Annotated in this window: 43 protein-coding genes and 1 pseudogene; 14 read left to right on the forward strand and 30 right to left on the reverse strand. The window is 43.1% G+C overall.

All coding sequences use genetic code 11. The features are described 5' to 3' along the window. Nucleotides 1–597 precede the first annotated feature (597 nt). A complete protein-coding gene (locus RH96_RS00045; protein WP_010195736.1) occupies nucleotides 598–2,289 on the forward strand; it encodes an NAD+ synthase in 1,692 nt (563 codons plus the stop codon). Between the two features lie 215 nt (nucleotides 2,290–2,504). Further along, nucleotides 2,505–3,779 carry a hemolysin family protein gene (locus tag RH96_RS00050; protein ID WP_010195738.1) on the forward strand — a complete coding sequence of 425 codons (1,275 nt, stop codon included), beginning with the start codon at nucleotides 2,505–2,507 and terminating at the stop codon, nucleotides 3,777–3,779. Nucleotides 3,780–3,794: 15 nt separating this feature from the next. On the opposite strand, the gene RH96_RS00055 is transcribed toward RH96_RS00050, so the two are convergent. Then, nucleotides 3,795–4,514, reverse strand: coding sequence for a YggS family pyridoxal phosphate-dependent enzyme (locus RH96_RS00055; RefSeq protein ID WP_010195740.1), 720 nt, complete (start codon nucleotides 4,512–4,514; stop codon nucleotides 3,795–3,797). Between the two features lie 350 nt (nucleotides 4,515–4,864). Between RH96_RS00055 and RH96_RS00060 the strand changes: the two genes are divergently transcribed. Together RH96_RS00060 and RH96_RS00065 are read left to right on the forward strand one after the other, a co-directional pair. Further along, complete coding sequence (locus RH96_RS00060; RefSeq protein WP_010195743.1) at nucleotides 4,865–5,920, forward strand: type IV pilus twitching motility protein PilT; 1,056 nt, start codon at nucleotides 4,865–4,867, stop codon at nucleotides 5,918–5,920. A gap of 143 nt (nucleotides 5,921–6,063) precedes the next feature. Next, nucleotides 6,064–7,185: a PilT/PilU family type 4a pilus ATPase gene (locus tag RH96_RS00065; RefSeq protein ID WP_010195745.1), complete on the forward strand. Its 1,122-nt coding sequence runs from the start codon at nucleotides 6,064–6,066 to the stop codon at nucleotides 7,183–7,185. 106 nt (nucleotides 7,186–7,291) lie between these two features. On the opposite strand, the gene fur is transcribed toward RH96_RS00065, so the two are convergent. Next, a complete protein-coding gene (gene fur, locus RH96_RS00070) occupies nucleotides 7,292–7,726 on the reverse strand; it encodes a ferric iron uptake transcriptional regulator (RefSeq protein WP_010195747.1) in 435 nt (144 codons plus the stop codon). A gap of 325 nt (nucleotides 7,727–8,051) precedes the next feature. Between fur and RH96_RS00075 the strand changes: the two genes are divergently transcribed. Then, the gene (locus RH96_RS00075) at nucleotides 8,052–8,471 is read left to right on the forward strand and encodes an outer membrane protein assembly factor BamE (protein ID WP_051000695.1); all 420 of its coding nucleotides are present in this window, start codon (nucleotides 8,052–8,054) and stop codon (nucleotides 8,469–8,471) included. 101 nt (nucleotides 8,472–8,572) lie between these two features. On the opposite strand, the gene RH96_RS00080 is transcribed toward RH96_RS00075, so the two are convergent. The 4 genes from RH96_RS00080 to RH96_RS00095 form a co-directional block, all read right to left on the reverse strand. After that, entirely contained in the window at nucleotides 8,573–8,881 is a 309-nt protein-coding gene (locus RH96_RS00080) for an RnfH family protein (protein ID WP_010195753.1), read from the reverse strand. After that, the gene (locus RH96_RS00085) at nucleotides 8,881–10,023 is read right to left on the reverse strand and encodes a hypothetical protein (protein WP_010195755.1); all 1,143 of its coding nucleotides are present in this window, start codon (nucleotides 10,021–10,023) and stop codon (nucleotides 8,881–8,883) included. The genes RH96_RS00080 and RH96_RS00085 overlap by 1 nt, the downstream gene beginning before the upstream one ends. Before the next feature lie 235 nt (nucleotides 10,024–10,258). Further along, a complete protein-coding gene (locus tag RH96_RS00090; RefSeq protein ID WP_010195758.1) occupies nucleotides 10,259–10,927 on the reverse strand; it encodes a c-type cytochrome in 669 nt (222 codons plus the stop codon). A 323-nt stretch (nucleotides 10,928–11,250) separates the two neighbouring features. Next, nucleotides 11,251–11,586 (reverse strand): c-type cytochrome, encoded by a 336-nt coding sequence (locus RH96_RS00095; protein WP_010195760.1) that lies wholly within the window; start codon nucleotides 11,584–11,586, stop codon nucleotides 11,251–11,253. Between the two features lie 388 nt (nucleotides 11,587–11,974). On the opposite strand from RH96_RS00095, the gene yihA reads away from it, so the two are divergent. Continuing rightward, nucleotides 11,975–12,775, forward strand: a complete 801-nt coding sequence (yihA, locus tag RH96_RS00100; protein WP_037032861.1) for a ribosome biogenesis GTP-binding protein YihA/YsxC — start codon at nucleotides 11,975–11,977, stop codon at nucleotides 12,773–12,775. A gap of 280 nt (nucleotides 12,776–13,055) precedes the next feature. On the opposite strand, the gene RH96_RS00105 is transcribed toward yihA, so the two are convergent. Then, a complete protein-coding gene (locus RH96_RS00105; RefSeq protein ID WP_010195767.1) occupies nucleotides 13,056–13,724 on the reverse strand; it encodes an HAD-IA family hydrolase in 669 nt (222 codons plus the stop codon). Between the two features lie 162 nt (nucleotides 13,725–13,886). Beyond that, complete coding sequence (locus tag RH96_RS00110; RefSeq protein ID WP_010195770.1) at nucleotides 13,887–14,897, reverse strand: RluA family pseudouridine synthase; 1,011 nt, start codon at nucleotides 14,895–14,897, stop codon at nucleotides 13,887–13,889. A 1,258-nt stretch (nucleotides 14,898–16,155) separates the two neighbouring features. Here RH96_RS00110 and RH96_RS00115 point away from each other — a divergent pair. Continuing rightward, a complete protein-coding gene (locus RH96_RS00115) occupies nucleotides 16,156–20,472 on the forward strand; it encodes an Rne/Rng family ribonuclease (protein ID WP_010195773.1) in 4,317 nt (1,438 codons plus the stop codon). A 171-nt stretch (nucleotides 20,473–20,643) separates the two neighbouring features. On the opposite strand, the gene RH96_RS00120 is transcribed toward RH96_RS00115, so the two are convergent. Beyond that, nucleotides 20,644–21,573 (reverse strand): DUF808 domain-containing protein, encoded by a 930-nt coding sequence (locus RH96_RS00120; protein ID WP_010195774.1) that lies wholly within the window; start codon nucleotides 21,571–21,573, stop codon nucleotides 20,644–20,646. Between the two features lie 385 nt (nucleotides 21,574–21,958). Between RH96_RS00120 and RH96_RS00125 the strand changes: the two genes are divergently transcribed. The 5 genes from RH96_RS00125 to RH96_RS00145 all read left to right on the forward strand — a co-directional run bounded on the left by RH96_RS00125 (nucleotide 21,959) and on the right by RH96_RS00145 (nucleotide 28,008). Then, nucleotides 21,959–22,756, forward strand: coding sequence for a DsbC family protein (locus RH96_RS00125; RefSeq protein ID WP_010195775.1), 798 nt, complete (start codon nucleotides 21,959–21,961; stop codon nucleotides 22,754–22,756). Between the two features lie 269 nt (nucleotides 22,757–23,025). Then, nucleotides 23,026–24,384 carry a homoserine dehydrogenase gene (locus tag RH96_RS00130; protein ID WP_010195777.1) on the forward strand — a complete coding sequence of 453 codons (1,359 nt, stop codon included), beginning with the start codon at nucleotides 23,026–23,028 and terminating at the stop codon, nucleotides 24,382–24,384. A 113-nt stretch (nucleotides 24,385–24,497) separates the two neighbouring features. Continuing rightward, a complete protein-coding gene (locus RH96_RS00135) occupies nucleotides 24,498–25,679 on the forward strand; it encodes a thiolase family protein (protein ID WP_010195778.1) in 1,182 nt (393 codons plus the stop codon). A gap of 433 nt (nucleotides 25,680–26,112) precedes the next feature. Further along, the gene (locus RH96_RS00140; protein ID WP_010195780.1) at nucleotides 26,113–26,961 is read left to right on the forward strand and encodes a DUF2382 domain-containing protein; all 849 of its coding nucleotides are present in this window, start codon (nucleotides 26,113–26,115) and stop codon (nucleotides 26,959–26,961) included. A 417-nt stretch (nucleotides 26,962–27,378) separates the two neighbouring features. After that, entirely contained in the window at nucleotides 27,379–28,008 is a 630-nt protein-coding gene (locus RH96_RS00145; protein ID WP_010195787.1) for a YsnF/AvaK domain-containing protein, read from the forward strand. Between the two features lie 302 nt (nucleotides 28,009–28,310). Here RH96_RS00145 and RH96_RS00150 read toward each other — a convergent pair whose 3' ends face one another. Both RH96_RS00150 and secA read right to left on the reverse strand, forming a co-directional pair. Continuing rightward, a complete protein-coding gene (locus RH96_RS00150; protein WP_010195788.1) occupies nucleotides 28,311–28,844 on the reverse strand; it encodes a hypothetical protein in 534 nt (177 codons plus the stop codon). Nucleotides 28,845–29,087: 243 nt separating this feature from the next. Beyond that, nucleotides 29,088–31,889 carry a preprotein translocase subunit SecA gene (gene secA, locus RH96_RS00155; RefSeq protein WP_010195789.1) on the reverse strand — a complete coding sequence of 934 codons (2,802 nt, stop codon included), beginning with the start codon at nucleotides 31,887–31,889 and terminating at the stop codon, nucleotides 29,088–29,090. A gap of 406 nt (nucleotides 31,890–32,295) precedes the next feature. Between secA and mutS the strand changes: the two genes are divergently transcribed. Beyond that, entirely contained in the window at nucleotides 32,296–35,409 is a 3,114-nt protein-coding gene (mutS, locus tag RH96_RS00160; RefSeq protein ID WP_010195790.1) for a DNA mismatch repair protein MutS, read from the forward strand. Nucleotides 35,410–35,511: 102 nt separating this feature from the next. Next, nucleotides 35,512–35,835 (forward strand): ferredoxin FdxA, encoded by a 324-nt coding sequence (gene fdxA, locus RH96_RS00165; RefSeq protein ID WP_010195798.1) that lies wholly within the window; start codon nucleotides 35,512–35,514, stop codon nucleotides 35,833–35,835. A 129-nt stretch (nucleotides 35,836–35,964) separates the two neighbouring features. Here fdxA and RH96_RS00170 read toward each other — a convergent pair whose 3' ends face one another. The 19 genes and pseudogenes from RH96_RS00170 to gspG all read right to left on the reverse strand — a co-directional run bounded on the left by RH96_RS00170 (nucleotide 35,965) and on the right by gspG (nucleotide 57,479). Further along, a complete protein-coding gene (locus tag RH96_RS00170; protein WP_010195799.1) occupies nucleotides 35,965–37,458 on the reverse strand; it encodes a fused MFS/spermidine synthase in 1,494 nt (497 codons plus the stop codon). Nucleotides 37,459–37,714: 256 nt separating this feature from the next. Then, nucleotides 37,715–38,077 carry a pilin gene (locus RH96_RS14680; protein WP_202801445.1) on the reverse strand — a complete coding sequence of 121 codons (363 nt, stop codon included), beginning with the start codon at nucleotides 38,075–38,077 and terminating at the stop codon, nucleotides 37,715–37,717. Nucleotides 38,078–38,122: 45 nt separating this feature from the next. Continuing rightward, nucleotides 38,123–38,203, reverse strand: a pseudogene (locus RH96_RS15345) (prepilin-type N-terminal cleavage/methylation domain-containing protein); the annotation flags it as partial. A gap of 64 nt (nucleotides 38,204–38,267) precedes the next feature. Continuing rightward, nucleotides 38,268–39,467 (reverse strand): serine hydrolase domain-containing protein, encoded by a 1,200-nt coding sequence (locus RH96_RS00180; protein WP_010195801.1) that lies wholly within the window; start codon nucleotides 39,465–39,467, stop codon nucleotides 38,268–38,270. Further along, the gene (locus RH96_RS00185) at nucleotides 39,460–40,614 is read right to left on the reverse strand and encodes a serine hydrolase domain-containing protein (RefSeq protein WP_010195802.1); all 1,155 of its coding nucleotides are present in this window, start codon (nucleotides 40,612–40,614) and stop codon (nucleotides 39,460–39,462) included. Before RH96_RS00185 ends, RH96_RS00180 begins: the two co-directional genes overlap by 8 nt. Further along, a complete protein-coding gene (locus tag RH96_RS00190; protein WP_010195803.1) occupies nucleotides 40,584–41,792 on the reverse strand; it encodes a methyltransferase family protein in 1,209 nt (402 codons plus the stop codon). Before RH96_RS00190 ends, RH96_RS00185 begins: the two co-directional genes overlap by 31 nt. Before the next feature lie 99 nt (nucleotides 41,793–41,891). Next, nucleotides 41,892–42,428, reverse strand: coding sequence for a pilin (locus RH96_RS00195; RefSeq protein WP_010195806.1), 537 nt, complete (start codon nucleotides 42,426–42,428; stop codon nucleotides 41,892–41,894). 314 nt (nucleotides 42,429–42,742) lie between these two features. Then, entirely contained in the window at nucleotides 42,743–43,192 is a 450-nt protein-coding gene (locus tag RH96_RS00200; protein ID WP_010195809.1) for a type IV pilin protein, read from the reverse strand. Beyond that, nucleotides 43,192–43,740, reverse strand: a complete 549-nt coding sequence (locus tag RH96_RS00205) for a type IV pilin protein (RefSeq protein WP_010195811.1) — start codon at nucleotides 43,738–43,740, stop codon at nucleotides 43,192–43,194. Before RH96_RS00205 ends, RH96_RS00200 begins: the two co-directional genes overlap by 1 nt. A gap of 12 nt (nucleotides 43,741–43,752) precedes the next feature. Then, a complete protein-coding gene (locus RH96_RS00210; protein WP_010195812.1) occupies nucleotides 43,753–47,733 on the reverse strand; it encodes a pilus assembly protein PilY in 3,981 nt (1,326 codons plus the stop codon). Between the two features lie 42 nt (nucleotides 47,734–47,775). Then, nucleotides 47,776–48,630, reverse strand: coding sequence for a PilX N-terminal domain-containing pilus assembly protein (locus tag RH96_RS00215; protein ID WP_010195814.1), 855 nt, complete (start codon nucleotides 48,628–48,630; stop codon nucleotides 47,776–47,778). A gap of 22 nt (nucleotides 48,631–48,652) precedes the next feature. Beyond that, on the reverse strand, nucleotides 48,653–49,648 hold the full coding sequence (locus tag RH96_RS00220) for a PilW family protein (protein ID WP_010195816.1): 996 nt from the start codon (nucleotides 49,646–49,648) through the stop codon (nucleotides 48,653–48,655). Further along, nucleotides 49,648–50,214, reverse strand: a complete 567-nt coding sequence (pilV, locus tag RH96_RS00225; RefSeq protein WP_010195818.1) for a type IV pilus modification protein PilV — start codon at nucleotides 50,212–50,214, stop codon at nucleotides 49,648–49,650. The genes RH96_RS00220 and pilV overlap by 1 nt, the downstream gene beginning before the upstream one ends. Further along, a complete protein-coding gene (locus RH96_RS00230; RefSeq protein ID WP_010195819.1) occupies nucleotides 50,214–50,720 on the reverse strand; it encodes a Tfp pilus assembly protein FimT/FimU in 507 nt (168 codons plus the stop codon). The genes pilV and RH96_RS00230 overlap by 1 nt, the downstream gene beginning before the upstream one ends. A 283-nt stretch (nucleotides 50,721–51,003) precedes the next feature. Then, entirely contained in the window at nucleotides 51,004–51,873 is an 870-nt protein-coding gene (locus RH96_RS14885) for a ComF family protein (RefSeq protein ID WP_026037031.1), read from the reverse strand. A 27-nt stretch (nucleotides 51,874–51,900) separates the two neighbouring features. After that, nucleotides 51,901–53,337 carry a phospholipase A gene (locus tag RH96_RS00240; protein ID WP_010195826.1) on the reverse strand — a complete coding sequence of 479 codons (1,437 nt, stop codon included), beginning with the start codon at nucleotides 53,335–53,337 and terminating at the stop codon, nucleotides 51,901–51,903. Between the two features lie 450 nt (nucleotides 53,338–53,787). Further along, entirely contained in the window at nucleotides 53,788–55,968 is a 2,181-nt protein-coding gene (locus RH96_RS00245) for a protein-disulfide reductase DsbD domain-containing protein (RefSeq protein WP_010195828.1), read from the reverse strand. A 58-nt stretch (nucleotides 55,969–56,026) separates the two neighbouring features. Continuing rightward, entirely contained in the window at nucleotides 56,027–56,626 is a 600-nt protein-coding gene (locus RH96_RS00250; RefSeq protein ID WP_010195830.1) for a protein-disulfide reductase DsbD N-terminal domain-containing protein, read from the reverse strand. A 391-nt stretch (nucleotides 56,627–57,017) separates the two neighbouring features. Next, the gene (gene gspG, locus RH96_RS00255; RefSeq protein WP_141629669.1) at nucleotides 57,018–57,479 is read right to left on the reverse strand and encodes a type II secretion system major pseudopilin GspG; all 462 of its coding nucleotides are present in this window, start codon (nucleotides 57,477–57,479) and stop codon (nucleotides 57,018–57,020) included. Nucleotides 57,480–57,671: the final 192 nt, after the last annotated feature.

Here is a 57,671-nt window from a genome sequence, read left to right on the forward strand (position 1 = left end):
CCTATCCCCTGTGTGCCTTGGCAGTCTCAGATTTCATGGTTAAAAGTAGACGCTTAGAATGACTAAACTTACTGTTTTTAACGTCGAACTGTCTAAAAAATAGTCTCTGTCAGTGCCATGGTCGAATGTTCAACACGCCCTAACCATTGAGTACTATTTGCTGTCACTTTATGAGTCACTATCTAGCAAGGTAAATCACTGGCGCGTTCTATTAGTATCAACAATTAATGTTATACTAGAATAATTGTTTTGAAATTTTAAGTGCCGCTACTTTAATTTGACCTTATTTATTTTCGTCATTATTAGAGCGCATCCTTTATCATAACCCTTCTTTATGCTTCCTCTCTAAACGCTGTTAATGTCTAGTTTTTTAGAGTAGTGCAGCATAATTTGGGTCTGCTATATAAGCATTACATTGATGCTTATACAAGCGTTGTACGCATCATGCGAGTTCGATATACGAACTCACGGTTAAAAACAATGTAAAAAAAACCATGACTGACGCGCAATGCTTTGATGTAATTTCGGATTAATTTTTATTTTAAACCAACACTGATCCACCAAATTTTAAATACTATATTCATAGGAACAATAACAATGTCAAAAGACAATGATAACCCTAACCTTACTGCCTCAAATGAGGCGAGTAAGACCACTAAAACCCAAGACAGCGTTACTTTTGCTTTAGCCCAGTCACACTTTTTGGTCGGTGATATTACCGCCAATGCAGCAAAAATGCGCACGCTGGCACTAGAAGCTCGCGAGCAAGGTGCTGATGTGATTGTCTTTCCAGAGCTCGCACTATTGGGCTATCCACCCCAAGACTTACTGCTGCGTCCAAGCTTGTCAGGTCGCATCAAAAGCGCTTTATCTAGCTTAAGTGATATCGATGACATCGTCATGATCGTTGGCTATCCGCACGTCGATCACCATGGCACGTTCAACTCAGCAGCCATCCTGCATAATGGGCATCAAAAAGGCTTTTATCATAAGCAAATATTGCCAAACTATGGCGTGTTTGATGAGCGCCGTTACTTTGACAAAGGTCGCAATCAAGTCCTATTTGATTATAAAGGCATCACTATTGGTCTGCTCATCTGTGAAGACTTATGGGAGAAAGGCCCTATTTCTGACCTCAAAAAGCAAGGCGCGGATCTGGTCATCAGCTTAAATGCCTCACCTTTCGAAATTGAAAAGCAAGACAATCGTAAAACCATGCTGACCAAACGCAGCCGTGAGAATGGCCTCCCCATCATCTATGTCAATGCTGTTGGCGGTCAAGACGACTTGGTCTTTGACGGTGGCTCTATGGCAGTGCAAGCTGATGGTAGCGTTGCCCACGAAGCGCCACGCTTTATGAACCAATTGCTACTCGCCACCTTAGATGTCAAAACTGCCAAATTCAATGCGCAGTCTAAAGCACCTTTGACCCTCAGCCGCGAATCAGAGATGTATCAAGCGCTGGTAGTTGGCTTGCGTGATTATGTCAACCTTTCAGGATTCTCTGGCATTATCGTCGGTTTATCAGGTGGCATTGATTCGGCATTAACGCTGTGTATCGCAGTCGATGCCTTGGGTGCGGATAAAGTTTATGCGGTCATGATGCCCTATGAATATACGTCACCAATCAGCCTAGAAGACGCACAAGCACAAGCCCGTCGTCTAAATGTTTCTTATACGGTTTGTCCAATTTTTGATGCGGTCGAAGGTATTCGTCATACACTTGCCCCGCTATTTAATAAATCACCTGCGGACACCACTGAAGAAAATATCCAAGCACGTGCGCGCGGTGTTGTATTGATGGCACTATCCAATAAATTTGGTCATTTGGTCATCACGACTGGCAACAAATCAGAGCTGGCGGTTGGTTATTCAACCTTATATGGTGATATGGCAGGTGGCTTCGATGTGCTAAAAGATGTTTATAAATCACAGGTTTATAAACTGGCCAGCTATCGCAACCGTTTAGAAGACACGCCTGTGATTCCTGAGCGTGTGATTACCCGCCCCCCATCAGCCGAGCTACGCCCTGACCAAAAAGATCAGGACAGCTTACCTGACTATGACATCTTAGACGGCATCTTGATGTCTTATATCGATGAAGACATGGGCTATCAAGATATCGTAGATAAAGGGTTCGATGCTGACTTGGTCGCCAAGGTTATCCAAATGGTCGACAATAACGAATTTAAACGCTGTCAGGCACCAATTGGCACGAAGATCAGCCATAAAGCCTTTGGTCGTGAGCGTCGTTATCCATTGGTGAATAAATGGTCGATAAAAGGCTAGGTTGCAACCATTGTCTGACTACTACCGTAAAGAAGTCAGACAATGACAACCTCCTTGTTCAAAAATCAATCTGTAATTATTAGCTGGGTGCTTGCCCAGCTTTTTTAGTTTCTGACTAGAACGTGTTGAACATTCACAAATAATCTTTTCGCGTCCACAAATTGAACCCTTTATTTTTAACCTAACTACCCTACCTATTTCTATCCGAGTATCTCATGAGCTTGCTAACTGCTGGTGTGTTTATCTTTTTATTAATTGCGCTCAGTGCCCTTGTCTCCAGCTCCGAGCTAGCACTAGCCTCCGCCCGAAAAATCAAACTACAAGTGATGGCCAAAGAAGGCGAAGTGCGCGCGCTTGATGTTCTCAATATGCAAGAGCATCCTGGCAGTTTTATTACTGTGGTACAGATCGCGCTCAATGCGGTGGCCATTTTGGCAGGTGTTATCGGCGAATCAGCCATCAGTCCTTATTTAGAGCGTCTATTCGGTCATGAAGCGCTCGCCTCTGTTGTGTCATTTATCATAATCACCAGTGTTTTTGTGCTGTTTGCCGACCTGATGCCCAAACGTCTTGCCATGTCCAACTCTGAACCGATTGCTATCAAAGTTGTGCGGCCAATGATTTTTTTAATTTTCATATTAAAACCGATTATTTGGGTCTTTGATGGTGCAGCGAACCTGATTTTTAACTTATTGGGTATATCGACTGTCCGTCAAGATGAGATGACGTCAGAGGATATCTACGCAGTGATGGATGCTGGTGCAGAAGCTGGGGTGATTAAACATCAAGAGCATCATTTGATCGAAAATATCTTTGAGATGCAAGAGCGCACGGTGACCTCAGTGATGAATCCACGCGAACACATCGTTTACTTCGATACCAAGGTCAGTACGGAACAAGTGGTTGAGGTCATGATCAAACAGCCACATAATAAATTTTTGGTCTGCCATGACGATGATCTAGAGCATATCATTGGCTATGTGGAGTCACGCAGTTTTTTAGCCTTGGTGCTTAACCAACAAGAGGTCAGCTTAACAAATAAGGCCTTGTTAAAACCGGCGCTGTTTGTGCCTGATACTTTATCTTTGTTTGAAGTGTTAGAGATGTTTAAATCAACCGGCGCTGACTTTGCCGTTATCATTAACGAGTATGCGCTGGTCGTTGGAGTGATTACCTTAAAAGACGTCATGAGTATTGTCATGGGCGAGCTGGTCACCCTAGAAGATCAGCCCATTGTTCAGCGTACTGATAACTCTTGGCTCATTGACGGCATGACCCCAATCGAAGATGTGATTCGTTCACTTGGCATTGTCAATCTACCGCACAGCCAGAACTACGAAACGATTAGCGGCTTTATGGTGTATATGCTACGCAAAATCCCGAAGAAAACTGACAGCATCGAATATGCCAATTATCGCTTTGAAATTCTTGCGACTAATAACCTCAAAATTAACCAGCTACTCGTGACTAAGCTCGAAGAAGTGGCTTAATCAGCTCAACATGCACTAACCTCTACTACCAAATATGGCGGTGCCGACTCGCACCATGGTCGAGCCATTGGCAATCGCCTCTGCCATATCATCACTCATGCCCATACTAAGCGTATCCCAGCCAGTTAATTCTGGATAGTCACGCTTGATGGCTTCAAATAATTGCTTGGTGCGGCTAAAAGCATCAGTGTTGGTTTTAGCAGGGATAATCATCAGTCCACGCAATTGCAGACGCTCATAACCTTTCATTGTGGTTATCAATTCCGGTAACTGCGCTGGCAAACACCCTGACTTGCTGTCTTCATTATCAATATTGAGTTGAATCAGAACGTTCAATGGCGGCAACTCGCTTGGACGTTGCTCATTCAAACGCTTCGCAATGATGTCGCGCTCAACCGTTTGTACCCAATCGAAATGCTCGGCAATATCACGCGTCTTATTACGTTGGATACTACCAATATAATGCCAAATAATAGACTCGCCTATTGCTTGAGATTTTAGGGTACTGATTTTTTCGATGGCTTCTTGCAGATAATTTTCCCCAAAGTGGCGTTGTCCTTGCTCAGCTAAAGTAGCAATCATCTCGGCAGGCTTGGTCTTAGAAACCGCAAGTAAAATGACCTCGTCTGATGCGGTATCTTTGGCTTGTTCACCTGCCTGCGTCACTTGTCGTGTGACCTGTTGCCAGTTATCAATAAGGCTTAATTTATCAAAATTATTTTCAGTATCTTTCATATACAGCTCACAAGGATAAATGGTTCGATTGTTTGTTTTGATTTTTATTGATCGCACTATTTAAAGATTTCATAAAAATTTTGCCATGAGCAAAATTTACACAATAAATAAATGACTGTCTAATTTTACATTTTCTTAGCCTAGTAGATGGTTAAATGCCAAGAGTCTTGTTATGATATTGTTACATGGTTTAACATACACTACTAAAGATAATAGTAATAGTAACAACCATAGCCTAGCTCATCGCTAAATAACTGATCTAGCAGAGGATGATTGATAAGGTTATCGTTTACAGCCTGCTGCTATGCTCTTTTTGTCTTACCCTTATTCATTGATAGGAATGCCTGATTATGGCTGAAAAAAACAATCTAAGCATCGAAGATCTGCTGCGCTTTACGGTCAAACATAAGGCATCAGATCTACATATTTCAGCCGGTATGCCAGCGATGATTCGGGTCGACGGTGAGATGACACGCATCAATATGCCAACGATGACGCATCAAGTCGTGCATCAGCTGATTTATGACATCATGAATGATAAGCAGCGTGCTGACTTTGAAGAGTTTTATGAGACGGATTTTTCTTTCGAGATTCCCAACTTAGCGCGTTTTCGGGTCAACGCTTTCAACCAAAATCGCGGTGCAGGCGCTGTCTTTCGTACCATTCCTTCCAAAGTACTGACTATGGAAGACTTGGGTATGGGTGAGGTGTTCAAGCGTGTGTCAGATCTCAAACGTGGCGTCGTCCTAGTAACAGGTCCGACAGGCTCAGGTAAATCAACCACGCTCGCTGCTATGATTGATTATATCAATGAAACCCGTAAAGAGCATATTTTAACCATCGAAGACCCGATTGAATTTGTCCACGAATCTAAAAAAAGTCTGGTTAACCAACGTGAAGTACACCGTGATACCTTAGGTTTCGAGCCAGCGCTACGTTCAGCATTGCGTGAAGATCCTGATATTATCCTTGTTGGTGAGCTACGTGACCTTGAGACCATTCGTCTGGCCTTGACTGCTGCTGAGACCGGTCACTTAGTTTTTGGCACCCTACACACCAGCTCAGCGGCTAAGACCATTGACCGCGTGATCGATGTATTCCCTGCAGCAGAAAAAGACATGATTCGTGCCATGCTGTCGGAGTCGCTACAAGCGGTAATCTCACAGACTCTGTTGCGTCGTCAAACTGGCGGACGAATTGCCGCGCATGAGATTATGCTGGGTACGCCTGCTATTCGTAACCTAATTCGTGAGAATAAAATTGCCCAGATGTATTCGGCTATCCAGACAGGGGCCGGCGATGGCATGATTACTCTAGATCAAACGCTTAAAAATCTTGTGACAAAAGGCACGATCAGCAAAGACGTTGCTCGTCCTTATGCGAAGCAGCCCGATGCATTTTTATAGTAGCGCTGATTTGATCAGAGCTACTAACTGATAGCCAGCGACCTTTTTATGCACCTTATTTATTTTTAATGGTCATGATTACTGATCTTTAAAAATGGACTTTAGACAATTTTTAATCGATTTACATCGAATGCAGGTACGATATGGATATTGATAAATTATTACAGTTAATGATCAATAAAAATGGCTCCGACCTTTTTATTACCGCTGATGTAGCGCCTTCCATGAAGATAAACGGGAAAATTCTGCCCGTTGGTAAGACGCCTCTAAGCGCCGAACAAACCATGCTATTGGTCAAAGGGGTAATGACGCCAAGCCAACAAAAAGAGTTTAAAGAGACAAATGAATGTCAATTTGCCATTACTGATGAAGCACAGCAAGCGCGCTTTCGAGTCAGTGCCTTTATACAACGCGATATGGCGGGCATGATTTTACGGAAAATTGAGAATAAAATTCCAACCGTTGAAGAACTACGCTTGCCGCCAGCATTGAAGGAGCTGGCCATGAAAAAACGCGGTATTATTTTATTGGTTGGTGCAACCGGCACCGGTAAATCAACCACTCTGGCTTCCATGATCGGTCACCGTAATCAAAATTCTCACGGTCATATTATTACCATCGAAGACCCGATTGAATTTGTTCATAAACATCGTGGTTGTATTATTACTCAGCGTGAAGTCGGTATCGATACCCACTCTTTTGAGGCCGGTCTAAAAAACACATTGCGCCAAGCACCAGATGTTATTTTGATTGGTGAAATTCGTAACCGCGAGGTCATGAGTTATGCAATCCAATATGCAGAGACTGGTCATTTGGTATTCGCCACCTTGCACGCCAACAATGCCAACCAAGCAATTGACCGTATCATTCATTTTTTTGAAACCAGTCGCCACAATCAGTTATTTATGGATTTGTCGCTTAACTTACAGGCCATCATCGCGCAGCAATTGATTCCAACCCCAGACGGTAAAGGTCGGCGGGCAGCCATTGAGATTTTGTTAAACTCACAGCTGATCAGTGACTATATCCGTAAAGGAGAAGTGCACGAGATCAAAGATGTCATGACTCGCTCCCGTGATAGCGGTATGCAAACCTTTGACCAAGCGCTCTTTGATCTATACGAACAAGGCGAAATCACTTATAAAGAAGCCATTCTCCACGCTGACTCTCCTAATGACTTACGTCTCAAAATTAAACTTAGCAGTAAAAATGGTACGGCTAATTTAGACGAAGGTGCTGATAGCTTATCGTTGGATGTCAGCTAATCTGTAGCAAGTAAGCAAATCACACAATAAAAACAGCCCTCATGATTGAGGGCTGTTTTTATTGTGATACCGCAGCTGTCTGCAAAAATAACTGCTCTTAAGGCTATTATTTTGCGCTGTCGCGACATTCTTGATTGTTACAAATGCCGTATAACACCAGAGAATGACCCGATAGCTTAAAGCCATGATCGGCGGCTACCTTGAGTTGTTGTTCTTCGATAAGCTCGTTATGGAACTCGATAATCTTGCCGCAAACATCACAAACCAGATGATCATGATGCTCTGCCTGAGTGATCTCAAACACGGATAGATTATTTTCAAAGTTATGGCGCTCAACAATACCTGCTTGTTCAAACTGCGTCAGTACTCGGTAGACGGTCGCTAGTCCCACATCTTCACCTTGCTCAATCAGTGCTTTGTACACCTCTTCTGCACTCATATGATGAAGCTCTGCGCACTCAAGCAACTCTAAAATTTTGATACGCGGTAACGTTACCTTTAATCCTGCTTTACGTAAATCTTGATTGGTAAAAGAAGCCATAATATCCCTTCTGACTGTTAAGTCTTAGCAAATAAAAACTAAAAAATATGAGGTAAATAATCGCCAGTGATTATTATTAATTAAATACTAAAGATCCAAATCTCAGTAGCCCAGCTTGTCTTGCATAAATTTTTAGCGTGGTTAAGGCATATAGATGTCACCGCAAGTCTATGAATTTAAAATATAAAACATCCAATGCCTTAGGTAGTGTTTGGTAAATAATGTCGTAAGTGGTAGGCAATTGCAAGTAAATGACGTATCATTTGTCCAAGATTGTCGGCAAGACCAGCACCAACACCCCTTGACCGTACCTAATCCATTTTTTATGAGTCATCTTACCATGATAAAGACATTAAATTTTCGTCCGTTAAGCCGTGCAAGTACATTACGCAAGATTGTCATGACCGGTATGCTTAGTGCCTCGGTTGTGATGTCTGGCTGCTCATTACTGAGTGTTTATAAAATTGATTTACCTCAAGGGACAGCCATTACCCAAGTGCAAGCTCAAAAATTGCAAGTGGGCATGAATCAAAACCAAGTCCTCTATATTTTGGGTAGCCCAGCGATTAAAGACACGCTGGAGCCTAAACGTTGGGACTATATTTATGATTACAAAGCAGGCACAGAAGGCAGCCGCAAAGGCATCGCTGATGTCAAAAATGCCAGCCAGCATTTGGTCATTTATTTTGATGACAACGGCTTAGTCAGTCGCATCGAAGGCATTGAAACCCTTCCTGCTCAATAAATCAGATTATAAATTTATGCTTAATGATTGTTAGGGCGTGTCTTTATTTCAAAATAGCAGACTTAATAATGCTTAAGCTAAATAATAGTCCGGCTAAACCATTAACCTCGAGACTTACTTTTGCGCTGAGACATAGGATCAGCGCTTAAGCTGCGATAGACTTCTATTCGGTCGAACGGCTGCAATGGATAGCTGAGCGGCTGCTTTTGGGCATATATCCCTACATGCCAACGCTTAGCTGCTGGCGTTGGCACTTGTTCCACTTCTTCACACCACCTTGCCAATGCTGGAAATTGCATCAACCAGCCTGCTTGCGCGAGTGCCTCGTACAAAGTAGTCCCTTCAGCGACTGATAACGTCAGATAATGCTGACGCTTTGCCTCTTCAGCATACGCCAGATAAACCGTCATTAGCTTATCCACTGTATCACCCAACCTATCAACGCCAACAGTAGCGCCACTGGTACAACCAGACGTATCGCTATCCGCCATAGATTATAGAACGCTTCATTGCCAAAGTTTAGAGACTTGCGCAAATGACTGATCTTCATCTGCCAACCGGCGAAGATGGACAACAGCAACACCGCGATACTACTGATAATAACCAGTATACCTACCAGCCATATAGTGGGTATGGCGATGACTAGTACCAGTGCTACCACAAAAGTGATCACCAAGCTGGCCAACAGCCCAAACTTATGCGCTAACTGCTGTACGCTATAATGTAGCAAATAGCTGGCCACAAACAACACCCCTAGCCAATATACCAGCTGTCCAATCGGTGGTAATGCCATACCACTGATAAATAGTGCCACAATCCCAACCAACAATTGCACTATCCAGATGGGCAATACCAATTTGCTCGCACGATATTCTTGATTGGCACGAGTGCGTGCTGGTTTTTGTGCATTGATATTATTCACATCTACCGCTGTGACGACTTGCTTGGTTGATAAGTGTTGACCGAACCAATATAGCCCTGTACCTGCCCCCACACTGACCAACGCTAAAGCAACCGCGCGCGCCCATTCACCTAAGCTGATACCAGTCATCGCAAAATTAATATTTGGCAAACCATTTGCAACGCCTAGCACCAAACCTACTAGCATTAAACCTAAACCAATCGGTAAAGGCGTAACACCGAGTAAGCTTAATAAGATAGCAATGACCATCAATCCCGCAGCGATCGCAAAGCTGGGGACGTCAGGTGCACTATTAAGGTCAGTAAGTGCCGATACAATACCAGTGCTAGCACCTGATATAACTAGCGCAGCAATAACAATCGAAACCAGCGCTGCCAACCAACCAAAGCTGCGCCATAATGGACTGGCATCAGCCTCACGAGTGAGTTTCTGCATACCTGCGAACGGTGCATCGACACTACGATAGGCGAGCGCAATCTCGGCATATACTACGGGCAGTGAGACCAAGAACATTGCCAAGAGCCAAAGCAACCAAAAGTCAATTTCACCAATGGCTGCAGGTGCAAACCAGCGAAACAACAATAGTGGCAACAGCGCTGCGATAAAATAAGAAGCATAGCGGGTCATCATAATCTAAATCCAAACGATCTAAAGTGAATAACGATAATTAATAATTATACAGACCAAGCAAAAGCATCTGTAGGTAGGCTTATAATCGTCTATATAATATAAAGGTATGTACAATATAAGGGACTGGCAGTTATAAAAAAACCCCGAAATCGGGGTTTAATAACTAAATAATGACTGACACGTAATCAGCGGCTTAATGGCAGTATGCTATGAAGCAAACGCTGAATGCTTGCACTTAGTGAACAGCACTCACATAATCTGCCAAAATACGGATATCGCGATCTGATAGCTTAGAGGCTACCGTCTGCATCATACCTTTTTCGCCTTCTTTTGCCGCATCATTGGCACGTTTTTGATCATCGCTATCGATGTCATCTTCACGTCCAGCTGCACGGAACAGTTTTAGCTGAGTGGCGATATATTGAGAGTGTTGTCCACCTAAACGTGGAAACGCTGCCCATGTGTTACCAGCCGCATCTGGACCATGACAACCTGCACAGCCAATAATGCCACGAGATTTGTCACCACCTAAAAACAGCTTGGTCGCTTCTTGGTTGGTTGCCGGATTACCGAAGCCAACTCCCCAAGGCGCTTGGCTAGCATAATAGCCTGCCACATTGGCCAAATCTTGCTGTGATAAGTTCGCCACTTGCGACTGCATAATACCGTTCTTACGGTAACCGGCTTTAAAGTTGACCAACTGTTTATAGAGATACTTAACATTTTGGCCGCCCAAATTAGGCTGAGCAGGAACCACACTGACACCGTCAACACCATGACAAGCAGCACAGACTGTTTCTGCAATTTGCTTGCCAGCGTTAACGTCATATTCGGGAACAACAATAGCAGCTTGTACGCTGAAACTTGCAACGCATAAGCTGGCAGCAGCGATTAACTTTTTCATTGATACAAATCCTACTAACTCGGCGTAAGTATTATTTAGAGTGATTGCATCGACAAGCACATTGATATACGTCGCGCTACTATATAGCGAAGTCAGCATATATTTTATGGGTTGGTCACAAACAGTCTGAAAGTACTTACTAACATCAGGGTTTATTTTGGATTATTATAGCAAGACTTTATAGTATTTGCCTACTTAATCGTAGTAACCACTGGTTTTTCTATTAGCGCTACTATAGGATGCTGCTTGAAAAACAAAAAGCGCATGAAGTGAGTGCTTCAAGCGCTTTATTTCTTTTATCTAAAATTTTGATCCAGCAGCTGTTATTTACTCATGTAGTCAATCAGTTTACGGTAATCATCATTGCTACAGTTATCACAAAGTCCGCCAGCTGGCATCTGTGTCATACCACTTTTGACTGAGTTAATTAGAGCTGGCATGCCTTTTTGTTGTATTAGCTGCTGCCACTTAGCACTGTCGCCTTTTTTGATAGCATTCAACGCGCCACTATCGTGACAAGCTGCACATGAATTGTCGTAGGTTGTGGCAATATCAGCAGCACTGGCGCTGGTTGTCATGGCTGTCGTTAGGACAAGCGCTGCACCACTGCCAATTAGTAGACGGCAAGTTTTGGTAAAAAGTGTGGTGATTGCAGACATAGGGCACCTCCTTAATTTTTTCGTACGCTTAATTAAATACCAACTTAATTAAATACTATAATAAACGTTTTTCATTAAACATTGTAACAATATATGTCAATTTAGTATACATGAATCGAGTTTGACTTTAGTAACGCTTTTTTATGCGAGGAAAACTTTCGCTAAGCGCTACTACACTTTAATGGTATGCTGTCATTTATATAAGACTAATCACCGTAATTTCAATAAGTAAGACGGTTAATAGTATAGAATAGTCACTGGTTTAAAACAGCGATTGTTGTCAGCAAGAGCCACTCGTATTCTATCTATTTAATGCGTCGCTTTGATGATTAGCCAACCACCAATTCTCACTACCGTATCCAATTTTTTGCAGATTAATGAGCCATTTATGAGTACCCCGTTCACAGATGTCGCCGCCGAACATGCGGTGTTTAATACCAAATCGCGCCAACGAATTCAGCAAACTGAGTTTATGACGTCAGCGCCTACTTTTCGCCTTTGTCCGCCTGATGTCGGGTTAGAGGTTGCTTTTGCAGGACGCTCAAACGCGGGTAAGTCCTCGGCCATTAATGCATTGACCAATCAGCGGCAGTTGGCGCGCTCGTCCAAGACCCCTGGTCGTACGCAGATGATTAACTTTTTTAGTATTGGCGATAAGCACAGACGTCTGGTTGATTTACCAGGCTATGGTTATGCTGCCGTGCCGCTGGAAATGAAAAAAGAATGGCAGGTCGAATTGGAAGAATATTTGGTATCACGCTCAAGCCTAGCAGGCTTAGTGCTGATGACAGATATTCGTCATCCGCTCAAATTCTTTGATGAGCAAATGCTATTTTGGGCCAAAGAGGGTGAGCTACCCGTCCATATTTTGCTGACTAAAGCAGATAAATTGAAGTATGGTGCTTCTAAAAATGCCTTACTCAATACCCGTAAAAGACTGAAAGAGTTAGGTCTTAAATGTACCATTCAGTTATTTTCAGCCTTGAGAAAAGAAGGCCTCGATGAATTGGCTGGTGTGATGGGCAATTGGTACGATTACCAGCTTAATGATAACAAAATCATTGAATCCTCTTTTAATCTGCTCGATGATGACCCGCTCGAAGAAGAATTGCTCGAAGATAACGAACAGTCTGATAGTGATCAGCCTGCTAATAAACAATCTAATAATGAGCTGCCAACTGATAAATAAATAGCAGACCATTAGTTAGGGCGTGTCATCAATTAGCACATTGATACATTTAGTGGTCTTAAAATGGTTAAATTTTGCCAAACATCGTCAGAAATCTTGTCAATATGTTCATATTTACGGTAATTTCTTTCTTGTTTGGTTGCAATTTTCCTCATTTTAAGCCTCACAATCTAAATGAAGACACGCCCTAGTACCATTTTATAAAAATTGATAAAAAAAAGGGTTTATCGCTAATAGTGATAAACCCTTTTTTATTGTCATTTATCTGTCTGCTTTGAGTCTATCCACACAACAGCTCAGCTAACGCTTGCGGTGTGTCAACTTGATAAGTAGGTAACTGGGCAGCCAACTCAGCGCTGGATGCTGTCCCGTAGTTAACAGCAATACTAGTCATGCCAAGTTTATTTGCCATTTGAATATCATAAATACTATCACCGATAAATACGGCGTCAAATACTGGCTGCTGCGTATGATTCAAGATATCCGTCAGCATCTGCGGATCAGGCTTTGAACCTGACTCATCGGCACAGCGGGTAATATCAAAATAATCATGACTTGCCGAAGCATCCAGTACGCGATCCAGTCCACGCCGCTTTTTGCCGGTTGCAACAGCAAGCTTACGACCCTGCTGTTGCAAAGTCTTTAGCATGGTTTCTGTAGGGGCAAAGAACGGTGTGCGATGGCTGTTTGGAATATAATAGTCAGCGTAGCTTTGTTGAATGGCAAGCTTTTGCGCGTCACTGGCCTGCGGATACAAAATCTCAATACCATTCATCAGGCTAAGACCAATGATGCCTTTGACGGCTTGATCGGTGGTTTGAAAGCCATGTGCCTCTCCTGCCACATGCATGGACTCAACAATCAGACCGATTGAATCCATCAACGTACCATCCCAATCAAAAATAACTAGCGTCTTGTCGGCTAAGCGATGATCAGACTGTTTATTCATGAGTTTGCCTTAGTAAATGGTGCGCATTTATTACAGATACTAACATTTCAGATGCTAAAACGTCACGCCGACTTATTGGTAGAAATAAATAAGTGAGCATGACGTTTAGGATCAATACTTAATACCAGCTAAAATGTAACCTGAAACACGAGAGATTCAAGCTTATTCAGGCAATTTGGTTTGCTCTGGCAGCCAGTCAACCATCTCATCGGGCAATGGTGCCGTGATAGTTTTATAACCAGGAATGTCTAAGCGCCATGCATGCAAGCACAGACGATGCACGCCAGATTTGTCATGGACGTTATACTTACTGTCCCCTAGGATAGCATGACCAATATGAGCCAAATGCACACGAATTTGATGGGTACGACCCGTCAGTGGCTTAGCTTCTATCAAGCTGACTGGTTGACCGGCAATCATAAAACGTTCATGGACAATAATATCTGTCTGGCTTTCTTTGGATTGTGCATCCTGAGCCTCTACTTTAACGCGGCGCTCACCGCTATCAAGTGTGTAGCGTAGCAATGGCGCATCGATACGTTGCTCATTCAGGGCGGGTTGTCCTTTGGCAATACACAGATAATGTTTTTGAATAGTCTTATCGACCAAATACTGCTGCAGTGTCTTTAGCGCTGAGCGTTTCTTAGAAATCATCAGCAGACCTGAGGTATCTTTGTCGATACGATGGATCAACTCTAGATATTTTTTACCAGTCACTTCACGCATGGCTTCGATGACGCCAAAATCAAGACCACTGCCACCATGTACTGCAATGCCAGAAGGCTTATTAAGCACCAGCAGGCCATCATCTTCGTAGACCACACGTGCTAATAAGCTTTTGGCAAACTCGGTGCTGATGATGGGTTTTTCACGGGTAGCGAGTACCACCGGTGCGATACGTACCACGTCTTCACGCTGTACTCTATCATGGGCTTTACAGCGTTTATTATTGACTCGAATCTCATCTGAGCGAATCATTTTATAGATATGCGGTTTTGGCAAACCTTTTAGGCGGTTCAGCAAAAAGTTATCCAAGCGCTGGTCGTGCTGATGGCGAGTAACTTCAAGGTAATTAACCTTTCCAAAGTTACTAATCTCATCGTCGGCGCTTTGCGGACGGGTTTTGCTATTAAAAATAGCAGGAGCTTCATGGGTAGTTGCGTCGTCAGTCATTTTGGAGTTTGTCATTTTTAGTTAGGTATTTACACAAAGATTTGTTATAGTTTAACATGTTGAGCGCCAATTAAGCAGAGGTTGCGGCAATAATCGTTATTGTCTCAAACAACTTATTGCCATCTTTACTACTTGCTAGTAACGAGGCATGCCTTGTTCCTCAAGCTAATTTTGCACGCATCATCTAATTTTTAGGACTAAATGCCAAGTAATACACGGCGTAGCGTCCAATAAGCGGTATTTATACCAAACATAATTGCTTCGATAATAGTGACAAACAAGTCCGTTTATCGAGCGATAGCAGTACACAACTACTCATTTAACGCACGACCACGACTTGATTTTTAATCATATTAGGCAAGCGCAGTTGAGCAAGTGACGGTAGTCCGATATTAAGAGTTTAGAGCTGCCTGAATATTGGCGGTCAAACAGATAAAATAGATGCATTATAAAAGAGATATACCCAACCGAGCTAATGAGCCGGTTACCTATTCTGTTTGCCAAGTACGCCCCGCTGAGCAACAGCGCAGTGGCACTCTTAAAATCAGATACCAAAATATATAGATGTTATAAGTTAAAATAATAGATAAAACAATTGAATTGATTTGAGCTAATATTGAGAGGTTCGCTGAATTTAACGGTTTGAAGTATAAACAGTACAGCGAATAAATTGTAACCATGTGGCAAGCGCTTCGATAGACTCTTACAAAGTATATTAAACGCCCTTCACCACTTTACATGTTAATCATCTTGGTAAAATTTATGGTGGCAAGGATGTTAATAGCCAAGCCTCTAAATCGATACAAAACGATTAGCATTCGGTGTTAATATTTTAGCGGCAATCATTGCGAGCCACTAAAATATTAACAGTAGATAACCTTACAGCCTTACACTCTGTATTAGTAGCTACTTAGAACCATCTGTCTGGTACGCTCAAACGTAGTCAATTCATTGTGAGTTAACAGGTAAGCTTTTTATGAGCGCCTCTTAATGCTCCATTTTATTTATCCAACTTTATCTGAGCACGACGCTCCTCTCACATCTGGTATTTTTAGCTGATATCAATATTAGCGTCACTTGATACTACTACCTTCTTGCTTTGGTTGTTTTTATATTGATCGCTGTCCAATTGACAGTCTGAATACATCGTGAATGTGGCTTGCTATATAAAGTCATTTAACGTAAAAGTTTATCATTCAGAGTTTTCCAATATAATAGCCCTTCTTGTCGTTGTCCTGTGTACTCATAGGATAATAGTATGAAACGTATTCTGATCAACGCCACTCAAAACGAAGAAATTCGTGTCGCCTTATGTAAAGGCAATCATCTTTACGATTTCGATTTAGAAAACCGTACCCGCGAACAAAAAAAATCTAACATTTATAAAGGCCACGTCACTCGTGTCGAGCCATCGCTTGAAGCCGTGTTTGTCGAATATGGCTCACAGCGCCAAGGGTTTTTGCCGATTCGTGAGATTTCTGCTGAATATCTAAGCGGCAATCCTCGTGACGAAAACATCAAAAAATTGATCAAAGAAGGCGATGAGCTGATCGTCCAAGTCGAGAAAGAGGAACGCGGCAATAAAGGCGCTGCCCTATCGACTTACGTATCATTGGCTGGACGCTATCTAGTATTGATGCCCAACAACCCTCGTGGTGGCGGTATCTCTCGTCAAATCTCTGGTAAATTACGCGAAGATATGAAGCGTATGCTGGGCAGTTTGGATTTGCCAAAAGGCATGAGCGTCATCATTCGTACTGCTGGTATCGGCAAAACCCAAGAAGACTTACAACATGATTTGAACCATCTGCTCAATATCTGGCAAGCCATCCAAGAACAAAACCAAAAATATCCATCACCGCGCTTAGTCCATCAAGAAGCAGGCGTCGTTACACGCGCCGTGCGTGATTATCTGCGTGATGATATTGCTGAGATTTGGATCGATAACGAAAATGCTTATATCGAAGCGGCAGGTTTTATCGATGCGGTCATGCCAAAACAAGCGGAAAAACTGCGCAAATACACCGATTACGAGCCGATGTTTTCGCGCTTTAATATCGAAAAACAAATCGAAACCGCTTATCAGCGCGAAGTTCGTCTGCCATCAGGTGGTTCGATCGTTATTGACCAAACTGAAGCATTGGTCTCTATCGATATCAACTCAGCTAAGTCAACCAAAGGCTCAGATGTCGCCGAGACCGCTTATCATACCAATTTAGAAGCAGCAGACGAGATTGCCCGTCAACTGCGCTTGCGTGATATGGGCGGCTTGATCGTCATTGACTTCATCGACATGAACGACAATAAGCACCAAAAAGAGGTTGAAAAACGTCTGGTTGATGCTACTAAATATGACCGTGCCCGCGTTCAATTTGGCGATATTTCTAAATTTGGTTTGATGGAAATGAGCCGTCAGCGTCTGCGTCCGTCATTAGAAGAGTCGACCGGTTATATCTGCCCACGCTGTCATGGCAATGGCATGATTCGTGACTTGCGCTCGTTGTCGCTATCCATCATGCGTCAGATCGAACAAATTGCGCTAAAAGAGCGTCAAGGTGAAGTGCAAGCAGAAGTACCGACAGATATCGCAGCATTTTTATTGAATGAAAAACGTGATGCCTTAGTATATCTTGAGCAAGACAGTGGTACGCGTATCACCATCTTGCCACACGCACATTTAGAATCGCCAAACTTTAAACTGCACTTCAACCGTGACGGTTTTGCCCCTTCAAGCTACGAGCGTATCACTGATACTGCCCAAGAACACAGTGATCTTGGCTATAATGTTGATTGGCAAACGGCTGAAAAGGAACGTCCCGAACAGCAGCCTACCCGCCAGCCTCGTCAAACAAGAGATAGCAGCGCTACGAACCAAGCAACTAGCCCTGCAACTACTGCACCACAGAATACTGCTGAGCAGCAGAGCAGCACTGTCAATCATAGCAATGACCGCCGTAATAATACGAGCACTAATAACGCTTCATCGACGCACGCGCCACAAGATAATAAAGCGGCGAACGTCGCTGTTGCAGCACCTGCCGCTGCCATAACGACTCCGTCTCCTAGTGTCGCAACGACTGCCCAACCACAAGCTGTTGCTTGGTTGTCCAATCTATTTGCGCAAGCCCCGCAGGCACAAACAACCAATAGCATCAGTAGTCGTGATGCGGCTGAAGCCATCGAAGCCCTGGTGAATAATGGTGCGCAAAGCTTAGGCTCTTTTGGACAAGTGGATAGCAGTGCGCTGACTGGCAATGCTCAGAATCCATCGCAAACGACTCAACAAGACAATAGTCAAAAAAGTGACAACCAAGCGCCGAATAATAATGCTAACCGTCAACAAGCACGTCGCAACACGGACGGTGATACTGACGACAACAGTGCTGAGGATAGAAGAAGACGTAAGCCACGCAAATCGAGATCTTCTAAGCCGCATCAAAGAAAAGAGCCGCGTGACGACACAAGCAGTGATAACGTAGCCAACAGTAGTGCCGATAGCAGCGCCGCCAATAGCACTGATGACAAATCAGCTGACACCCAAGACAAACGTCAGCAGGATAATAGACGCACAAGTGATCGCAACCGTAATAATCGTCAAGACAACAGCCGTAATAGTAATAACAACGGACATAACGATAGCAACCGCGACGATGCTGAGCAAAAAGACAGCAACACGGCAGATGAGCAAACCCGCACTAAGCGTAAGTCAAACACTCAGCGTAGTTCACGCGGCAAGCTTGAGCGCGGCGAGACATTAACAGCTGATAATGCTAAACAAAATACTCAGAAAACGACTACCAGTGCTAACAAAAACCAAGCGAGCACACGCCGTAATCAAGATCCTAACGAAGTGGTGCTACAGGTCAATGAAGCAACCAATGAGCTTAAGAAACCAGAAGTGGTTCACTTATCTCTGGATGATAGTAAGCCTACACAGGTCACTCATCAATCTGCTGAAAAACCAAGCTCGGCGCGTGACACTACGAAAGATGAAGCTACAAAAGAACGTAGAGAAGACAGTGCAACTCAGCAGAACGATACTAAAGAGAGTACTAACCAGCAAAACAGTGCTGTGGAAAGTACTGACAAGCATGGCACTAATGAGCACGGTACGAATCAGCACGGTACTAGTCAGAAAAGTACTCAGGTAAAAATCACTGCAGAAAAAAGTACTGATATAAAAGATAACACTCAACAGGACAATGAGCCTGTTAGTGATACGCAAAAAAGCAGTACACAAGCAAATACTGCCGAAAGCACTGATGCAGAAGTGAGCACTACGGCAGATCCGGCGCAACAGGCTGCACCTACAGACGACCGTAAAGCCGATGACAAAACAGCGTCTAAAAGCAATAGTGACAGTCAAGCTGATAGTCAGAAGCCAGTAACTACTGAGGCAGCTAACGTAGCAACCGCACCAAGCGCGCAAAAAACTGACGATGACAACGCGACTACGGCCGCGACGGATACTAGCAGCCCTAGTAACTCAGCACTTGAGCTGACACATGACGCATTGTTTGCCAAACGCTACGTGACAGCTAAGAAGTTCGGGCAAGCGAGCAATGACCCGCGTGTCGTTCGTAGTCAGCAAGCGCAATCTGCTGAGCAGCCTCAAGCAACTGAGCAAGCAGTAGCAAGCGCACCAACCATTCGTGGTTCAGTTGGTGATTTTGTTCGTAAGGCATTAACGGATGCAGAAAGTCGTTTAAAAAGTGATGGCGTCATTAGCTGCTTTATTGCTGCTATTGAAGCACATACGCAGAAAGCTCAAACGGCTAGCAATGACACTAACGTTGAAGGCGATTCAAGCGAAAACAAAGGCGACGACAATGACTTTGCCACTCGTCGCTTTGACTTTAGCAACTACGGCTATCAGCCTTTAGCAGCGGATTACCTTGCTCGCTTTGAAGCAATGACGCAAGCGGTCAGTCAGTTTGCAGCGGCACAAGGCAAAACAGCCGTTGAGCCACGCGCTATTGGCAAACGTGCCAGCAACGATCCACGCGGTCAACATCCTGATTATCAGGAACCAGCTGTACTCACTATCCCTGATGAGCAAGCAGCGGAACCAACCGTTTCTGCTAGCGAGCCAGTCACTGAGTCTGAGCAAATCAGTAATGACGTTGATGCGCACAAAGTAGAAGCGACAGCCTTAGCCAATCAAACGCAAGCAGATGATGTTAGCGCTGATAGCGAGCAACTGCTAGAGGCAGAACAAGCGTTAAAGGAAACAAGCGTTGAAAGTCCTGACACCAAGAGCAATGATGTTGAAGAGGTTGAGGTGAAAGGTACTGAGGTGAAAGGTAGTGCTGAGGCTGAACTTGAGCAAACTGAGCAGCCTATAGTAGAGCAATCAACGAAAGAAGAAATTCAGGCGGCCAAGTCAAAAACGACGATAGCCAGTTATAAAAACATGATTGAGAATGTAGCAGAGCAACTACTGCCACAAACTGGCATGTTTAATTTAACCACGCCCAAAGTACCAAAAGCACGCAGTCGTAAGCCAAAGACTGACCATAAAAAGCCGACGCAAGCTGAAAAGCTAGAGTCTGATGAGTCAGACAGCGAAAGCTAATCGTAGAGCTTCAACGTAAAAGCCCCAAAGTTGTCAGCAACATTGGGGCTTTTTTATGTTAGATACTGCTTGGAGCAAGCTATACATTAGTATGATCAGCGAGGTTGACGCTGTAGTGATTTTATAGTGGGCAATCTATACCATATTCCAATCATATTCAGTTCAACACCTTTAATGCGCAGAAGATGCGTCTTTATCCTTACCGCGTATTTTGCCAATGATCGTAATAATCGCGACCATGACCACCCCTACTACTAAGCCAACTAGACCATTTAATAGCGTCGTTGTCACACTTTCGAACATTCCAGTCAAATGCGCCAAGTTTTCGACGCCATGATGTAAAAAGTCGATACCGTGTACCAAGATACCGCCACCTACTAAGAACATCGCCAGCGTCCCAGCGATAGATAAAAATTTCATCAGCTTAGGTGCCGCCGATACTAAAAATGTGCCCACCTTCTGCTTAATATTGCCCGATTGCTTCATCAGATGTAGACCAACATCATCCATTCTGACAATCCCAGCCACCAAGCCATAAACCCCAACGGTAATCGCTATCGCAAGAATGGAGAGTACCAAGCTTTTTTCTAGCAAGCTCGCCCCTGCGGCTGAGCCTAAGGCAATGACAATAATCTCAGCAGACAGAATAAAATCCGTCCGAATAGCACCTTTGATTTTTTCTTTTTCAAAAGCGACTAGGTCGACGGTTTCATCTGCATTGGCTTGCCTACGAGCATTTTGTTCCTCGTCATGTGGTAAGACATGCGGCCAAAACTTATGGATGACTTTTTCAGCACCTTCATAAGCCAAAAATAGACCACCACACATCAGTAAAAACGTGACCAAAGGCGGATAAATAGTACTGATTAATAACGCTGCGGGTACTAAAATGAGCTTATTGATGAATGAGCCTTTGGCGACCGCCCAAACCACAGGTAACTCACGACTGGCTTTGACACCTGTTACCTGCTCAGCATTAAGGGCTAAGTCATCACCTAGCACACCAGCGGTTTTTTTTGCGGCCACTTTGGTCATGACCGAAACGTCATCGAGTATTACACTGATATCATCAAGTAGGGTTAATAAACTTGCACCTGCCATACGCGTTCCTTAGCGTGAATTCGCTTAAATTAGTAAATGTTGCAAAATGACGTTAATGTCGTCATAAAAGTGATTATAAGCAATAGATTACCTAGACATAAGGCGATATTAAATAGTAAAAATGTATTTTATTTTGCAAGGTTTAGCCGCTATCGATGCATTGTATTTACGAGTGGCATAAAAAACAGCCTTTAGAGATTATTAAAAAAAATATGTTAATATAACCTATATTATTACTTATCCTTTATGAACAATACATGCTATAAAACCAGTCAACGTTGCCCTTCTTATCATGCGACTTACTCGTCATGATGGGTCAGAGAATACAAAAAATCCTTTTATTATGAACCCTTGATTAGGCGTGACTGCCTAAAGGAAATACCCTATGTCCTTCTCTCCTTTTTCTAAAGCCATACCAACTGCCGATAAATTTTCACGTAACCCTTTGTCTCGGGTCATTATGGGTGCCTTATTAGTCATCGTCGCGGCTGGCTGCTCAAACAATAGTGCGGATGCCACCAATAGCAATGCCAGTGTGGTCACAGCGCTCCAAGCCAACTTAAACGCTTCTGGCATTGAAGAAAAAATCGTCTCAGCTGTGCCGACAGATATGGATGGTATTTATTGGGTGACTGCTGAAGGACTGCCTGCTTTCTTTACTGATAAATCTGGTAAACACATTATTCAAGGGCAGATTATCGCTGTGGGTGACGCGGCTCCAGTTGATATCAGTGCGGCACTAGTCGCTAGTACCGCGCAAGAAGCGCTAAAAGCCGTCGATAAAAAAGAGATGGTGATTTATCCAGCAAAAGGCACGACCAAAGCCGTTGTCTATGCCTTTACCGATGCAGACTGTGGCTACTGTCGCAAATTACACTCAGAGATGGATGACATCAATGCGCGCGGTATCGAAGTGCGTTATCTAGCATGGCCACGCGGTCAAGAGTCAGTGCCAAAAATGGAAGCTATTTGGTGTAGTCAAGATCGCAAAGCTGCCATGAATCAGGCAAAAATGGGCACCAATGTACAAGCGCCTAGCTGTGCCAATCCTGTACAAGCGCATATGGCTTTAGGGTCAAGGCTTGGGGTACGTGGTACACCTGCTATCTTTACTGAAGCAGGAGAGCAAGTGGGTGGCTATCTACCAGCCGCAGAATTGGCTCAAGCAGTCGGTGCTATTTAATCGATCGCCATATTATATTTTTGATATTGTTGACCCCAGCGACATTGAGTAGACGTCACAAGCGCTTGTCGGTATGATACGATAAAGCGCGATGCAAAATTAGTATCACCCTTTTATCTAAGCATTTTTTATTCAACTATAATGAAGTATGTAGACGAAACAGCGATAAAAAAATGCGCACAACAGCCTTTAGGTTTAGTACTGTAAGCTCATTTGTCACTGTTATCGCGTTATACTCGCTTCATTATATTTAACCTCTTGAGGATACTGTGAGTAATTCCATCAAACTAGCGATACTTGGTCTGGGCACCGTCGGAACGGGCGTGATCAATCTAATCCATGACAATTTAGAAGAGCTAAAACGCCGTAGCGGACGCGATATTATTATTACCGAAGTTGGTACGCGTCGTCAGCGTGATGATATTGATTCAAATATCACGCAAAACAGTGACTTGATGGCAATTGCGGCAAGCGACAATGTCGATATCGTTATCGAAGTGATTGGTGGTACTACCCTAGCCAAAGACGTTATCATGCATGCTATCAAAAATGGCAAACATGTGGTCACGGCAAACAAGGCTCTACTCGCTGAACACGGTAATGAGATCTTTGCATTCGCTGAAAAAAACAACGTCCATGTCGCTTATGAAGCGGCGGTGGCAGGCGGTATTCCGATTATTAAGGTGATGCGTGAGGCGCTTGCTGCTAATAAGATTGATTGGCTCGCAGGTATCATCAACGGTACTGGTAACTTTATCATGACCGAAATGCGTGACAAAGGTCGCCCATTTGCTGAGGTATTGAGCGAAGCGCAAGAGTTAGGTTATGCAGAGGCTGACCCTACTTTTGATGTTGAAGGTATTGATGCTGCTCATAAACTGGCACTACTTGCCTCAATCGCGTTTGGTATTCCGCTACAGTTTGATAAAGTTTACTGTGAAGGTATCACTGGCATTACCCTGCAAGACGTCAACTATGCCGAAGAGCTTGGTTACCGTATCAAGCATTTAGGGTTTGCCGTACGCCGTGATGGTCAAGGCAATGCTGATGATGCTGGTGTTGAATTGCGCGTACACCCGACGCTTATCCCACAAGACGCGTTACTTGCCAACGTCAATGGCGTAAAAAATGCGGTGCTGGTTAACTCACATCCACTTGGACAAACGCTGTATTGTGGTGATGGTGCAGGCGCGGGTGCAACCGCTTCTGCGGTGATGGCTGACGTCATGGACTTGGTCCGTGTCCTAGGCAATACTGACTGTGACGATCAAGGCAACAGCAATCAAAACAACCACGGCCACCACGTGCCGCATCTTGCGTTTATTCCTGAACAGCTGTCAGACACACCGATATTGCGTGCTGAGCAGATGATCACTGGATACTACTTACGGGTACATGCTTATGACAGTCCGGGCGTGTTGGCAGACATCACTCGCATCCTAAGCGATGCGGGTATCAATATCGATGCAATTTTGCAAAAACCTGCGCACAAGGTTGGTCAAGTACCTGTCATTATATTGACGCTACCTGTGGTCGAGAGCCAAATGAATCTTGCTATCGAAAAAATTGAAAAGTTAGATACCATTACTGATAAAGTAGTACGCATTCGCTTAGATGAGCTAGCGTAAATAAAATACTTAATCAACCAGACCTTTAGTAATACAAACAATAGCTAGCTGATCAGCGTCTGGTTTTTTGAGTAAAGACTTTTAATTAAAACATGCAACAAGGAATAATAACGATGTCAAATGATGCAATTGTAATTTTAAACGGCGCACGTACACCAATGGGCGGCTTCCAAGGCGTACTAAAAGACATGAGCGCCACCGATCTTGGTGCTGCTGCAATCAAAGCCGCTGTCGAACGTTCTGGCGTTAGCGCTGATAACATTGATGAAGTTATCATGGGTTGTATCTTGACCGCAGGTTTGGGTCAAGGCCCTGCCCGTCAAGCGATGCGTAAAGCAGGATTGTCTGATGCGACTGGTGCTGTGACTATCAATAAGCTTTGCGGCTCAGGTCTAAAAGCGGTTATGCAAGCACATGACGGTATCAAAGCTGGCAGCTTCAATGTCGCTGTTGCCGGTGGTATGGAGTCAATGACCAATGCGCCTTACCTCATGCCAGGGTCACGTGGCGGCTACCGTATGGGTCATAAAGAAGTCAAAGACCATATGTTCCTAGACGGTCTAGAGGATGCTGAAACGGGTAAGCTAATGGGCATGTTCGCTCAAGAAATGGCGGACGAAAAAGGCTATACCCGTGAGCAGATGGATGAGTTTGCTATCGAATCGCTGAATCGCGCCCTAACGGCTATCAAAGATGGTCACTTCGCAGACGAGATCGAAGCAGTTACCTTTAAAACGCGTAAAGGCGAGCAAACGGTCGATACTGATGAGCAACCAGCACTTGCAAACGCTGATCGCATCCCGACTTTGCGTCCAGCATTTGCTAAAGATGGTACGATTACGGCAGCAAATGCCAGCTCAATCTCTGATGGTGCTGCTGCTGTCGTAGTCATGAAAGAGTCGCAAGCGAAGGCCGAAGGTCTTGATTACCAAGCCCGTATCGTGGCGACTGCTTCAAACTCGCGTCACCCAAGTGAATTCACCATCGCGCCGATCGGTGCAATCGAAAAAGTGTTGACGGGTGCTGGCTGGTCAGTGGCAGATGTCGACCTATGGGAAATCAACGAAGCATTTGCGATGGTCACTATGGCTGCTATGGACGAGCTAAAAATCGACCATGCTAAAGTAAACGTTGAAGGCGGTGCTTGTGCCCTGGGTCATCCAGTAGGTTGTTCAGGTGCACGTATTCTAGTTACACTTATCAACTCTCTCAAGCGTACTGGCGGCAAAAAAGGTGTTGCGACACTATGTATCGGTGGCGGTGAAGCTGTTGCCGTTGCTATCGAACTGCCTTAAACACCAACAGTATTAGAATGTAGTTCTTTAGATAGCATTTAAAACTTAATTTCTTTATTATTTAATCTTTATTTATTATTCAAAAACCGCATTGCCCACTGCTCTGCGGTTTTTTTGTGTCTATTGAACTAAAAAAAGCCTCAAACATTACTCTGTGTTAAAGCACGTTAATTTGTACCCCCATCTGTGTTATGTCACTTACAGCCTATTACATGCAATTACTTCAAGCGCACACTTTGCTACCTTGCTTATATATCTCATCCAAAATCATGATGTTAGGATAGCTACAAGTTGATGCAGAAGCTACTTAACGAAACTAGCCAGACAGTCTGTTTTTAGTAGAACGTTTTTAATAGAACAATAAACGTTTTATGGAAATTTAGCTTTATAAAAATAACCATTAATAATTTACTCATATAAAAGGAAGATAATAATGAGCCAACTAATTCGTTTAAAAGATATTCAAGCTACCCACCGTGATCTTATTGGTGATGACTACTATGATCCAACAGGCAAAGTAGCTTATGGCGTCAATGAAGAAAAAATCGGTAAAATTGAAGGCGCTCTAGTAGAAGATACGACCGGTCGCATTCGTTATTTAATCGTTGATGTAGGTGGTTGGTTTAGCTCAAAAGAAGTATTAGTGCCAGCAGGTTTGGCGCGTATCGTTGGTGATGACGTATTCTTTGATAGCTTGACACAGGCGCAAGTTGAAGCAATGGACATCTATGATCACGACTATCAGTATAGTTACAAAGAGCAATATGAAAAAGACCGTCAATCATTCGTTGCTGATAGCGTACCAACAGAAGAGCGTATGGAAATTGCTGAGCATAACTACGAAGCTCCAAACACGCTAGAGCTGCTAGAAGAACGTCTAACCGTGAACAAAGACCGTATCGTCGCTGGTTTGGTAAAAGTTGGTAAGCATGTCGTTACTGAAGAACGCAACGTCGATGTTGAGCTAGAAGAAGAACACGCTAATATTGAACGTACTAATGTCGATCGCCCTACTGATCGTCATATCGGTGACGTGAATGGTAATGAGAGTATCGAAGTTGAGCTATCAGCAGAACGTGCTCGCGTCGGCAAAGAAACCTACGTTTCAGAAGAAGTGAACGTCGGTAAAACGACTGAACGTCATACTGAAACCATCGTTGAGACCATTCAACGCGAAGAGTTAGACATTGATCGTGATGGTAATGTGGTTGACCGTGAAGGCAATGTTGTCGATCGCGACGGTATCACCGCTGAAGATGTGCGCCGCGCTCGTGGTATGTAATACGTTAAAGACAGTCGCTGGTTATTGCAAATTAGATAAGCAAACAAGCATGCAGCAAGTGACCGTTGTTAGCAACTGAGTATTTTACTTAGTCTATAAAGGCCAGAGCTCGTCTCTGGTCTTTTTTTATGCTAGATGCTATTTTTTCTAACTTGGTGTACTTTATAATAAGTCCTATAGTCAGTTTAATATAAAAAAGATACGACTAATAAATCATCCAATTGATACAAATTTTCTCGCTTGCTGTGTGCTTTGCATTCCAAAGACTTCGATAAAATTATCCCACCGGCACTGTTTTTTGAAGTGAATCGACTATATGATGACGTTAACCGTCATTGGTAAAATTGATGTTTTATAATAAAAAACTTTCAACAATGCATCTTTGAAATCTATTTACTAATAACAAGGAAGACTAAAATGATAGCGAATAATGATAATGACCGTTTAAACCAATCAGTGAATACTGAGAAAACGCTAGCAACTGACACAAATATGCCTATTGCTGAACATGGTGTTGAGACTAAACAAAGTGGTGAAAACGAACTTACTGCTTTGAACCAAAGAGGAAATGGCGGGCGTTTGGAATTATTAGAAGAACGCCCTGTCATCAACAAAGAACGCTTAGATGTAGGCAAAGTAACTGTCACTAAGCACTCTCGAACCAAGACGATTCAAGTGCCGATTGAGTTAATAGAAGAATATATTACCGTCCGTACTGAGTATCATGATGCCGAAAGTCAGGATTTGCTGTCGGGTAATTACGATGATAAAGACATACTGCGCCATGTTGAGCCATCACTTGATAGCAGAGCAGTTATCACTATCAATGACAAGCAGGTCGAAATCGGTGATGAGCCCGTAGAAATCATCTTATCGCGTCAAGTGGCGACCATCACCAAAGATACCTATGTCATTCAAGAAGTTGACGTCAACAAAAGCACGCATACGCATACTGACCGTATTGAAGTCGAGCTCAAGCATGAAGAGCTAGAGGTAATAGAAGAAGGATTTTTGGAGCATGAGCGCACACCTACTCATAAAAAATAGACAGCTTTTTTGAATAACTCAAAAATCAGATATAAAAAAAGCAACGACAACGTTGCTTTTTTCTTGATAGCTTACTGATAGCATTCATAAAAATGAAAGTATAGTCGGTTCAATATAATTTGGATACAAGGAAGGCAAGTGAAAGTACTACAAATAGTAGACTAAGCGAGCCTGACACCGTATCTGATTTATAAAGGACTGACTATAGCAAGGAAAACGAATGAAAGTACTACCTACTGTAGACTAGACGAGTTTGACGAAGCTAGGGCGTGTCCTCATTTTGCTTTTTGGATTTGGTATTATTATGATGTTTTCTTACATTCATAAGTGCTCACATTAGCCGCATCCGCACCTGCTGTTCGCATCACACCGGTTTCGCGCGCTTCATGTGCCACACGCCACTGAACAAAACCTGCTTCTCCATCCATACCAGTCGCGGCCTCAAATACTTCAGGATTGCTAGCATCATTGGTTTTCATCAAGGTTGTCGTTCCTTGAGCGGTAGCAAGGACCACTTGGTTATCAGCATCTTTATAAGTCGCTTCAACTTGTAGTTCAGGGGCACACAAATAATTTATTTGTGTCACACCACCATTCACTGAGGCAACCGTATCGTTCTCTACCTGACTGGCTGACGCATCTGTAGGGGCGACGATCACATCATTAGGTTCGGCAGGGTCAGCAGACATAGGCACAGATTGCTCCGTACTTATATCATCTTCTAGGCTTTGTTCAGGCTCTTGCTTTTGCTGACAGGCACCAACGGTTAGCGCGCCAGCCAATAAAGCTGTCATCGCAACAGAGGTACGCAACTGTTTTAATCGTTCTAAACTCATAATACTCTCCCAAATAGATATGCTAAACACTATAGCGTGTCCATAAATTCACGCCTATGCTGAATTTGTAAGTAATCAATACAAAGTGTCTGGGAATTTCATAAGCGCATGCTTTGAGCATAAAAGTACAGTTTAACCATAGAAAGACGGTCTAACGAATATAAGAAAGCCCCTATCTGAATTAGATAAAGGCTTTCTTATTAGTTTATCAGTCTATAAACACGAGATTATGGCAACTAATGACTAGATTTTGCCATGGCACTGTTTATACTTAAGTCCTGAACCACAAGGACAAGGTGCATTACGGCTGATGTTCATACCAGCGTATGGATTAGGCTCATTAGCATGACCACCATTACCAGCCACAGCAGCACTCATGCCAGCTGCCGCAACACCGCCACCAATGCTCCGGTTCTGTGGTTGTGGTTGACCAGCTGGACTGTTCGAGCTACTATCCAAATTATCCACATCATCATGCTCGAATTGCATGCGCATATGCGCAGCATTCTCACGCTGCTGAATCTCTAACGCTTCTAATTCTTCTTTGGTTGGAATATGCACACGTGATAAATCTTGTACGGTCTCTGATTTAATCGCCCCTAGCATCATTTGGAACAACTCAAATGATTCACGCTTATATTCTTGCTCAGGGTTTTTTTGCGCATAACCACGCAGATGAATGCCTTTACGCAGCTGATCCATTTGCGTCAGATGTTCTTTCCAATGTTTATCTAGGCTCTGGAGCATAAAGTGACGCTCAAGCTGGGCAGCATCTTTTTCACCCATCTGCTCACGGCGACCATGATAATGATCCAGTGCTGTCTGAATGATTTTGGCGCGTAGCCCTTCTTCATCCAAGCGGCGATCTTCATCTAGCCAATCATTAATAGGCATTGATATCTTAAATTCATCTTCCAGCTCATCTTCTAGACTGTCAACATTCCATTGGTCATCGATAGAGCCTGGCGGGATAAATTGGCTGATCATGGCGTTATAGACTTCATGATGCATGATTTCAATGGCTTCTAACAAATCCATATCTGCTAGCAAATCATCACGCTGACCGTAGATGACTTTACGCTGCTCATTGGCAACATCATCATATTTGAGCAAGTTTTTACGCGCATCAAAATCGCGGCTTTCTACTTTGCCTTGGGCGTTTTCAATTGATTTTGAGACCATTTTATGCTCAATGGCTTCGTCTTCTTTGAGACCCATGGCACGCATCATATTTACGACACGATCGCCTGCGAAGATACGCATCAAATCATCTTCGAGCGATAAAAAGAAACGTGACATACCAGGGTCACCTTGACGACCAGCACGACCACGTAGCTGATTATCAATACGGCGCGATTCATGACGCTCAGAACCAATGATATGCAAACCACCCGCGGCAACGACTTGGTCATGCCTAACTTGCCATTCCGCTTTGAGGCGCTTCATCTCTTCTGGGCTGACAGAGTCAATGTCTTCGATAAACGACTGCCAGTTACCACCAAGAATAATATCTGTACCACGACCCGCCATGTTGGTGGCAATCGTGACAGACTTTGGGCTACCCGCTTGCGCGATAATTTCTGCTTCACGCTCATGCTGCTTAGCGTTTAGAACGTTGTGCTTGACGCCTTCTTCATCGAGTAGATAAGACAACTCTTCACTGGCTTCAATCGTCGCGGTACCCACCAAGACTGGCGCACCTTTGGCTTGAATCTCTTTGATTTCGCGGATGATGCCTTTGTATTTTCCTAACTTGGTTAAGAAAATTTGGTCATCCATATCGATACGCGCAATTGGCTCGTGCGTTGGGATAACGATGACATCTAAGTCATAGGTTGACTTAAATTCTGCCGCTTCAGTATCAGCCGTACCCGTCATACCGGATAGCTTTTCATACAGACGGAAGTAGTTCTGGAATGTCGTTGTTGCAAGTGTTTGGTTTTCTGCTTGAATTTCAGCATTTTCTTTGGCTTCTACCGCTTGATGCAGACCTTCTGACCAGCGACGACCAGGCATGGTACGACCAGTATTTTCATCAACGATGACCACTTCGCCTTCATCAACGATGTAATGAACGTTTTTGACAAACACATGATGAGCACGAATGGCAGCTTGTACGTGAGCCAACAATGGCAACCGGCTCGGGCTATATAAACTTTCATTTTCGCCAAGCTCGCCCACTTCAATTAAGAAGCGCTCAATTTTTTCATAGCCTTTTTCGCTAATCTCGATTTGACGATTCTTTTCATCAATCCAAAAATCTTCTTCTTCGTTGTTCTTGTTGGCTTCTTCGTCCTTTGAACGGATTAGCACAGGAATAATGGTATTAATCAACGCGTACATACGTGAAGAATCTTCGGCTTGACCCGAGATAATCAGCGGCGTACGAGCTTCATCAATTAAGATAGAGTCAATCTCATCGATAATACAGAAGTTTAATGAGCGTTGCTTTTTCTCGCCTAAACTAAACACCATGTTATCGCGTAGATAATCAAAGCCGTATTCGTTATTGGTACCGTAAGTGATATCGGCTTGATAAGCATCAATCTTTTCTTGTGGCGGTTGCTGCGAATAAATGACCCCAACCGTCATGCCCAAAAAGCTAAATAATGGACGGTTCAATTCCGCATCACGCGCTGCCAAATAATCGTTGACCGTGACCAGATGCACGCCTTTGCCACTGATGCCATTTAGATACATGGCCAAGGTACCCATTAAGGTTTTACCCTCACCGGTTTTCATCTCAGCGATTTTACCTTCGTGCAAGGTGATACCACCGATTAGCTGCACATCGTAGTGGCGCATGCCATTGACCCGTAGTGACGCTTCACGGCAGACGGCAAACGCTTCTGGTAACAATGCATCTAAGCTCTCACCTTTTTGATGGCGGGCTTTAAACTCTTCGGTTTTTTGCTGTAATTGCTCATCAGACAGGGCTTGTATTTCAGCTTCTCGTGCGTTGATCTTGCTGACCACTTTGCGCATGCGCTTTAGTTCGCGGTCGTTTTTAGTGCCAACGACACTGCCTATAATCTTTGATAACATAATTTTTTGACCTATGGAAATATTCGATAATTAGTGCGCATTAGCTAAGGTTTAGTGTGCTGCCTTGTCATCCTTGTCATCACCCGACTAAGTAACGCTTAACAAAGCACTGATTAACAAAGCACTCATGAATAAGATACTGCCTGATAACATGTCGCCTAATGAAGTATCGCCCAACTAAGTGTGCCGTCATTATATATGGTTATGACGCTGATGGATACAAGGGCAGCGAGCAGATATTTGCCGACGTAAAAATGGCGCAGGACGTGTTAAAATAGCGCTTATACCTTTAAGCTACTTAGCTTTTGAACGCCTCGTTCAAAGCCATAGTTTGATGACTATTCATTCTTATAACCATATCATTTCACCCATCGTAAACTCATCTAAGAACCACAAGAGACCGTGCATGACTGTCAAACCAATCGCTCAAAGCCCTCATTCACCTGAACCGTTAGTCATAGGTGACGCCGTTTACCATTTGGCAGACCATACGCCGATGATGGTGCAATATCTAACCATGAAAGCCAATTATCCACAAGCGCTACTGCTGTACCGCATGGGTGATTTTTATGAGTTATTTTTCGATGATGCCAAGCGCGCGGCACAAATACTTGATATCACGCTCACTCGCCGTGGTACGGACAAAGTAGGCAACACGATTGCGATGGCAGGCGTACCGTTTCATGCGGCTGACAGCTATATGGCAAGGCTGATTGCGGCTGGGCAGACAGTCGTCGTCTGTGAGCAAATCGACGAATCAACCACTGGCAATGCGAGTAATAAATCCAATACACCTACGATGGGTGATAAGCAGAAAAAAGATAAAAGCAAATCGACCGCTGGCAGTATTATGCGTCGTGAAGTGGTCAAAACTCTGACGGCAGGTACGATTACCGATGATGCATTAATTGCGCCAAACCATACCCCTACTGTGGTCGCCATTGATATTGCTATGCCTAAATTGAATAGCAATCAGCCACTACAAGCTGCCATTAGCCAAATGGATTTAGCTGCTGGCACGTTGACCACACAAAGCCTGACAGCGGATAAAAATGATATCGAAGGCTTACAAACCCAAATGCTCACGGTGCTCGCACGCTTCGCGCCCAGTGAATGTATCATTAGCGAAGTACTCAGCGATAGTATTAGCGGTACTGATGCAGAATGGCTGCTATGGCTACGTCAAAATCTTGACTGCCCTATTATAGAAGTCGCTGCCAATGACTTTCATCCTGAGCATGCCAGCTCGACCTTGTGCCAGCAGTTTGGCGTGCAACGTCTAGATGGTCTAGGAATTAGTGCTGCACCGCTGGCGCAATCTAGCTGTGCTGCGCTTATTCATTATGCTCGGCAAACCCAGCAACGTCATGTGCCACAAGTCAATCAGCTTATCGTCGAGTACAACGATGACTATCTAATCATTGATGCTAATAGTCAGCAAAACCTTGAGCTATTTACGCCTGTCAGCAACAGCGGCACTTCATTGATATCGGTGCTGAACCATTGTCAGACCCCAATGGGTAGACGATTGCTGGTACAGCAGATGAAGCGCCCTTTACGTCAACATTCACGTATCAATATGCGCCTAAATGCGATAACCAGTCTTTTGCAGACAGACAATCAAACTGACGAAAATAAACAGCTTAAGCAAAATTTAGAAAATAATTCATTAGTCAGCAACTTACGCGAGACCCTAAATGCCATTGGCGATGTTGAGCGAATCAGTAGCCGAATCGGTCTGATGAGCGCCAAGCCACGCGACTTACGTAAACTCGCTGATGGTATCGCTAGTAGCGCGCAGATTACTACTCTACTGATAAATTCAGGCATTAGCCATGAGCAGTCAGGACTGTTGCCGATGCTAATGCAGCAATTGCCTGACCAGTTACCTGCGGTACAGTCCGTTGCCGAGCTAATTGAGCGTGCCATTATCGCAGAACCGCCTGCCCATACCCGTGATGGTGGTATGCTTGCGGCTGGCTATGATGAAGAGTTTGATCGCCTAACTCATCTACATGACAATATCCAAACGACATTGGATGAGATGGTAGAGCGTGCACGTCAAGAGAGCCAATTACCCAGTCTAAAGGTAGGCTTTAATAAAGTCAGCGGTTTTTATTTTGAACTCCCAAAAATACAGGCAAAAAATGCACCGGCGCACTTTATCCGTCGGCAAACGCTCAAAAGCAGCGAGCGTTTTATTACTGATGAGCTAAAAGATGTCGAGACCGAGTATCTGAGCGCACAAACCTTAGCATTGACTCGTGAAAAGCAGCTATATAATGAACTGTTAACCATTTTAAGCAGCCATTTAGCTGAACTACAACAGCTGAGCGCTGCGATCGCCCAAATAGATGTGCTTAGCAATTGGGCACAGCTCGCAGTGACTTATAACTGGCAACGCCCAGTGATGAGCAATGACTCAAAAGATGATAGTGGCTTAGAAAGCGGCTTAGAAAACAGTCACTCGAAGAGTGGCTTGAATAATAACAGTCAAACCAGTATCGATATAAAAGCAGGTCGTCATATCGTCGTCGAAGCCGTACTAAATCCAACTAATATTGGAAATCGTACCAATCAAAACAGTCATGCGAAACATACTAGCCAGTTCGTTGCCAATGATTGCGCACTTGGTAGCGCTGGAAACCCTGAACGTCTATTGATGATTACTGGTCCTAATATGGGCGGAAAATCGACCTATATGCGTCAAACGGCTCTTATAGTCCTACTGGCGCATTGCGGTAGCTTTGTCCCAGCAGCGCGTGCTCATATCGGTGATATCGACCGTATCTTTACCCGTATTGGCTCGGCTGATGATTTAGCGGGCGGCAAATCCACCTTTATGGTGGAGATGATTGAAACTGCTAATATTCTCAATCAAGCAACGGATAAATCACTTGTATTAATGGATGAAGTCGGGCGCGGTACGGCGACCACTGACGGTCTGGCAATTGCTCATGCCTGTGTCAATCGCTTGGTCGAGATTGGCTGCCTAACCTTATTTGCCACTCATTATTTTGAGCTGACACAATTGTCAAAGGATGGTGAAGCCAATCATGCTAACATTCGTAATGTCCATGTCGCTGCCAGTGAAGTTGATGGTCAATTGCTACTACTACATCAAATTCGCGAAGGTGCCGCCAGCTCTAGCTTTGGATTGCACGTCGCAAAGATGGCTGGCATTCCTATTCAGGTATTGAATGATGCCAAGCGTTATTTAGTAGATAACTTGAAAATAAATAGCGTAAAAACGGAAAATGAAAAAGTTGTTGTTGATAAAGTTGATGACAAAAATGAATTAGCTAAGTCAGTAAAGGATAAACGCCAGCAGGCTTATAATGCTCATCCTCTAGACCAAGAGGTGAGCCATACTACTCAAACATCAAACACACTCAACAATCCACAGCAAAATCAGCTGTTTAGCTTACAAGATGAACTAAGCGCTATCAACCCTGACAACCTAACACCGAAGCAAGCGCATGACCTTCTCTATCATCTTAAGAAATTCATTAGTCATTAAAGGGAATTGTCAAATAGCCTTAAAGGCGCTAAAATATGTCCTATCCTAATATAAGAATTTTCATCTATTTATTAGCTCAACCAATAACAGGTAGACATCACTATGACCTTTGTCGTTACAGATAACTGCATTCTTTGCAAATACACCGACTGTGTGGAAGTCTGTCCTGTGGACTGCTTTTATGAAGGCCCAAACTTCCTCGTCATCGATCCTGATGAGTGCATCGATTGTGCGTTATGCGAGCCTGAATGTCCGGCCAATGCCATCTTCTCAGAAGATGAAGTACCAAAAGATCAAGAAATGTTCACTCAGCTAAACGAAGAGCTGGCGCAGAAATGGCCAAACATTACTGAGATGAAAGGGCAAATGCCAGAAGCTGAAAAGTGGGATGGCGTGGAAGGTAAGATTCAGTATTTAGAGAAGTAGCTAGTTCCTTAAAAAAGCTCCATGTATTGATACAATAAAAAACCACCTAATAGCCATCAGATAAAAAGGGCTGTCAGGTGGTTTTTATATGAGTTAACTTAAATTGGTGAGTATTGAAAACTGTAAAACTTAAAGTTGCTCAATAGAACGGTAAAAGTATCTATCTAATCTTGGTAAATCATCAGTATGCAAAGGTTGCGTTTTATTAAAGAAGCTCGCTTGCGCAAGGCTCTGACTACCGGGACAAGCAAAATTGCACAGCATGATATTTTGCAAGTTTAAACTATAGTTCTCATTAGTGGCCAATATGTAAGCGGCCTCACCAAATACTTCGTACCAATTCCTTAATAGCGTTTGAGTATATCCATGATCTATATTTGGCTTGCCAATAATATTCGCCATAATATATGGGCTAGTATCCTTAAACTTGGTAAGCACCTCAATGGTATATAGATTACTCGCCACATACCTACCTTGAAAAGCATCAATAAGCATAAAGTCATAATAGGCTTCGCTATGGCGATTCAAATAACCTCTAGCATCATCTCCGACGAATTCTATATTAGGGGCTATCGGTTCTCTAAGAAAATGGTTTTCGATAATATTAGGTAAGCCTGTGTCAATATCGATCACCGTCAGCGCCATGTCAGGGTTATGATATGCTACTTCGCTCGGAGTTCCCATACCTGCGCCGCCAAGGAATACTAGAGTTTTAGGAGCGGTTTGTCGAATAGCTTCAACGGTGATTTTTCCATACCAATGACAGTTTTCTTTCGTCTCATATATCCAACAACTACTCGTTGATTGAGTAGGATTATCAGAGATCGTGACAGCAGACTGCCCTTCAAAGTCAATGTATTCTATGAACCAAGCGCCTGTCGCGGTCTGAAAGCCAGTATCGACTTTGCTGGTAAAGATAAAAAATATAGTCACTATAACTGCAGACAGCGCCAGTACATAATTAGTAGCATGAGTTGACTGGGTTACGTCATCGTCGCTATGTACTCGTATAGCAAGCTTGGTGCATAGCCAAGCACTTATCGCAAGCGACGCTATAAGTAACGCCAAACTATTCATCAGACCAATATAAGGTAACAAGAGTATCGGCGTCACAGTCGAGCCAAGCACACTACCTATAGTGGTGATGGCGACCATCATACCGGCGTTTTTACCAGCATCTACGCTGTCGTGGTTTTTATACTTCAATGATAAAAACTGCGTGATGAGAGGAATCGACGTTGAGCCAAACGCCAGCCCTACGCCGAACAGTAGCCCCACGCCCATGGCCGCTATAATCGGATTGTCCGTACTTGAACTCATAAAAGACAGTAGCGGCAGTTGGATAATACAGGCGAGAGCATGCGAGACGGCAGATAATGACAAGACGTGTCCTGCCTTTAGTAGTGCTTGTCTAGGGGTTTTGATCCCTTGAGATAGACGGCCGCCATACCAGTAGCCCACAGCTATCGCAATCAGCACCATCGCTAAGATGATGCCAGTAATTGAGATGGACGAGCCGATATAAGTGGCTGATATCCGAATGGCATAAATCTCGATACCAAGACCAGCGAAGCCCTCGAGCAGGGCGACGATTAAACAAATAGCTAGTACTTTTCTTTGCATATAGAGACTCATAATAAGCGTATCGGATGATAGATGATACTAGCTTATTCTTAACCCCCTGTCATTATACAGAACGAGGTTATGCACTATACATAGCACATTTCAATCTAGGCCGTGTCCGCATTTTAAAAATGCTTAATTGAATTGAGGACACGTTCTAATAAGGACTGTAGATGACATTCAGATAGCGTTGTAATAATAAAGCCAAAACCACTGTCTTAGATGTCGCACTAAATGAGTGATAAATAATCACCTATTAAGACAAGCTGGCATCAAAGGTACAATAAGTCGGCAAATAGTCTGCTGTAATATTGCTACTACAGCTCCATGAACCTTGAGCATTGCGTATCCATTGGAGTTTTTTACCTGCTAGCTCTGGACTCACTTGTGTCGACACTGTCGCGATGATAATGCTTGTCGCCGTCAAAGGATTGGTAATCTGCGCGACGCCAGTATTGCTTGGTAATGGCACTCCTACTTGAGAACCTCCTAATACGAGAGTGGATCCTGTTGCGCGTGGATCACATTCATTCAGACCCAGACCAATGACTGTCCTGCCGGACGCCAGACACTCCTCAACGGTCGTACGTAGTTGGCTCAGCTCACTTATAACTCTCATTGTCTGAGTCCTCCCCATGTAAAGCTGATACTGAGGAATAGCAATAGCAGCTAAGATACCAATGATAACTACAACTATCATTACTTCTATTAAAGTAAAACCAGACTGGGTATGATGGACTGTCATAATTTAAGTATCTATAGGAAATTATATATTTACTAAGCATGATTTATGCCATGACCGATTTTCGTCATTGCTGGTTATTAGTAAGATGTGTATAGATCAGAGTTTTGATAGTATCATTGCTATGCTCAATATTCGTTGGCGTACCATTACTCAGTAAGGCGACCACGCCGCCTGCTTCATCTATCGCTACTAATGACGACAATCCTAATAATGTGCCATCACGAAAATGTACCGTCGCAGACTGAATATCGGGCTGATAAGGCATCATCGCGTAGCCATAACATAATCTTAGCTTGGTTTTATCGCAGCCCATATCTGCATCTACCGACAGGATATTGGGCTGCCGTTTAGCGCTCATTGTCTTAGATTGTTGCGCTAGTGCTACCGCATTACCTGACAGCCCAGCCACAGAGTATAGATCCTCATAATTAAAAGCAGTATAGATATCAGATATTCCTGTCAATCCTGTCTCGGTATAGTTATAGCTGATCTCATCGTCTAAGCGCTGGCTCGAGATAAACTGTATATCAGTATTCTGTATATCATAATGAGTCTGTAGATACTCCTGATAAGACTGCCCTGATACTTGCTCAACTACTGCGCCCAGTAAGCAATAACCTAAGTTTGAGTAACTGGTATGCGTCCCCGGCGTAAAGCTCAATTTTATTTTATTCATCTTCTCAATGCTATTGGGACAAATAGGCTCCCCAATGCCAAACATATCATTGCCTTGGATATCCAAGCGATTGAAGCCGCCCTGATGTTCTAATAATTGCTTGATAGTAATGTCGTTGACTCTAGCATCTTTGGGCTGGTCTATTTGTGGTAAAAGCTCTGCTAGCGGCATCTCTAGCGTCAGCCTTTCTTCCTTAATCAAATCCAAAATAGCATCAGCCGTCCACAGCTTAGTCACACTCGCATAGCGAAAGCGGGTATCTGCACTGATAGGATCAGATAGCAGCGGCAAGCCATCTACATAACCACTCTCACAGTGATGCAGCTGACCTTGTGGATCAATATAGGCAATCTGATTAGCAGGGGCATTCTGATATTTGGTTTTTTCTATCAGTATGTCTGTCATCCAGCTTGGACTACTCTCACTACAACTAACGTGCTGTAAGGCTAGCTGCGCTCGTACTGGATATAGGCTCTGCCAAACCCGATTACGTGCTTGATTATTGGCATAGAAGTAACCGACCACTACAGTGACTACGATCAGCGCGATGACTTGTAAGATGTCTTTTTTTTGAATTTTTTTAAACATTATGTTTTTCTTTTAGATAAATATTATAAATAGCTTTGACTAGTTGGTTATGAGTCACTAACCAAGAGGTCGCATCCTCAGAGTTGGATAAAAAAGTCAAAACACCACCATCACTGTTCATTATTGCTAAGGCACTACTATTAGGCAGCCTGCCATCTCTCCAATAAAACGTTAACTCGTCATCGACTCTATATTCATAACTAGAGAAACCATGACAACCTCTAACCTTTTTTGTGTCACATATTATATTTTTAGGACGACTGGTTATATTCGGATAGGTTTGCTTGTCCATTGCCCATATATACTTAGATAAGTCGATACTATTGCCTACCAACCCCCCTACAGGTGCTAATGCCAAAAGATCAATTTTACTTAATCCCTCGTCTACATCGCCACTATTTGTAATTGAGTCATACTGAAATTTTCGTTTTAAGAAGTAAGTTTTATTGGCGTCAAAACTGAAGTAATCTTGGCTTACCTTGATATAATCATCTGCATAATAATTCTCAATGATTTGCCCTAGTAAGCAGTACCCTACATTTGAATATATATATTTACTATTCGGCTCATAATCTAATAGGGTATCTGCAAGCATATCAATCTGATAAGGGCACCAAGGATGACTCTTAAACATAGGGTCAGTAGTGATAGCTCGATCGAACCCTGCTCGATGTGATAATAAATCGGATATCGTCATATCACTGACTCTATTATCTTTTAGTGTGGCATCGTGTAACTGAGGCAAAAGACTCACTAGCTTATCATCTAGCGTTAATCGATCTGTCCTCACCAAGTTCAATATCAGCTCAGAAGTAAAAACCTTCGTTAGACTGGCATAACTAAATACCGTGTCATGGCGGATTGTATTGCTGAGATAAGGCACTCCTTGCCATCCCGCCGTACAGGTTGATAGCTCGCCTGCCGAGCTAATGTACGACAACTGTAGGTTTGCGTTGTTTAAGTTCCTTATACTATAGCCAGCTATCTCTGCTAACCAATCTTTTTGGTCGCCATGACAAGATAGACTATCTAAAATGACTGCTTCTTTTATCGTTTGTTTTACATGCGTGATAAAGGGTAGGTTTATCAAAGATATAAACAGTAAAACTAATGCTACTAATAGGTAGATTGCGCTTTTTTTAGCCAACGGAATATTCCTGTCTGATCTATCTGATCACAATATTGTCTATATTCTACAAACTTCCGTAGATGACGCTCTTCACTTTTTGCACGCCCATAGTATATGAGGCTCACAAAGGTAAGACCTAATATATTTTGCCACCACGCCGCACTAGCAAAAGCAATGCCCATAAAAGGTAAAGTATATAACCACCAATATATATTTTTGGCGATATAAGCAGGATGCTTAGTGTAGCGATAAACCCCTGTATCAATCAGTCTGCGCCAGCTTAGATTCGAAAAGGTCATGCCAAACTCAAACGTCGCCAACCAATAAATAATCCAAGATATATTTATCGCTAAAAAAAACAGCCAATAAAAAATGCTGTCCTGAGGGATGATATCTTGCCATATCAGATTGTCCTGTTGGTCATTAACTTGATGCATTATCCAAACTAACGGTGGATAACATAACAATGCAAATATCCAGCCGAGTAGGTTGCTATCGGTATCTACGATTCGATTATTGATGATTCCTGAACTAAACAGATAGCCGAATATAGCAATAAGCATATCTAAACTGATAACGATATTAAATATCAATAGATTAATCGCGGCAGCATTGAATTGCCATGCAGTATCAAAAATAGCTGCCAAATTCCCTAAAAAACCACTATACATAAAAGGAATAAATACGAACTTTACGGCTGTTTTCAAGATGAATATTTTAAGCAACGCTTTATCGAGGGGCATGCTTTTATTTAACATCGCGCCTATTTTTGCATACTCATCTTCGGGGTCTAATAGTCTTCTATCTACGAAATAAATATAGCCTATAGACATAACGATGATCAGTGGGAAAAATAAAAACAGATCATTCACAAAAGCAGCATAAATGGACACACCACTTTCAGTCACTATAAAAGCATAAAGATAGATACCAACCAGCTGCGATAAAAAAACGATAGATTTACTTTTAATTCGGGTGCTATTGATAGGATTGAGTGGTTGTTTTTTTCTATGCGGGTTTTGAATATAAGCGACAATGAACAGCGGTAGTAGGCAGACCAATAACCATACTCTGATCAAAACATCCAATGACAAGTAATCAATAAGCAAGATCTTGGATATCAGATACCAAATAAAGAAGCTCATGATTAAGATAATAGAAGCTTGTCTAGGATGCCGGTGCACAGAAACCATCATAAAGAGCACTTATACAATAGGACATATCAAAAAAAAGAGACATAATATTATTATGTCTCTCTTTATTATTAATCACTAACAACATCTATAACGATGATATTAACCACCAGTAGCAGTTAGAGCAGTGATTGCAGCTTCAGCAGTACCAGCGGTACAGCCCGTTGGACGATACTCAGCAGGGATAGTCGAGTGACATGCCCATGTGCCAGTAGCGGCACGGGTATATACCATAGTGCCTTCATCTAATGCAGATGAAGCATTACGACCAAAGGTCGCGGTAATAATAGCTGCGCCATCTACAACGCCACTAACTGTAGGATAGCCTGTATTTCCCGCTGTTGCTACAACTTGCGTAGTTGCACCCAACAGATTAGATGGATTGGTACCCAGTACGCAAGTCGTTGCCTCTTCCCCAGCACCTGGCGTACCACTGTGTAGAATGGTAGCTGTTCTGCCATTATTGATGCAGTCTTCAAGGGCATTCTTCACAGAAGTCGTTTCACCTAGCACACGCGCTGCTTGTGAGCGTGAGATATAGTTCTGATACTGAGGAATAGCAATCGCCGCTAGGATACCGATGATCGCAACAACGATCATTAGTTCGATTAGGGTAAAACCTTTTTGAGCAGTGTTCATAAGAACTCCTTTTTGGGTATATAAAGATAAGTGTCTATTAGCGCTTTTTATCTTTAGGGATATAGTTTGTTTTTTCTTACTATAAATGTTGCAGATAACGTACCAAAAATTCATTATCATTGTTCTTATAGCTGAAATAGTGCCAAATCCCTTAATACTGACATAATCCGGACTTTAACTATCTTATTACTCTCATTTACTGTTACCAATGTTACCACTAACTTACTGAAAATTGTCAGTTTACCCCTTACAGGTAGTAGAAGGTAAGTATTACTGACAATTTTTGTCAAATCTTGTGGTAGTGGCAAAAATTGTTATTGATTCCAGTCATTACCAGTACCACAGACATTCTTTCGGCATTTGATGTTTTGATAGTTAAGACTGAGAATGCCATCACTTGCCATTTGCATTCCTGCCTTTGGCGTGGCACTAATTGTCCATTTAGAGATGAGTGGGTCTGTTATAGTCACATCATATAACGCAGTGCCTTGTCGCGGGTATGCAGTGGCGAAGTCTGATTTGACTTTAGCACTGATAGTATTGTAGCTACCCTGAGCCAATTTTCGGCTTTCAATCTCGGAGGCAATGTTTTGCATTTCCGTCATCATGTCCGTACGTTTGGTTTTGATGACATATTGCTGGTAACTGGGGTAAGAAATTGCCGCTAAAATACCAATGATAGCAACAACGATCATCATTTCTATTAATGTAAAGCCGCGCTGCTGTATAGATGATGGTTTTAATATTTTGCTAAAAATTGACATCACCAATCCTCCTGACCTGTGCCGCAATTAGTTGAAGCAGCGGTGATTGTCCTATCCTTACTCTTGCATTTCACACCTGTACTACTGGTCATCAAAATTTGCGCATTTGAATTTTTAAGGGAGGTATTTGGCTGGGCAAACATACGCCACGAGCTACCCGCAGTAGAATAGCCCGTGCCTGTAGGAGCCAATGTGTTGCCTGTACTACCATCGACTAACATAATCAGATAGTCGTAATTGGTACCATTGCTACCTCTAGGCACATAGATAGTCTTGTTGTCCGTAGCATCGTATGCATAGCTAAAAGTGCCATCACTTGCTTGTTTTTTTGGTATAAAGCCCTTATAAGTCAAAGCACTAGCACGCCAACGGTTTAGTTCTATATCCAACTGTTGCATACTTGCTTGCGCTTGCGACTCGGCATTACGCACAATGTACTGACGATAAGATGGAATCGCAATCGCGGCTAAGATAGCCACTATCATAATGACTACCATCAGCTCTATAAGCGTAAATCCTAGCTGTTGCTTCAACGCTTTCATATTCATGCGACTATCCTATCAGTCTACTTCGTACCATACTTTCGGCTGTAGAGTATAACGTTCGTTAAATGTAAAGTCGGGCGCTGTACCATTACCAATAAGTTGATCAGCTGCGCTTAAGTTCTGTTGCAAGCCTTTCTCCTTCTTACCTCCACCTAATACAGGAGTGTCATAAAAGAATTTATCACCATCGCTCCCGAAGCTGACTCGATCGTTAGCACGTTCGGTAAGTGTACGCGTACCGATAAGTAATCGTTGGTTAGATAAGCTTGAGCTGAGTGGTCCGAGCGTTAGCTCTTGAATGCCTTTACCTGCTTGCACATATCCAGCAGTACCATTCTTAGAGGCGTTATCCGTACAGATACCATATGGTAGGCAATAGAGCTGTCGCTCTGAACCACCTGTAACCTTAGCAGAGCAAGAATCTACAGCACCATAGCTCATGTCTGGATTGTAGACCGTCGTGTATATAAAGCTATCAACCACTTCAGACTTACCAATACCTTTACTATACCTCACATTACCGTAGCCATCAAAACGAGTCAGAGGATAATACCAACCTTGTTTGGCTCCCGATTTTAGAATATTAATGGCCACATTTTTTTGAGCTAAAGTATATCCTGCGGCTGTCAGCGTTCCAATCGCTGAGGGCAACTCAGCTAAATTACTTGAAGGAGTATTGTTGGCGTCTAAATCCACGATTGTTTGACCACCAGATGTTCCCGTAGTCGTAAAATTACTGGCATAAAAAATATTATCTAACTTAGTAACATCGCTGTCTATAATGCCATACAGCCTATCAGCCTTGGTATTGTCACGTATTTTTGATAAAGGTGAGCTGCGGTCACCTGAAATAGCATTAACCAATGCAAATAAGCTGTTGCTACTATCATTACGATAGAAACTGACAACTGGACGCTCATAAAAGCGATAGTTGTACTTTGCATCAATACCTGTATAGGCGCTTTTGAGTACACGCGTGACTCTCCTATTAGTAAAAGAAGTTTCAGGTGATGCAGTTCCTGAGGTGACTGGCGTCACAAAACCAGCATTGGTAAAGTCTGCACGGAAGATTTGACCACCTAAGTCTGCAAAATAGATATGATCCATAAAGCCATCGTTATTACGATCTAACGTGGTCACACCAGCGACGATACTATTGGTCATACTCGCGACAGTCTTCGACGGTGAACCAGCTGCTGAAGCTGACCATATCAGAGCACCCGTTCTGGCGTTAATAATATATACCGCATTGCCCTTAGTCGATGTTTTGTTTGAGCAAGCACCTAACGTCGTATCTGTAACCCCAACTTGAAAGGCCTCATATTCGTAGCACATATCATAACCACCACCGAATACCAAAACATCAGTACCAGTATCAGTACTACTGGTTTTTATTTTAGCCTTAGTAGGTTTTCCCCATATCTGACCCATGCGACTAAAACCTGAGGTCGCTGGTGTAATGGCAAATATCATACTAGGATTATTAATATTATTGAGGTTTAGCCCATAAAAAACCTCGCCGCCCATGCGCAAGCCACCATAAGCGAATACCCCTTTACTACCTGTTGTATTGACATTTACTCTGTTATTAGACAAATCATAATTATAGTCGGCGGTCACCAACCAAGGAGCATCTATACCAAAGTTTGGTGACCCTATATCAGTTTTGGTTGCACCTTTAACGAGGGCATCAGACTTACTGGTATCCCTTAACATCTCTCTTGGTATAATGACGAACTCTTCTTCTCCGCCATTACCAGCTCCTTGGTTATCTGCATCTACTAAATGTAAGCCACCTTCTGATGAGCCAAATAGTACATAATCATCACGCGTATCGGTAACTCTACCAGTAGTCGCATTAAGAGTAGCTGAATATGAAACGGCCGCTGGTGTAGAATGTATGCTAGCACCAAGCACTTTGATAGGACCAGACACGTTTGTACTCTTAAGTGTCATATCTTTTACGAGTGTCGCGGTACTTGGAAGAGTATCAAATCCCAAGAAATTCAATAGTTTTCTTAACGTTGTTTCATTATAAGTAGTAGTATCTTTAAATGTACTGCTAGTCAATGCAGCACCATCTACAACCATCTTACCAGAACCATTTACCCCTACTCTTCTTAATACTGTGTTAGTACCATTTGCACTAGCCAAATCTTCAACGTACAGCGTTCTTACAGATGCAACGCCAGTAGCAGGTGTACTTAATTGTGCATAGAAACCGCCAGACTCTACCTTATCGTTGATACCTACCCCATTGGCATTGGTATAGTTTTTATCTGACCACATATCTTGGGTATTTGGATCCAAATCACCTGCGATGTTTTTAAATAGCTTGGCACTGCTTTTACCATATAAAGTACCTTCATTCAGAGTATATTTTTTTAGATTGCCTTCCCAAATTACCTTGTTTTCACCTACATTTGGCTGTAATGTAGGATAATAAGCAACAGCAAGCTGACTATCAGCACGATACGGGTCATCAGGGATAATGATCGTACCTGAAGGTACTGACGGTAAGGTGTTGTCCAAATCAGTTACAAATGAGATGATACTATTGACAATATCGTCTGTAGACTGTGCTGAATAGAATCCACCCTCACCAAATCCACCAACGCCTGGTAAAGAAGGATGTGCTTTTTCTCCCCAGTTACAAGCATTTCTTGCATCTTTAGTAGCGTTACTATCTTTACCAACTATGTTTGCGCAGTTATAAAAATCACGATTTTTGGTAATGCCAGTTCTTGGATTGGTATAAGGTAAATTACGGATAACTTTCTGTGCTTCAGGTTTTGCTTCATCGACAACTCTATCGACATTGAAGTCTGAACCAAAGCCAACCACTGCCGTGTAGATTTCTTGATCTGTGCCTAAAGGGCTGGCTGTCGAATCATTTAATGCTTTGGCAAATGAACCAACTTCGGGCATACCATTATTATTACTACTACCGCTCGGCAAGGTGTCTGTAGATGTGCGAAAACTACTACGGTTTAGAGCCTGCTTCATCAAATCTAAAGGTTTTTCCGAGCTATTTGGTGCACCATCAGTCAAAAAGTAGATACCTCGCCCATCACAACTAGAAGGTTTTAAAAGAGGGCTTATATAGTTATTGCTACCACTCTTAGAAGAGGTAATAGATTTGCTAAAACCACTACCCTTACCACTGGTATTGGTTCCTAGCATATAGGCACCGACCTCTGCATACGCATTTGCAGTCGGTGTACCACCACCACCAGCTGCCGCTGCCACAACATTTCTGATTTTTTGACGTTGAACATCATCTAATAATGCAGCAGGTACTAGTATTTTACCACTACTACCATCAGCATTTTTAGCAGTCCCATTTGAATTAAACTCCACCACATTATCATCACCACTTTGGGAAGAAAACTGACCAATACCAATAGCGACTTTCTTTGGGTCTAACTGAGTACTATCCATTAAAGTAAAAATAGCATCCTTAAGACGAGTAAGGCGATCATAAAATTTACCATCAAATTTATAATAGTACTGATTACCACTACCAGAGGTTATATATCTAAAACCACTTCCTGTTGGAGTATTAATTTTTGTACCACAAATTGCAAAGTTGTAGTCACTGTCTCCAGAACCGTCATTACCACCACAGCGATACCACTGGCCTTGAGGAGAATAACGATAGTAGTATTTTCTACCTGTTTCACAGTAGTTTCTTATATATGCAGGATTAGTGTCAGACATTTCAGAGCCTTCGGTGTAAGATGTACTACCTCCTGGCAAATCACAAGCATAATTGACTTGATTCATAGTCATACTACCTGATGTATCTAACATCATCGTAACGGTGGTTTTACCACTCTCAGCGGCTTTATATATTTCCAAATCACCGATTTTCTTACCAGCCACATCTGCTTGTGCGACCGATATAGCCGTCATGGTAGCCATGGCAACGACTAGGTACTTTAAAGGTAACGCAACTTTGCCACTAATTGGCGATACATTAGTCAGTCGTTTCATGACATCTATCCTTATATTATATCGGTGTAATGAATAAGCAAGTTAAGGCGTTGTAGCTAGTACACACAGCGGATTTAGTGTCCCTCTGCCAAACGGATAACATTTGGTCGAAGAAGAAAGGTTTTCGACATCCGCTTGCTCATATAGCGTTTTGCTAGGTGTGTTAGCCGCTAACAGACAGCCATTTAATGATTTTTTCCCTGCAGCTACGTTGGAGGAAATGCTGGTTTGCTCAAAACATTTATCAGAACCTGATTTTGGTTCACTATAAGCGGGGAGCGAAGAAGTCGGTCTGATATCAAACTGATACTTCTTACTGGTTCTATTCTCAATCTCTTTGCCAAGAACAACAGATTCAAACGGCTTTGCATTGGGACTAGGAGGCGTAACTGTAATACTCATCTGCGTCATGACGGCTTGTCTAGCACTAGTATAATCAGCTGCATCGGTATAATCACAAACACCACTATTCAATCCATCTACATACCCACCAGCAGGTGCTCTGACAGTGGCACTGTTTGTTAGATAACTTTGTGTCCGAGGATTAAAGCAATAAATAAACTCGTTAATTTTATTCTCTTCAAATAGTAAAAAGTGACCCAGTGCCCCTGTAGCACTCGTTACATCTCTGTATCCAGAAGAGTTTGCACTCCCATTTACCATCACTTCTAACTTTTGGTTGGCACTATCTGCTGACTGTAGTAATACAGTGTTGATTTGGTCGCTAGTCGCCATTTTAAGATCTGTCGTGCTTTGTCTAACTGCTATTGCACCTGCCAGCATAATAAGCACTAAAAATAACAAGACCACTATCAATGTCGCACCTCGCTCGGTGCTTCGATATACCATATTGATATCTTTCTGTGTCGAACTTGATAAATCGCGGTATCGAATCACTTTGAGTCTCCTTCCCAATATGCTATGGGCTAGTTAGATTTACGACACGGGCGTTACGCAATAACGTTGTGGTTTGATAGGTAGTCCGAACTTTCTTTATACTGCTAGTATCTGTCTTTAGCTTATTGTCTGCTGGTAATTGCCCTAATAAAGCAAATTCAGACTGTTCAGCACTTCCTATAACAGGTGTACTACCATGAACAATTAAACCAGCTTTAACAGCAGTTACTACTGGCTTATCAGTCGTTATAGCCAGATAAGCGCTACTCGGTAAATAAATCATTCTTCCTGCATTAGCACCAGTTGTGTACTGTATACCCAATAGCACTTTAAACTGATCGACATTGACAATAAACTCTTGCCCTGCTTGACCAAAATTACGTGAATCACTTGATGGAGTCACAATGACTATTCCACCAGCGGTATTAACGCGCCCTGCATCACATGCCAATACTAAGTCTTTGATAGCACCAGTACTGGTATCCCCGGTTGCCTTACGTAAGAAATAACGCTCAATAACAATGTCATTAACAGCCGCACCTGCACCTTCGCAATCTGTCATTGGAGAGCCTGTGATGTTGGTATATTGAATAGTCAACTGATCGCTATTGGTATTGGTATTGGATATACCTGACCAACCATTAGTACCAACAGTAGTATCTCCTGCGCGTCTCGTTAGATACCCCGTATTAGGATAAGGAGTAGGTGTAATCGGAATGCCAATATTAAGACCTGTTAAAACAATACCGCCATTCGGCGTAGTGCCATCAATTCTAGTGGTTGGGTTACCAAGATTGGCTAAGCGAATGCTTTTTTCTAATTGCTGTAACCCAAATACGCTTGCATCTTGTAACTCACTACCACTGGACTGAATACTACTTGTTTTTACATTTATTAAATATATTTGGATGACGGCTGCAGACACGATTAAACCGAGTACCAAAGAAATCATCAACTCTATTAGGGTGAAACCTACCTGACGATTATTCAGATCTATTTTTTGATGATTATATGACATCAGTACGCCTCCATAATAAAGCACTCTGCGCCATTCTTGTAACTGCCATTTGCATTGGCACAAGCATCAGATGCAGTATCATCTAATGTAACTTTCGTATCACCCCAGCTAGCCACAAAACACTGTAACTCTTGGTTGCCTGATGTGCCTGGACAGCCGTTGGGAACCATACCTATATTAATATCATTGGCGCTTGCATATGATTTTAATAATAATCCATCACGCGTTGCCAGTTGGTTGATCGTGCAGGTTTGCGCGGCGGTGGGTGCCGTAGTTGCATTTGTTATACAGTTGTCTTTTGTTATGCTTCCTCCATCGATATTAATAGCGTTTGAAGAGCTATTTATCGCTGCTCTGAAAGCAGCAATACCGCTAGGATTAGCACGCATAGCCTCTGCTCCACCTCGCATGATAGCTAAAGAGCGAGTACGCATAAGGCTTTCGTCGGTCGCTTTTATCGCTGACATTTGCATGGCGCTAAACCCTAACACAGCCACAGCTAGCAATAGTAATGCGACCATCACCTCTATTAATCCTACACCTGCCTGTGCGGCTTCAATCTTCATTAACAGCTCCCAGCAGTTATAGTATTAACATTAGCAATGCTAGTAAGATTTACTTGCTTAGGTATCTCACTACTAGAGCCACTATCGCAAATGGTATACAGTACCGTGGCGCCACCAACTATTTTTTTATTTGGTTGAAAAACAAGACTGGTTACAGTAGGTGGGGTAATAGTTTGGGTAATAGTGCTATTATCACTAATATTGTAACTAGATATATCAGTATTATTGGCGCGCAATTTAATCGTTTTAGGTGTACTGGTGTCAGTATATACAACCGTTACATTCTGACGACGGACAATACTCTCAACCTTAGCTTCCTTTAACGCATTAGCGATAGTAGCCGTTGTCGACTTCACGCGCTGATTGGCCAACTGGGTACTGATGCTAGGTGCCGCAATACCGATAATAATAGCAAGCACAGCTATCGTTACCATCAGCTCAATCAGGGTAAATCCTGAGCTGGTCATTCGTAATGGATACAGTAGATTTTTCGCAGATGCGTTCACATCAAATCCTATTTATGGCTGTATGCAGCCCTAGTTTCTTAATGGTGCTGAGCACCTAGTTTTTATGGTGGTGAAGCCTGTGTCGCTTATCTAATATCTTTAATGATTTATACGATTACCTTGCAATTTCTATTCCATTTTTGTTCATAAATAGCATTGTAGTAACGGCTATAAAGCAATGCATAGAGAAACAACAAATATAGATAAAGTATATTCATAATATAGCGGTAAGGTAACACATTAGCAACACAATAGTAGATATCAATAGATTAGCAGCAATTTATCACTGACTACCATGGGCTAAAGCATAAGCAATAAGAGGATGTTTATGAGAGATTGAAGAATTATTGATGGGGGTAATGCCAGACAAGCAATGTAATGTACGCCCTAACGCTTGCAAACTGGCACCGGTGGTGGCGACATCATCGAATAATATCAAACGTTTACTGGGTGGTTTTTCAATTAATGCAAAAGCGTTGTCTAAATTACTCAAGCGTTCAGCACGCGTCAGTCCTTGCTGACTGATAGTGTCATCTATACGCTGCACCCCATGCCATAGCGGTATTTGCCAATGCTTGGATAAGTGCACTGATAAAATACTAACGGGATCAAAGCCACGTTTGATCAGGCGTTGAGCGGTGGTCGGCATGGCGATGATAATACTGTTGTCGTGATGACACCCGTGCGGGCGTGGGAGTTGACGCAAAGCGTGTAGCAATAATGGCAGCTTGGTCATATCTTCGTGATGCTTAAACGCACGAATCGCTTGGCGCACCGGATAATCGTAATAGGTCGCTGCTTGGATAGATAGGGCACTGCCAGCAGCCATGTCTACCTGAAATGGTTTAGGTAACCAGCTTATGCTGTGATGACAATGCGGACAAAGCAGACCGCTATTTAAACGCTTATCAAAAAAATAGCGCAGATTGGCGACAACCGAATGATTGTTAGGCAAAGAACCAGATATGGAATTAACGGTATTTGATGAGTACTGTGACTCTACTATTTGGGATTCTTTTGGCGGAGATTGTATCAGCTGGTCTTGTATAAGCTGAGATTGTGACACGCTTTGGTGAACACGGCATAACTGGCAGCGTATACTCAGATACTCTGCCAGCCATAGTCCCGTTTGATAAGGCGCTAAGTGGTACATGCTTTATGGTCAGGATGATTATTGATACTAAAAACCCTTCCAGTCATTAAGCACGATACCAAAGCCAATAGAAGTGTTTTCATGATTATAATCGATGATAGACTCGCCATAGCCTTGGAACAACTGCACCATACCATTGACGTTTTCTGACAACGGATAGATATAATCGATTTGTGCAGCGCCCTTGTTCGTGCTTGGATTATAACGCAGGGTACCACTAAGGCTCTGTTGATCAGGCAAATCATACAAGAACTTGATATCGCCATAACCCATATAGTCTTCGATATCCGGATTGTCATCATCGCTGCTATTATCGCTGTTCACGCGAGCCCATAGACGCGGTATGACTGAAAGCTTACCCCACTCCGCTCCGGCCATCAAATAAGCACGATTCCATGAACGTGATAACGGATCGTCTTGTCCATTAGAATGGTGAACAGCACCGACACCTAACATACGTAGACGGCCACCAAAAGGTAGGTCAGCTGCTACTGGTTGGGTCAAAAATATTTCAGGCTGATAATCAGTCGCGCGGAATGGGCGCGAATTATCTTCGTTATAAACCTGCCAATGCGACTCTTGGGTATAACCAAACCACAAATCTGCACTGGTATCGAATAAATCTTGAGCCACTTTAGTCTTTAAAGACAACTGAAACTTCAGCTCAGTCTCACGTATGTCATTTGCAGAGAAAGACTCTGTTTCTTGAGACGGTGTCCCTGGATTTAAATTGGGATCAGACGTATAAAATAGCGGTAACACGTAGGTTGGTCGATAAGGTCTGACCGTCCAAGTACCACGCTCGCTGTTCTTATCAAGGTCATAAGACAAACTAAGCGGCGTATACTTTTCGATATCGCCTTGCGTGACGCCCACGTTTTCTAAGACTTCTGCTTCTCTTTGCGTCAGTCCAACGGTATCTAGGCTCTCAGTAGAATCTGACTGATTGACCAGTAAACCTGTATCGGTATTATTGGCCTGCACAATACTCGTGGTATTCTCTTCAGCAAAGACGACTTGCGGGTTACCTGAAATGGTCGATTTGAAGGTTTTTGCCAAATCTAGCGGTTGTTTGGTGCTCGTGTAGCTTGGCGTTTCGCCTTGCTCAGCCACCTTATCAAAGCAGGCCAGACGGGCAGAACTGGTCTGTACTTGCGTACATTCAAAAAACAACTTCGCCTGCTTGGCGACAAAGTCATTACTCGACAGCTTACTACGATCAATAGGCGTATTAGGGTTTTTTAGACGTTCGTAAACCACTTGTGGAGAGTTGTCATTGTCATATTCAAGCATAGCTTCTGCAACAGGTATCTCATTATAAACCTGACCGTCATTCGCCGCTTGTGCTTGCAAAGCCGTACAGCTTAAAGCGATACCCATAGCGATGCTCAGCTGAGTCTTTGACCCAAACCCTAAAGCCATAAGGCTTCGAATCTGATGCTGGGGTGTAAGAGGAGCAAACATAAGTGTCCTTTGTCATGATTGGCATTGAAGCCAGTAGATTGTCTAATGCAGGTAGCATCAATAATAGCTAAGCTAAAGTTGGTCGTCAGTGATATAGATATGTGATTGGAAATTATTGGGGCGTGTCGCTCATAACCAGTTTTGGTAGCCATCGGCCATAGCATTGCTGCTTGAACATTGTTGCGTTATTGTAATAAAATTACTGCCATTATACTAGCGTTATCAAGACTTAATCTAGCATAGACTCAATTAATAATGACTTAACAGCCATAATGACAAATCCTTCTCTTAAATAGTAAATGCGGTCATTGTTAAGAGATAAGACGCTGAGCATATATTGAGAAATCGGTATAAAAAAACCAGCGTCTCCCTCAGCTTATTCGGCTGAGGGAGACGCTGGCTCATCGATGGATTTTTTAGTTAAATTGATCGTTCTTTAGAGCATCACATTTACTGTGTCTTATTCAATTCCGTCAATGTTTTCTCAAACTCTTGACGACCAATTTCACCGACTTGCTTATTCACCAATTGACCGTCTTGATAATACAATAGCGTCGGTGGACCAAACAATTGGTAACGTGCCAAGATAGCTTTTGAAGCATCTGTGGTTTCCGTGATATCTAAGCGCACCAATTGCCAATCCTGCATCTGCATAGGACGATTGTGGAATAGGTTTTTGTCCATAATACGGCACTCAATACACCATTCGGCAGTGACATCGACAATCACTTTAGGATTAGCCGCGGTAATCACATCCAGCTCCGCAAGTGTGGTAATGCGCACATCATTAGCATTGCTACTGGCATTATTCACGCCAGTCGTTTGCGCCATCATAGGGGAAGTTAGTGAGGCCAGTGGATGTAGACTATCATCGTTACCCAACGCTGCACCGATAACCAGTGTCGTCGCCCAAATACCTGCAATCAACCCCAATGCTTGGGTCAGCATACGACCCTTGCCTATCCAGCTCCATGCCCATGTTGCCACGACCATAAACCATAGCGCCCAGACCAATAGCATGACTGGTGAGATAAAGACGCGCTCAATCATTAACAATGCCACGGCAAATAACAATAAAGAAAAGCCCAGCTTGACCCAATTCATCCACTCGCCAGCTTTTGGCATGATTTTGCCTTGCGTTGCCCCAATTAGGATCAGCGGTGCGGACAACCCAAAGCCCAGCATAAATAATGCGGCAAACCCTAATAGCGGACTACCGATGGTCGAGACGGCCAGTAATGCCCCGAACAATGGTGCAGAGACACAAGGCGATACCACTAAGGCTGATAAGAAACCAGCAACCAAGCTACCACCCGTACTGCCCAACTTGCTATCACCAGCTTGACTTAAACCTTGCATTTTACTGGTAATGGCACGCGGTAAACGAATCGTAAAGACACCGAGCATATAGAGTGCTAGCAAAACGAATACAATGGCAAAGCTGATTAAGATAATGGGGTTTTGTAGCCAACCGATGATACCTAATGACTCGCCAAAGACAGCGATCACTGCGCCCAAAAGACCGTAGGCAATAGAGACTCCTATCGCATAACTGGTCGTTAGAATCACGCCTTTTTTGACTGTCGGATTTTTCTGACGGGCAACGATATTAGCAACGATGGGCAACATTGGCAGCACGCAAGGCGTCAATGCCAAGCCCAAACCTGCTAAGAATAGCAAGCCAAATGCTAGCCAAGGATGGCTCGCCAAACCAAAAGGATCGTTGTCGATAAAGTTATTAGATAATACGTTGTCGCTGTTGGTCGCCTCACCCGATACGTTGCTATCTGCTCCAGAGAGCGTATTCGCCGCAGCACTACCACCCAAAGAGTCATACTCTACAGCGCTATCATCAATTAGATCATAATCAATAGCACCCTCGTCTGTCAGTGCTTGCTCTTTATCAGGCAAAGCATTGTCAAGATCAGTTGCAGCAGTATCTTCTGATGTCGTGTTAGAGTTTATAGTTGAATTGGTTGTACTCGCAGGACTGTTGTTTGCGGTAGAGCCATTAGACGCAGCCTCTTTGTTCGCAGCACTAGCATTATCTGCCGTTATTTGTGCCGATGTGACTACGATATCGACAGTCGTATTAATCTTTTCAGGTGGGTAGCATAGTCCAGCTTTCGCACAGCCCTGCCAGCCGACGATAATAGCGGCGTTATCTATATTCTTGCCACTATTATTCGTCAATGTGGTGGTAGCGATCATGTTTGCTTGATCAAACACCAACACTTTGCCAAAAGTTGGATCATCCATTGAATAGGGTGTTTGGCTAAAGGTGAACGGCGCGGCCGTCACACCCGCAGGTAGCGTGAGCTTAATTTGCTTCTTGTAGACGTAATGCTCAGGAGTGATATCAAAATTAATTGATAAACGCGTACCAGATTTGGTAGGTGTACTATCCGTACTGACTTGAAACGCCTGATCTACTGGCAAAAATTTCGACTGCCCAGCACTTTTATCGCTACTAAAGAGGTCGCTAAGCCCTGCCGCTTGCACCGTCATCGAGGTCGCTGTCAGACCGGTAAGTATTGAACCACTAGCGATAGCAAGCGCTAAGACATATGATTTTCTTTGACGAGTGGTGGCGCTGAATGATGAGGATTTTCGTAATGTCTTGATGGACATGAATGGCTACCTATTATTACCGATACTTGAATCAACCTGCTTGCTATTTGTTTGCGTGTTATCTGCGTGTCGCAGCAATGTTTATCTTCGTTTTAACTTTTTCTGGCGGATAGCATAACCCTGCTGTTGCACACCCTTGCCAACCGATAATAACGGGCACATTCTTAGCGCCTTTGCCATTGCTGGTAATCAGAGTCGTGGTTGCGATCACGCTCCTTTGCGTAAATACAGGTACCTTACCAAAAGTTGGATCATCGATTGAGACAGGTGACTGATTAAACGTAAACGGCGTGGCGCTCACTCCCTTAGGAAAACGTAAAGTGAGCTTGTCTTTATAGACATAATGACCCGGAGTAATCTCAAAAGCGATCGATAAACGCGTGCCTTTAGAGGTGGCTTTGGTGCTGCTGATAACTTGAAAGGCTTGATCAACTGGCAAAAACTTCGACTGCGAGGCACTGTTATTATTACTAAACAAGTCACTCAATCCTGCTGCTTGTACCGTCATGGAAGTCGCTGTCAGTCCAGTCAGTAACGTACTACCCAACAAAACGAAAGACAACAAGTAAGGTTTTTTGGCAGTAGCTTTGCTTGTTAGTACTTTGCTTGTTAGTACTTTGCTTGTTAGTATTTTGGAGAATGGCGTATTAATTGGCATGGTTGTCTACCTTTGATTGCTGCTTTCAATGTTTAGAAGTTGGCTAGGTTAGCACTCAAAACCCAGCGCTACGATTAGCGCTGAACCTATCGACTTATAGTGGAATTGCTTTAAAAAAATACAGCGCGACTGGGATGAATTTTTCGTAGCCTCTGTGATAGCAGCAAGCAAGCGAAATTTATACCAGTCGCACATAACTATTAACGTATCGATTCTATTTTAAGTTGACTATATATCGAAATAACGTTGGATTTTTTTGACCAATGCATAAAAAATATCAACCAATAATGCCTTATTGATTGATATACATCGATCATTAACCGTGAGGTCGTAGATCCTGTTTTTTAAAACCGCTACCAGTTATTTTTTATTGGCAGTGCCGCTAAATGGTTTATAACTTGGCATAAATATCAGCATCTTGACCTTCACCGCCCTGCTGACCATCTGCCCCTAACGAGAATAAATCATAAGGGCGACCTTCATTACCCGGTGCCACATATTGCATCTCACTCTCCCAACCATCGGTTGGATAGCCACCTTTGATATAGCCACCATCAGGATAGTTTTTGGCATCCGCAGGCGGTGTCGTCAGAGCATCAAGACCTTGCGCAGTGGTCGGATAGCGTGAGTTGTCCACCTTATACATATCAAGGGCATTCGATACGGTCGCTAGTGCGGTTTCAGTGGTTTTGACACGCGCTTTATCGCTTTGCCCAACCACTTTTGGCACTACTAAACCAGCAAGAATCGCCAAAATCACGATGACGACCATAATCTCAATAAGGGTAAATCCTGACTGGTAATGCGCTTTTGCTGGACGGCGCTGCACCGATAATGGCGTTTGCTCATCCATGGTATCCGAAGGAGCTTGGTTTATCTCACGTTGCGGCACCGTCTTTCCTTGAAGGTTGTCAATCATAGTCATCGCTTTTATCATCGCTTTTGGGATCAGAGTAATTTAAATCGTAAAATGGCAGTCAAGTTGTATTGATTAGTCTTGAGACGATTATCACTATAAACCATGGTTTTATTTTTATCCAGCGCT

This window comes from Psychrobacter sp. PAMC 21119 (genome assembly GCF_000247495.1).
Classification (GTDB): Bacteria; Pseudomonadota; Gammaproteobacteria; order Pseudomonadales; family Moraxellaceae; genus Psychrobacter; species Psychrobacter glaciei.

Bases quoted from the DNA above. Each gene is read 5' to 3' on its own strand.
- RH96_RS00085 (WP_010195755.1), bottom strand. From the start codon at position 10,023: ATGATGACCCGCTATGCTTCTTATTTTATCGCAGCGCTGTTGCCACTA.
- RH96_RS00050 (WP_010195738.1), top strand. From the start codon at position 2,505: ATGAGCTTGCTAACTGCTGGTGTGTTTATCTTTTTATTAATTGCGCTC.
- RH96_RS00200 (WP_010195809.1), bottom strand. From the start codon at position 43,192: ATGTCAATTTTTAGCAAAATATTAAAACCATCATCTATACAGCAGCGC.
- RH96_RS00045 (WP_010195736.1), top strand. From the start codon at position 598: ATGTCAAAAGACAATGATAACCCTAACCTTACTGCCTCAAATGAGGCG.
- fdxA (WP_010195798.1), top strand. From the start codon at position 35,512: ATGACCTTTGTCGTTACAGATAACTGCATTCTTTGCAAATACACCGAC.
- RH96_RS00245 (WP_010195828.1), bottom strand. From the start codon at position 55,968: ATGTCCATCAAGACATTACGAAAATCCTCATCATTCAGCGCCACCACT.
- RH96_RS00090 (WP_010195758.1), bottom strand. From the start codon at position 10,927: ATGAAAAAGTTAATCGCTGCTGCCAGCTTATGCGTTGCAAGTTTCAGC.
- RH96_RS00220 (WP_010195816.1), bottom strand. From the start codon at position 49,648: ATGTCATATAATCATCAAAAAATAGATCTGAATAATCGTCAGGTAGGT.
- RH96_RS00110 (WP_010195770.1), bottom strand. From the start codon at position 14,897: ATGACTGACGACGCAACTACCCATGAAGCTCCTGCTATTTTTAATAGC.
- RH96_RS00095 (WP_010195760.1), bottom strand. From the start codon at position 11,586: ATGTCTGCAATCACCACACTTTTTACCAAAACTTGCCGTCTACTAATT.
- RH96_RS00065 (WP_010195745.1), top strand. From the start codon at position 6,064: ATGGATATTGATAAATTATTACAGTTAATGATCAATAAAAATGGCTCC.
- RH96_RS00170 (WP_010195799.1), bottom strand. From the start codon at position 37,458: ATGCAAAGAAAAGTACTAGCTATTTGTTTAATCGTCGCCCTGCTCGAG.
- RH96_RS00240 (WP_010195826.1), bottom strand. From the start codon at position 53,337: ATGTTTGCTCCTCTTACACCCCAGCATCAGATTCGAAGCCTTATGGCT.
- RH96_RS00105 (WP_010195767.1), bottom strand. From the start codon at position 13,724: ATGAATAAACAGTCTGATCATCGCTTAGCCGACAAGACGCTAGTTATT.
- RH96_RS00140 (WP_010195780.1), top strand. From the start codon at position 26,113: ATGAGCCAACTAATTCGTTTAAAAGATATTCAAGCTACCCACCGTGAT.
- RH96_RS00125 (WP_010195775.1), top strand. From the start codon at position 21,959: ATGTCCTTCTCTCCTTTTTCTAAAGCCATACCAACTGCCGATAAATTT.
- RH96_RS00180 (WP_010195801.1), bottom strand. From the start codon at position 39,467: ATGTTTAAAAAAATTCAAAAAAAAGACATCTTACAAGTCATCGCGCTG.
- pilV (WP_010195818.1), bottom strand. From the start codon at position 50,214: ATGAAGATTGAAGCCGCACAGGCAGGTGTAGGATTAATAGAGGTGATG.
- RH96_RS00120 (WP_010195774.1), bottom strand. From the start codon at position 21,573: ATGGCAGGTGCAAGTTTATTAACCCTACTTGATGATATCAGTGTAATA.
- yihA (WP_037032861.1), top strand. From the start codon at position 11,975: ATGAGTACCCCGTTCACAGATGTCGCCGCCGAACATGCGGTGTTTAAT.
- RH96_RS00115 (WP_010195773.1), top strand. From the start codon at position 16,156: ATGAAACGTATTCTGATCAACGCCACTCAAAACGAAGAAATTCGTGTC.
- RH96_RS00080 (WP_010195753.1), bottom strand. From the start codon at position 8,881: ATGACGGTTTATCTGGCGTATGCTGAAGAGGCAAAGCGTCAGCATTAT.
- RH96_RS00145 (WP_010195787.1), top strand. From the start codon at position 27,379: ATGATAGCGAATAATGATAATGACCGTTTAAACCAATCAGTGAATACT.
- RH96_RS00205 (WP_010195811.1), bottom strand. From the start codon at position 43,740: ATGAATATGAAAGCGTTGAAGCAACAGCTAGGATTTACGCTTATAGAG.
- RH96_RS00195 (WP_010195806.1), bottom strand. From the start codon at position 42,428: ATGAACACTGCTCAAAAAGGTTTTACCCTAATCGAACTAATGATCGTT.
- RH96_RS00210 (WP_010195812.1), bottom strand. From the start codon at position 47,733: ATGAAACGACTGACTAATGTATCGCCAATTAGTGGCAAAGTTGCGTTA.
- RH96_RS14885 (WP_026037031.1), bottom strand. From the start codon at position 51,873: ATGTACCACTTAGCGCCTTATCAAACGGGACTATGGCTGGCAGAGTAT.
- RH96_RS00250 (WP_010195830.1), bottom strand. From the start codon at position 56,626: ATGCCAATTAATACGCCATTCTCCAAAATACTAACAAGCAAAGTACTA.
- RH96_RS00135 (WP_010195778.1), top strand. From the start codon at position 24,498: ATGTCAAATGATGCAATTGTAATTTTAAACGGCGCACGTACACCAATG.
- RH96_RS14680 (WP_202801445.1), bottom strand. From the start codon at position 38,077: ATGAGAGTTATAAGTGAGCTGAGCCAACTACGTACGACCGTTGAGGAG.
- RH96_RS00060 (WP_010195743.1), top strand. From the start codon at position 4,865: ATGGCTGAAAAAAACAATCTAAGCATCGAAGATCTGCTGCGCTTTACG.
- RH96_RS00190 (WP_010195803.1), bottom strand. From the start codon at position 41,792: ATGATGGTTTCTGTGCACCGGCATCCTAGACAAGCTTCTATTATCTTA.
- RH96_RS00150 (WP_010195788.1), bottom strand. From the start codon at position 28,844: ATGAGTTTAGAACGATTAAAACAGTTGCGTACCTCTGTTGCGATGACA.
- fur (WP_010195747.1), bottom strand. From the start codon at position 7,726: ATGGCTTCTTTTACCAATCAAGATTTACGTAAAGCAGGATTAAAGGTA.
- secA (WP_010195789.1), bottom strand. From the start codon at position 31,889: ATGTTATCAAAGATTATAGGCAGTGTCGTTGGCACTAAAAACGACCGC.
- RH96_RS00075 (WP_051000695.1), top strand. From the start codon at position 8,052: ATGAGTCATCTTACCATGATAAAGACATTAAATTTTCGTCCGTTAAGC.
- mutS (WP_010195790.1), top strand. From the start codon at position 32,296: ATGACTGTCAAACCAATCGCTCAAAGCCCTCATTCACCTGAACCGTTA.
- RH96_RS00055 (WP_010195740.1), bottom strand. From the start codon at position 4,514: ATGAAAGATACTGAAAATAATTTTGATAAATTAAGCCTTATTGATAAC.
- gspG (WP_141629669.1), bottom strand. From the start codon at position 57,479: ATGGATGAGCAAACGCCATTATCGGTGCAGCGCCGTCCAGCAAAAGCG.